Below are 56460 nucleotides of genomic sequence, written 5' to 3' on the forward strand. Positions count from 1 at the left end.
GGCCCCGAGGGGGCTACCCGCCGGCTCTTCCCAAGACTGAGGTGGGTTGTGACGCGAGCGGTCGCAGACGTGCAGGGTGTGGCGTCGCCGCTTTGTTGGCTTTTCGCCCACATCGTGGGCTCCTACCTCACGGGTAGGGCCGGTTGTGGCATATCCAACGATTGATCTGCCTTCTGGGGGTAGGAGCACACGCACGTGCGCGAACCCTCGACGTATCTAAGGCGACCGATGCCATGCACACCAGGCAAGCGAGCGTTCCCAGCAACGAAGCGAAACCCCGCTCTTCGCTCTCCCCCCACGCAACCTCAGTGTCAGGAAGAGCCGGCGGGTGTCACCCTCGGGGCCGGTAGCCGCAGGCGAGGGCTTCGAACGGATAAGGCCCGAAGGGGGCCGGCCAGGACGGCCGGCCATTTTCGCTGAGCCATGGATGGCGAATCGAAAATCCCCGTTCGAAGCCCGACCCGGGCCCGAAGGGCAATCAATACATGGCCGCGGAGCGGCTTTCCTTGACGGGTCGCCGCAGGCGTGGCCCCGAGGGTGGCACCCGCCGGCTCTTGCTCCACAGCCCAAGGCCCATAAAAAAACCCCGCTGTCTCCAGCGGGGTTTTTCGTGTGACCTGCAAGCCAGAGGCTTACTTGGCCATCGTCGGCGCGGTGCCGGCTTCGGCCGGAGCCGCGGCGGTGCTGGCCGGGGCGGGAGCCGAGGACGAGCCGGCGGGAGCCGATTCTTCCAGGCCCGGCTGCTTCAGGCCGGCTTCCTGCTCGGGGGTCTGGTCCGGCAGGTTGTCGCCCTGCAGCGGCAGGTAGACCTCGAACTTCTGCTCATCGTAACCCTCGACCGTGCCCTTGTTGTTGACCGGCGCCTTGACCTGGATGTCATAGGCGCGGAACGACACGTCGTCGAACTTGTAGCCGTGGGTCTGCGAGTAGGCTTCCAGCATCTGACGGGTCTGCGGCAGGCCCGCGCCGGTGCCGTTCCACTCGGCCTTCAGGGCCTTGCCACCGAAGGCGAGCACGGCCTTGACGTTGCCGTCCACGATCACGCGACCCAGCTTGTCCTTGCTGCCCGGTGCGGCGGCGGTGTCGCCCGCGGCGGGGGCGGCGGCGGTCGATGCCTCGGCCGGAGCCGTGGTGTCGAGTGCCGGACGCTGCGCGGCGGTGAGCTGCACGTCCTGACCGTTGATCTTCAGCGTGGTGGCGTCGATCTCGGCGGCCACGTCGAAGTTGTAGTTCTGGTCGCCCCAGTTCGTGGTGAAGGTGATGCGCGGGCCGACGATGTTCACGCCCAGCTTCTTCGCCGCGGCCTGCAGTTCGCCCATCGCCTTGTCCGACGCCGCATCGACGTCGTCGAGGGTGCGCGGAGCGGTGGTGGAGACGAACAGGATCGGCTTGGCAGGCTGCTCGGCGATAGCCGGGATCATCTTGCTGTAGTCGATGTTCGGGATCGCCGCCATCAGGTTCTGCAGGTTGGACAGGCTGAACTGGATCAGCGCGTCCGGATCGCCATGGATGTAGAGGTTGGAGAAGCGGTTGACCAGGTTGAAGCCGTAATCGACATCGTAGGCCCACTTCACCTTCACGAGCTTCTGGCTGCGGCCAGTGCGCTCGAGGTTGATGGTGAACTTCTTGTCGTTACCGCGCCAGCCGTTGTTGACCGTCCACACAATGGTGCCCTTGCCGGCATCGGAGATCTTGGAGAAATCCGGATCGATGGAGGCGACTTCGAGCGAGCCGTCACCCATCTTGGGATCGCCGGCCTTCCAGGAGATCTTTGCGCCCGGGCCATAGGCCTTGCCGGAAAGTTCGAACTGGACCTTGGGATCGAGGGAGCGAAGGGCTGTGTAGTCCGGGAATCGACGGAAGTTGCTGAAGACGTCGTAAACCTGGCGCAAGTCCTTGCTGATCAGCATTTCGCGCTCGACGTGTCCCGTCGAGGGCATAGCCACACCGGCAACGACGCCCAAAATGGCGACGATGACGAGGGCAACGATAAATTCTAACAGACGCGTCATTCCACGGTTCTCCGAACGTCTTACGAACAGGCTCCGCACACGGACGGTTGCCGCATGGTCACCCCTGAAGAATCGGCCCGTGGCTTGGGGTTAGCCAGTGCCGAAAGAGCCGATGGTAGCTGCTCCCGGCGGGGAACGCCATTGGGTCCCCTGCCCTTTTTCGCAAGCCTGCACAAGCGGATTTTCGGCCGGAAACCGGCCAGCCATCGCCCCTGCGCCCGGACAGAGTCAGACGATGCCCATTTCCAGGGCCTTCAGCACCGCACGGGTGCGGTCGCGAACACCCAGTTTGGACAGGATGTTGGAGACGTGATTCTTCACCGTGCCCTCCGCCACCCGCAGCGAATTGGCAATCTCCTTGTTGCTGTAGCCCCCCGAAAGGAGGCGCAGGATCTCGGTTTCGCGTTCGGTGAGCGGGTCGGGCTGTTCCAGGCTGGAGAACTGGTTCTGTATCCGGCCCACCCCCGCCAGCAGGCGCTGGGTGACCATCGGTGCCACCAGCGAGCCGCCGGCCGACACCGTCCGCACGGCCTCCACCAGTTGGTCGAGCGAGACGTCCTTCAGCAGGTAACCCCGCGCGCCGGCCTTGAGGCCCGAGAGCACCAGCTGGTCGTCATCGAAGGTGGTCAGGATGATGGTTGGCGGCAGCTCGTTGCGCGCGCCGAGGGTCTGCAGCACGTCCAGCCCGCTCATGTTGGGCATCCGCAGGTCGAGCAGCACCACGTCGGGGCGAACCTGGGGAATCATCTGCACCGCCTGGGCGCCATCGGCGCATTCGGCGACGACACGGATGTCCCCGGCCAGGTCCAGCAAGGAGCGGATGCCCTGGCGCACCAGGTTCTGATCGTCGACGAGGCAGACGGAAATCATGGATGGCCCTCGGAAGGAACGGAAAGTGTGGCACGCGGGACGGCCTCGGCGTCATCCGGGACCTCCAGCGTGTGACGCGTCGGCGCATGGGCCAGCGCGGGCTCCTCGCCCAGGGGCAGGCGCGCCGTGAGGGCGAACCCGCCCGCAGGATCGGCACCGAAACGGAGCGTGCCACCGAACTCGGCGAGCCGCTCGCGCATGCCGTTCAGGCCGTTGCCCGGGTGGAACGGATGATTGCCGCGCCCGTCGTCGCGCGCGTCCAGGCACAACTCGTCGGGTCCGGTATGGCGGAACACCAGCCAGAGGTTGCGCGCATGGGCATGGCGCACCGTATTGGTGAGGATTTCCTGCGCGCAGCGCAGCAGCATCTGGGCCCGTCGGGGGTCCTCGACGCCGAAGCGCGGCGGCACGCTCAGGTGCACCTTCAGCCCGGGCACGCCCTCGGTCAGGCTGCGCAGCGCCTGGGTGAGGTCGATGGCATCGTCCTGGCGCAGTTCGCTGACCACCTCGCGTACGTCGGCCAGCAGCTGCTTCGCGGTCTTCTGCGCCTTCAGCACGTGCTCGCGGGCCGTGTCGTTGGTGAGGTGGCTGGCCACCTCCAGGTTCAGGCTGAGCGCGGTCAGGTGGTGGCCGACCAGGTCGTGCAGGTCGCGCGCGATGCGCATGCGCTCGGCGATGCGGGTGGATTCGGCCAGCAGGGCACGGGTGGCACGCAGTTCCGCGTTGAGCTGGCGCAGTTCCTCGCGCTCGTCGGCCTGCTGGCTGGCGATCAGGGAAGCGATGAACATCAGCGCCGAGAACCCGAAATAAAGCACCGCCTGCATCACCGAGGCCACCAGGGGCCAGCCGACGGCCGCATAGAACAGCGGGATCAGCGCCACGTGCGCCAGCACCATCCAGGCCATGGCCAGCGGCAGGCTGATGATCCACGGCACCACCGCGGCCACGATGACCAGCAGCAGGGCGCTGACACCGCTCTTGCTGAGCCCGCCCACCGCCAGCGCGGTGCCCGTGAGGATCAACAGCACCGCCACGCGGGTGAAACCGTCCACCCGGGAGCCCAGCTGGCGGGTCAGCAGGCCATAGACCACACCGAACACCAGGTAGCAGGCGATCCAGGCCAGCAGGGCCATGTCGCCGATCTGGCCCGGCTGGTTGCCGGCGCGCTGGATCGACAACGGCAGCCCGGCGCACAGGTACGCCAGGTAGGTGGCGTAGCGCAGCAGCCGCACGTGGTTGAACTGGAGCTTGGACATGACCGCATCATAGGGCGGCACGGGACAAGGCCGTAACCTGACGGATGGCACGGGGACCAGACCGGCCGGACGCCGGTGAGCTTTTAACTAGCGGTTAACAGCGGGCGCCGGGCCGTCGCGACTGGCATGCATACAGCGCCTACCGACGCTCCCCATGCCATAATGCGGGTCATCCGCGACCCGGGGGTCGCTTTCCAAGAACACTCAAGCGGAGCAACGAATGGCCCTTGCCATCCGCGACGTGCGCGAGCACGACCTGGATGCCGTGCTGGCGCTCAATAACGAGGCAGGCACCGGCATCCTCGCCACGGACATGTCCCGCCTGCGGCACCTCTACGACGTCGCGCACTATTTCCGCGTGGCCGAACAGGACAGCCGCATCCTCGGCTTCCTCATCGCCATGCGCCAGGATGCCGATTACGCCAGTCCCAATTTCCGCTGGTTCCAGGCCCATTACGAAAGCTTCGTGTATATCGATCGCATCGTGATCGCTTCCGAATTGCGCGGCCATGGCCTGGGCCGCATCTTCTACTGCGATGTGCAGAGTTACGCCGAGGTACGTGTGCCGCTCCTGACCTGTGAAGTTTTCCTGGAACCCCGCAACGACCAGACCGTGCTCTTCCACGGCACGATGGGCTTCCAGGAAGTGGGCCAGCAAAAGATGGGCCACGACGGCCCGAAGGTCAGCCTGCTCGCCCGCGAGCTGCCCAGTTTTCCCTTCGTACGCGAACGCTACCTCGAACAGGACGGCCTGCCCGCCGTGCCCTGGCTGAGCGAGCGCGAGCCGCCGGCCGCCGCGCAGGTGAACGCATGAACGCCCGCGCCGAAACCCTCGACAGCGCCTGCGACCTGCGCTTCGGCCAGGTCGGCATCGCCTGCGTGCGCCTGCGCCGCGTCGATGCCGCGGCCCTGGTCGAGGAACTGGAACGCCGCGTGCGCGCCGCGCCGCAGATGTTCAACCGCGCCGCGGTGGTGCTCGACCTCTCGCACCTGCCCAAGCTGCCCGACGACGGCATGGTGGATGCCCTGCTCGAGGCCATCCGCAGTGCGGGCATGCTGCCGGTGGGCATCGCCTACGGCACCGCCGAGACCGAGGCCCTCGCCGAGCGCATGAACCTGCCGCTGATCGCCAAGTTCCGCGCACAGTACGAGCCTGCCTCAGGCGATGCCGCCGTGCAGGTCGCGCCGCCCGCGCCCGGCCGCGTGGAAGCCGCCCGCGCGCCGCTCGACGACAACGACACCGATATCACCGGTGCGATCACCGCGCAGCACCACACGGGCAGCGCGGTCCGCTCCGGCCAGCAGGTCTATGCGCGCGATCGCGACCTCGTGGTCACCGCCGCCGTGGCCAACGGCGCGGAAGTGATCGCCGACGGCTCCATCCATGTCTACGGCAGCCTGCGCGGACGGGCCATGGCCGGCGCCCAGGGCGACGAATCGGCACGCATCTTCTGCTCCGATTTCCGCGCCGAGCTGGTCGCCATCGCCGGGCACTACCGCGTGTTCGAAGACATGCCCAAAGAATTCGAGGGCCAGCCCGTGCAATGCTGGCTCGACAGTGGAAAACTCATGGTCGCGCGGCTCTGATGCCGTCCGTCGCAGTAACATTCGGAGACATCTCTTGACAGAAATCATCGTCGTCACCTCCGGCAAGGGCGGAGTCGGCAAGACCACCACCAGTGCCTCCCTCGCCACCGGTCTCGCCATGCAGGGCAAGAAGGTCGCGGTCATCGACTTCGACGTCGGCCTGCGCAACCTCGACCTCATCATGGGCTGCGAGCGCCGCGTGGTGTACGACTTCGTCAACGTCGTACACGGCGAGGCCACGCTCAAGCAGTCGCTGATCAAGGACAAGCGCCACGAAAACCTGTTCGTGCTGGCGGCCTCGCAGACCCGCGACAAGGATGCGCTGACCCAGGAAGGCGTGGAAAAGGTGCTCGACGAACTGGCGAAGGAAAACTTCGACTTCGTCGTCTGCGACTCCCCGGCGGGCATCGAGAAAGGCGCCCACCTGGCGATGTACTTCGCCGACCATGCCGTGGTCGTGGTCAACCCCGAAGTATCCTCGGTGCGCGACTCCGATCGCATCCTCGGCCTGCTGTCGAGCAAGACGCGCCGTGCGGAAAAGGGCGAGGCCCCGATCAAGCAGCACCTGCTGCTCACCCGCTACAACCCCAATCGCGTCGAAGCCGGCGAGATGCTCAGCGTGAAGGACGTCGAGGACATCCTCGGTATCAACGTCGTGGGCGTCATCCCGGAATCGGAAAACGTGCTGGCCGCGTCCAATGCCGGCGTACCGGTGATCCTCGACGACAACTCGAACGCCGGTGCCGCCTACAAGGACACCGTAGCGCGTATCCTCGGCGAAGAGCGTCCGCTTCGCTTCCTCGAGCCGGTCAAGAAGGGCTTCCTCAAGCGCGTGTTCGGAGGTTGAGCATGGGTATCCTCGATTTCCTGAAGCGTAAACCCGAAGCGACGGCCGGCGTCGCGAAAGAACGCCTGCGCATCATCGTCGCCCAGGAGCGCTCGACGCGCGGCGGTCCCGACTACCTGCCGCTGCTGCGCAACGAGCTGCTCGAAGTCATCCGCAAGTACGTCAACGTCGATGTCGAGGCGGTCAACGTCACGCTCGAGCGTGACAGCGGCCACGAAGTGCTCGAACTCTCCGTGGCCCTGCCGGACGGCAAGTCCGCGATATGAGTTCGTCCGATCCCGCCGACGCGGTCCTCCGCGTCGGCGACATCGGCTTCGACGAACCACGGCAACGCCTGCTCGATTTCGGCCTCACCCTCATCGAGGTCGCCGACGGCGAAGCCATTCCCGGCAGTTATTGGGGCGACACCGAAGCCGGCATCATCGGCACGACGGTCTACGCCCGCGCCGACACCCCCGTTCACTCCCTCCTCCACGAAGCCTGCCACCTGATCGTGCTGCCGGCGGAGAAGCGTGCGCTCGTGCATACCGACGCCACGGACTCGATCGAGGAAGAGGATGCGACCTGCTACCTGCAGATCGTGCTCGGCGGGCAGCTGCCCTCGGTGGGCAGTGCAAGGATCATGGAAGACATGGATCGGTGGGGATATACCTATCGCCTGGGCTCGACGCGGGCGTGGTTCGAGCAGGATGCGACGGAAGCGAGGACGTTTCTTGTGGAGCGTGGGTTGCCGGTGGGCTGATATCGCCTGCCAGCAGCGAAGCGCCCACTCACCCCGGCTCATTCCGCTCGATCTGCGACACCACCGACGACGCCGCGCACGCTTTCGCAAGCGCCAGCCGCCTCCGCTCCAGCGACGCATACCAGAGCCACGCCGCCAACCCGATCAGGCAGATCGACGTCGCCCCCATGGCCAGCGTCAGCATGCTGGCCGACAGTGCCGGTGAGAGCACGCCGGCAACCAGCGCCGTGAGGATCAGGCTGCCGAACGCCTGCACCGAGGACACGCCGCCGCGCTGATCCGGGAAACGGTCCAGCAGCAGGAGCGTCAGTGTCGGGAAGGCCAGCTGCACGCCGCAGCCGTAGAGCGCCAGTGGCAACGTCGACCATGGCACACGCGGATGATCCAGCGTCAGCGCCAGGATGAGGTTGATCGCGCAGGACGAGAGCATCGACACGTAGCCCCACGACACCGTGCGCGCCGCACTCACCCGGCCGGCCACGCGGCCGGAAATGAACGCACCGAAGACCATGCCGCTGACCACCGGCACGAACAGCCATGGGAAGCCACTCGCGCCCAGGCCGAGCAAATCGCGGATGAGGTGGGGTGCGGAGGCGATGTACAGGAACAGGCCCGCGAAGTTCACCGAGGCGGCGATGGCCAGCGGCCAGAACGGAAGGTCGCCGAGGATGGCGGCGTAGCCGTGCAGCAGCGGTCGCGGCCGGAACACGGTGCGGCGCTCGACGGGATGCGATTCGACGAGGAAATACGCCACGCCCAGCGTCAGCAGCATGGTGAAGCCGGTCAGGGCCCAGAAGATGCCGCGCCAGCCGTCGATGCCCAGTAGCCATGCGCCGACGATGGGTGCAATGGCGGGGGCCACGCCGAAGATCATCATCACCTTCGACATCATCCGCTGGGCTTCCTCGCCGTGCATGCTGTCACGCACGACGGCACGCCCGACCACGATGCCCGCGCCGCCGCACAGGCCCTGCAAGACGCGGCAGGCCAGCAGGAAAGCGAAGCTGGGGGCCATGGCCGCGCCGACCGAGGCCAGGGTGTAGATGGCCATCGAGATCACGATGACTGGCTTGCGCCCGTACGCATCGGACAACGCGCCATGGAAGAGGCTCATCACCGCGTAGGCCAACAGGTAGACGCTGAGCAGCTGCTGCAGCGCCACGTCGCCGACATGGAAATCGCGGCCGATATCGGGGAAGCCGGGGAAGATGGCGTCGATCGAGAACGGCCCGATCATCGAGAGGGCCGCGAGCAGGAACGGCAGGTAACGCCTCGGATCGCGCGGCGCGGGATTCATTCGGCAGCCAATACGTGCAGGGACTTGCGAGTATACCGGCAAGGTACTGCGGCCCTCCCCCTTCCGCGGCAAAGGCACCCATAATCGGGGTGTCCTAACGTAGCGGGGGGTGATGTGGCTTACACCGGTTTCCTGGCCGTGGGTATCGGCGGCGCCGTGGGCAGCCTGTTGCGCTGGTGGCTGGCGCTGGCGCTCAATCCGCTGTTTCCCGACGTGCCGCTGGGCACGCTGTGCGCCAACTTGGCCGGCGCCCTGCTGATGGGCGTCACGCTGGGGGTGTTCGACCATTTCCAGACCTTGCCGGCCGAAGCGCGCCTGCTGGTCGCCACCGGTTTCCTCGGCGGCCTGACCACCTTTTCGACCTTCTCCGCCGAGTCCGCGGGGCTGTTGCTGCGCCAGCAGTACGGGTGGTTTGCCGCGAACGTGGCCGTGAACGTGGCCGGCTCCATCGGCCTGACCATTACCGGGCTGATGATCGCCCGCGCCCTGCTGAGGCACGCCTGACATGACAAGCGCAACGCACGGGGCCGTCGACGACGGCCTGGTCGATACCGACGTCCCCGCGCGGCTGGACCGCCTGCGCTGGGGTCGCTTCCACACACTGGTGGCGGTCGCTCTGGGCATCACCTGGGTGCTCGACGGGATGGAGGTCACCATCACCGGCTCGATCGCCGGTGCGCTCAAGTCCAGCCCGGTGCTGCACCTGACCGATGGCCAGGTCGGGCTGGCAGGCAGCCTTTACCTCGTCGGCGCCGTCGTCGGCGCGCTGTTCTTCGGCTGGCTGACCGACCGTCTGGGACGGAAGAAGCTGTTCACGATCACCCTGGGGCTCTACCTCGTGGCGACCGCGGCCACCGCCTTCTCGCCCAACTTCCTCACGTTCGTGATCTTCCGCGCGCTCACCGGCGCGGGCATCGGTGGTGAGTACGCGGCGATCAATTCGGCGATCCAGGAGCTGATCCCCGCGCGCTACCGTGGCCATACCGATCTGGTCATCAACGGCAGTTTCTGGATCGGCGCGGCCATGGGCGCGCTGGCCGCCGTGGGCCTGCTCGACACGGGCTGGGTTTCCGCGGAGCTTGGCTGGCGACTTACCTTCGGGCTGGGCGCCGTGCTGGGCCTGGGCATCCTCTTCCTGCGGCGGTGGATTCCGGAAAGCCCGCGCTGGCTGATGCTACATGGCCGGGTCGCCGAGGCCGAGGCCGTGGTGGCCGACATCGAGCGCCGGCTGGACGCGCCGCCGCCGGACAAGCCGCTACCCCGCCTGCGCCTGCGTCCACGCGGGCTGTCGATGGGCGACGTCGCCACCACCCTGTTCCGCGTCTATCCGAAGCGGACGGTGCTCGGGCTGGTGCTGATGGCCACGCAGGCGTTTTTCTATAACGCCATCTTCTTTACCTATGCGCTGGTGCTGGGGCGCTTCTACGGCGTCAGCGACGCCGATGTGGGCCTTTACCTGTTGCCGTTCGCGGCGGGCAATTTTCTCGGCCCGCTGTTGCTCGGGCGGCTGTTCGACACACTGGGACGGCGACCGATGATCGTCGCGACGTACACCTTGTCGGGCCTGCTGCTGTTCGTCACGGCGTGGCTCTTCGTCCACGGCTACCTGGATGCGCGCACGCAGACGATGGCGTGGAGTGTGGTGTTCTTCTTCGCGTCGGCGGCGGCCAGTTCCGCGTACCTCACCGTGAGCGAAAGCTTTCCGCTGGAGCTGCGCGCGCTGGCCATCGCCCTCTTCTATGCGTTCGGCACGGCGCTGGGCGGCGTGGCCGGCCCCTGGCTGTTCGGCCAGCTCATCGGCAGCGGCGAGCGCGCCGCGATCGGCTGGGGCTACGTGCTGGGCGCCTCGCTGATGCTGGTCGGCGCACTGGCAGCCGGACTACTTGGTATCGCCGCCGAGCGACGCTCCCTCGAAGACATCGCCGCGCCGCTGGGTCGCGCGGACTGAGCCAACGAAGCGCTTGCGCAGCAGGCCCCGGATGAAGTGCCAGGCGGGTGCGGGATCATCCAGGCGGAACACGTGCAGGTCGGCGCGCAGCCATTCGATAACCAGGCGTATCCAGCCGGGATGCTGCGCCGCGGGCGAGCAACGCACGCTGGCGATGTCGTGGTACAGGTCGATGCAGCTGCCGGTGCCGTAGTCGGATGGTGCGCGTGTCACGGGCAGGCCCTGGGCATCTTCCCAGGCCATGGCGCAGACGTTGACCCCGCGACGCGCCGCGAACTCCACGTAGGTCCAGGCGCGCGTGTTCACCTCGATCAGGCGCCATGCGCCATCGCGCGGGTCGCGCTTGAACTCGGCGCTGAAGATGCCCCGGTAGTCCAGCCCGTCGAGTACGCGGCGGATGCTGTCCACGGCCTCCGGCACGGCGGACAGCGGCACGGCGTGCGAGCAGGAACTGTTGCCGAAGTCCGGTGGTGACATCCGCCGGCGCTGCCGCGCGAACAGGCCCGCATACCCGCCCCGCCCATCGCGGAAGCCGTCGACGAAGACGTGTTCGCTGGGCGGTCCGGGCACGTATTCCTGCGCCATGACCCGGAACCCCTGCGCATGGAAACGTGCCCACGCCTCGCGCAGCGCGTCGGCGCCCTCGACCCATAGTCCCTTCACGCCCGTGACATCGCTGAACTTCTGCGAGTTGACCGGTTTGAGGAAGACCCGCCCCAGGGTGTCGAACGGAATGACATCGACGTCGCCGGCGTGCGTCAGCCGGAAAGTGCGCGGGTGCGGTACGTGGATCGCCTTGAGGTAGCCGGCAAACGCCGACTTGTCCTGGAGCAACCGTTGCGCCTCGCGGCTGGCGGTGCTGACCGGGAAGCGCCAGCCCAGCGCGGTGTGCGGCAGCTCGGCCAGCCAGAGCGCCGCGTCGTCCGCGCCGGCAATGATCACCGCGCGCGGCAGGAAGCATCCCGCCAGGGCTTCCAGCGCGTGCTGTCCCGGCGAGCCGTCCCATGCCGGGCACCCCGGCACGGGTCGGAAATAACGCGATCGGGTGACCAGGTCGTTACGCGGGCAGGCCACGTACGCGGCAATGCCGGCAAGCTCCAGGCTACGGAGGATACCCAGCGCCGTCGGCCCGCGCCCCATCACGATGACCGGCAACCGCGGCTCCGTCTGCATCTGGCCTCCCATATGAGGGTGGCGCCGACATGGCGCCCCTTGGAGGGCCAATGTGCCACCCCACCCCTATCAGGCACAGATCGCCAGACGACCTATACCGAGCGGACGAGGTCGGTCAGACCGGGGCGTCGGCCACGGCAAACGGCAGCACGCCGGGCTCGCGTGCCTCGGCCGGGCGGCGCGCCGGCGGGGCCTGGCGGGGTGTCGGCGCGGTGGGCGCGGTACGGCCGATGGTGATGTTCTTGGACGCCCGCACCTCGCGGTTGGCGAAGGTCCAGATCTCGCCCGTGGCCGTAATGAATACCGTCCAGTAGAGGTCGGATTCGGGGCCGTAATCGATCAGGAAATGGGCAAAACCCTCGCCTTTGGGCGTATTCATGGGCAGCGGCGGATTCAGTTGCAGCATGGGCGTCTCCTCGTGCAGACCTTTTAACCGGTCGGGCCGTGGCGAATGGGTGAACGTGCCGTGGTTCACGCATCACCCGATACGGACAGCATTTCCCCGGCCAGCCCGGTAAAATGCCGGCTTAACGACAGACAGCCAGTCCACCAGGGGAAGCCAGCACGTGCAGTCACGCAATTTCGAGGTATCGGTGGTCCAGCCCGGTGGCAAGGTCGCCATCGAGATCCAGTTCAACGAGAAGATCCACGGTCTTTCGGGCGACACGTTGTGGCTGTCGCTCGAGGCGGACACCACGGTCGAGAGTGCCGAGGCGTTGCGCGAGCTGCTGGAGTGCATCGGTCACCGCATCACGGTGACGAACGTACGCTCCTGACCGGCGCACCGGCGCCGTCCTTCACGGCCACCGCCAGCGGCACCACGGTCGATATCAGCCGGTGATTGGTGCCGTGCACCTTGCCGCAGCCCATGCACTTCCGCGTCGTACCCAACCCGCGCCGTGCCGCGCGCGGCGAACCCAGCAGACAGCCGCATACATAACACGCACCCAGCACGCCGCGCTCCCACAGACGAAGGCGTACCAGCTGGAAGGCGGCCAGGGCCGCAGCCACGACGGTGCCGAGACCGAGCAGCCAGCCCGGGAGGTTGGAATACAGGGAGGCCAGGCCGAAGGGTCCGGGCATCTGCTGGGCCGCCTTGGTCACACCGGCCGCCAGCGCGCCCGCGCCGAGGGCCAGCAGGCTCGGCACGAACAACCGGAAGTACATGCGCCCGACGTAAGACATGTTGCGTCACCCCCTGCCCACCGGCGTCCGCCGGCGGGTGGAGAGTGTCGCTAACGGGGTCTAGCCGCCGTGAAACGGGAGCGTTGCCGCCCTCAGGCGGTGGGAGCGCTCCCGAACGACGGCGGACGGTCGGCCAGGGCCTTGCCGAACGCCATGTTGGGCTGGTCGCCCATCACGAACGCGAGCGTGCCGCCGGCTTCCAGGTCCTTGTGTGCGATCCAGCTCTTCGTCCAGGGCTGGCCGTTCCACGTGACCGACTGGATATAAGGACGACCCGGTCCGTTGTCCTTCGCCTCGATCACCAGCGTGCGGCCGCCGCCGACCTGCACTTCCGCACGGTCCAGCAGCGGGCTGCCGAACACGTAGTGGGTGCTGACTGGGTCGACCGCGTACAGGCCCATCGCGCTCATGATGTACCACGCGCTCATCTGGCCGCAGTCCTCGTTACCGGGAAGGCCGTCGGGCTCGGGCAGGTACATCGTCTCCAGCAGCATGCGCACGCGCGCCTGCGTCTTGTGGTGCGCGCCGGTGTACGCGTACAGGTAGGGCATGTGGTGGCCCGGCTCGTTGCCGAACGCATACTGGCCCACCATGCCGGCAATGTCGGGCGGCGCGTCTTCCGGCAGCGTGGGATCGGCGTTGAACAGGGCATCCAGCTTCGTCTCGAATGCCTGGCTGCCACCGAACAACGCCATGTAGTTGTACACATCGTGCTGGTTGAGGAACGTGGCCTGCCAGGCGTTCGACTCGGTGAAATCGCGCCACCGCTTGGAGTGGCCGATCGCGATCGGATCGAACGGCTGCACCCAGGTGCCATCCTCGGCGCGCGGGCGCACGAACTGCATGTCCTTGTCGAACACGTGGGCGTAGTTCTGCGAGCGCTTGCGCAGCAGCGCCGCGTCGTCGCTGTGCCCCAGGGCCTCGGCCATGTGCGCGACGGCCCAGTCGTCATACGCGTATTCCAGCGTCTTGCTGGCGGCCTCGCCTTCCTTGTCACTGGGTACGAAACCCAGCTTCCGGTAATAAGGCAGGCCGAAGTAATCGTCCTGCATGGCGCGGCGGCGGAACACCGGCCAGGCTTTCTCGTAGTCGATACCCTTGAAGCCCTTGGCCTGCGCTTCCGCCACCACCACCGCGGAGTGGTAGCCGATCATGCAAACCGTCTCGATGCCCTGCAGCGGCCACACCGGTGCACCGCTGGGGCTTTCCGCTGCCAGACGGACCAGGCCGTCGACCAGGTCGGGCACGCGATCGGACTGGTACAGCGTGAACAGCGGATGCTCGGCGCGGTAGGTGTCCCACAGCGAGTAGGTGCTGTAGTTGTGGCGGCCTTCCGGCAGCGTGTGCACCGCCTTGTCCATGCCGCGGTAGCGGCCGTCCGCATCGCTGAACACCGTGGGCGCCAGCATGGTGTGGTACAGCGAGCTGTAGAAGGTGCGCTTGATCTTGTCGGAACCGGATTCGATGGTGATCTTCGACAGTTCCTGGATCCACTCGGCTTCGGCCGCGGCGCGGATGCCGTCGAAATCCCAGCCCGGCATCTCGCTGTCGAGGTTGCGCATGGCGCCATCGATGTCCACGCCCGAGATACCCACCTTCACCAGCAGCGGTGCCGACGACGCCTTGTCGAAGTGCAGCGCGGCCTTGAGGTTGTCGCCCTTGGCAGTGGCAGTGCCCGCGGGCAGCGCCTTGTCGTTGTCATACAGGGTGACATGCGTGGCGGGACGCGACAGCTTCATGGCGAAGTAGATCACGCGACCGGAAGCCCATTGCCAGACCCGGCGACCACCGACCAGCGTATCGTTGCCGACCACGCTCAGCTGCACGTCGCTGACCCTGGCCGGCTGGTCCAGCGCATCCGTATAGCCATGGGCCATGTCCAGCAGCACGTGGGCATCGCCCTCCTTGCCGAAGGTGTAGCGATGCATGCCCGCGCGCAGCGTCGCGGTCAGCTCCGCCAGGATGTCGAAACGGGTGAGCTTCGCGCGGTAGTAGCCCGGATGCGCCTGCTCGCCCGTGTAGTGCGAGCGGTAACCCTTCACGCCGCTGCGGTAGCCTTTCTCGGGCTTGCCGTTGCCCTGCTTCACGGCATCGAAGCGGGAGACGTAGTTCACGCCGTCGAAGTCGCGGTCGCCCGGCTGCAGCAGCACGGGGCCCATCGAGGGCATGACCAGGAAGTCGAGCATGTCGGCCGCGCCCGTACCGGACAGGTGCGTGTGCGAGAAGCCCATGATCGAGCCGTCACCCTGGTGGTAGCCGGATGATCCGTCCCACTGGGCGTTGTTCGTGTCGGGGCTGAGCTGGACCATGCCGAAGGGCCGGGTCGCACCGGGATAGGTGTGACCGTGGCCGCCCGTGCCGACGAAGACATCGACGTAGCGCAGGATGCTGTCACTGGCGGCGGCGCCACCGGATGACGGGGCTTTCAGGCCTTGCTGCACTCCACCGGCCAGCGCGGTGAGGGAGCCTAGCTGACCGATGGCGGTGGCGGCGGCCACCCCTTGCAGAAAACGTCGACGGGTAACCATGAATCGCTCCAGCGGGGTGTCGCGTCAGACGCGACGCAGGGTGTCGGGGTGCTTGTCGGCCAGATGGACGACCAACTCGCCAAACAGGGTGTTGGCCCAGGCGAACCATGAGCGCGTGAACTGTTTCGGATCGTCCTGATCGAACGCCTCGTGCATGAAACCGCTACCGGCGTGGGTGGTCTTCAGCCAGTGCAGGCACTGGCGAATCTCCGCCGTGTCGTCCGTGGTGAAGGCCTTCATCATGATCGACATGGGCCAGATCATGCGCAGGCCCTCGTGCGGGCCACCGATGCCTTCGCCAGCCTTGCCCTTGAAGAAATACGGGTTGGCAGTGCTCCACACGCGCTGTCGCGTGCGCGCATAACGCGCGTCGTACCTGGTGGTTTCCAGGTAAGGCAGCGCGAGCAGGCTGGGCACGTTGGCGTCGTCCATGAACAGCTGGTTGCCGTAGCCGTCCACCTCGTAGGCCCAGAAATCGTCCTGGCCGTCGTGCATCACGCCGTGGCGCTCGACCGCCGCCTCGATCTCGTCGGCCAGCGCACTGGCGTCGCTGGCGAATGCCTGGTCGCCGAACAAGGTGCCGTGCATCTGGGCGAGACGCCGCAGGGTAACCACCGCGAACAGGTTGCCGGGAATATTGAACGGATACAGCGTGGCGTCGTCCGACGGACGGAACATCGCGTGGATCATGCCCACCGGGCGCGTGGGCTGCCCGTAGCCGTGCAGGAACTGGCTCTCGGTCGGGTTGGGCGACGGACGCTGGAAGTGATAAGGGCCGGTGCCGTCCTTGCGCTGCTGTTCGCGGAAGGTGGTGACGATGCTGCGCGTGGCGGCACGCCAGGCGTCGTCGAAGGGCTCGCGGTCACCGGTGGTCTGCCAGTAGCCGTGAGCGAGGCGCACGGGATAGCACAGCGAATCGATTTCCCATTTGCGCTCGGCCACGCCGGGACGCATGTCGGTCATGTCGGACTGCGCCCATTCAAGCTTGCTCTTGCCCTTGGGGTCGGGCAGGAACGCGTTGGCGTAGGGATCGATCGCGATGCAACGGGCCTGGCGGCGGATCAGCCCGCGGAACAGCTTGCGCAGGGCTTCGTCCTTCGCGGCCAGCGGCAGGTACGGCCAGACCTGGGCGGACGAATCGCGCAGCCACATCGCATCGATGTCGCCGGTGACCACGAAGGTATCCTCGTAACCGTCCAGGCGGCCCACCTCCACCGTGGTGTCCAGGGTGTTCGGGAAGCAGTTCTCGAACAGCCAGGCCAGCTCGGGGTCCGCGATCTTCTTCTTCGTGGAAGCGATCAGCGCCTCCACGGCGGGGCTGGTGAACTTGCGCTTGCCCACCGCCGGCCGCTGGCTGGTGAAGCGCGAAGCCGCCGAGGCGCCCAGGCTGACCCCGCCGATCATCGCGGCGCCCGGCGCGAGCGACAGCCACTTCATGAGGTTGCGACGGGAGGGATTCACGGCGTGGTCTCCTTCAGGGCATCGACGAGCGAGCGTACCGTGATCGCGCGGCGAAGGGCATCGATATCGGTGGCGCCTTCGACCGCAATGTCCATGCTTTCGCCGGGTAGCAGGTCGAACGCGTTATCGGACAGGCGCAGGTCGAGGTTACCGGTGTCCACCCAGACCGCGCGAGCGAGACGCTTCGCGGTAACCGTCACCACGAGCCCGTGGCCGTCGTCATGCACCGTGGTGGTCAGTGCCGGCGCCGGCAGGGCCAGCGTGCGCGCCGCGCCGAAGTACAGCAGGTGATGGGCGACCACCTTGCCCTGCTCCAGCAGGTCGAAGGCGACGACCGTCTTGCGCGGATCGGCGCCTTTGAGCAGGGTGGCGTCGTCGGCAGACAGCGCCTTGGTGCTGGACAGCGCGGCGGCACGCACGGGCTGGCTGCTTTCCCGCAGCATCTTGCCGGCCATGTCGTAGACGCGCGTGCGCAGCGTGGCCTCGAAGTCGGTGGTGCGATCGGATACGGCAAACACCTGGGTCGTGCCGTCGCGGCGCAGCGGCACCACATCGACCGGCGCATAGAAGCGCTTGGCGTGGAACTGCAATGCCTTCCAGCGATTGAAGTAGTCCACGCTGGCCCACGAGGCACCGGGCCAGACATCGTTCAACTGCCAGTACAAGGTGCCCATGTTCTGCGGGCGCGCGCTGCGCAGGTGCTCGGCGGCCAGTTCGATGCCTTCGGCCTGCATCACCTGACTGAGATAGACGAACGAGGGAAAATCCTTCGGTTCGCCGTACTCCTGGCGGATGTACAGCAGCAGACGCTGGTTGCCATCGCCGTTGGCGAACTTCTGGTGGGCGCGCATCACGGTCGATTCGGGCTGCATGTCGCCTGGCTCGGCGAACGCCTTGATGGTGGCCATGACCGGGAACGACTGCAGGCCGTACTCGGACTGGAAACGCGGCGTGATGTCGAGGTAGTGCGAGATCGGCTCGGAGCCGGACCATACCTTCCAGTAATGCATGTCGCCATCGTTCTGGACGTTGGCCGGGCCTTCGAAGTCGGTGCTGGGCGAGCTGGCCCAGTACGGCACCTGGGGCGACAGGTCGGCCACCACCTTGCGCAGCGTGCTGCCGAACAGCGTGCGCATGCCGGCCTCGACCTTCTTCACCTCGTCGCCGTTGACGAACTTCTGGAAGTCGATGCGATCGGGCCATTCCTCCCAGCCGGTCTGCACTTCGTTGTTGCCCGCCCACAGCACGATGGACGGATGGTCGCGCAGGCGTGTGACCTGTTCTTCCGCCTCGATGCGGCTGCTTTCGCCGAAGGCGGTGTCGTACGGCGTGACGGCACCGCCGAACATGAAGTCCTGCCAGATCATCAGGCCCATGCGATCGGCGGCGGCGTAGAACGCATCATCCTGGTAGGTACCGCCGCCCCACATGCGCAGCATGTTCATGTTGGCGTCCTTCGCCGAGCGCAGGATCGCCTCCAGCCGCTCGCTGGATACCCGCGAGGGGAACGCATCGTAGGGGATCAGGTTGGCGCCCTTGGCGAACACGGGCACCCCGTTGACCACGAAGGCGAAACCCCTGCCCCACTGGTCCTTGTCGCGGCGCAGCTCCACCGTGCGCAATCCGGTCTCGCGATCGGCCTCGGCCAGCGTCGCGCCAGCGGCTTCCACCGTAGCGTGGAAACGATAGAGGTTGGGATCGCCGTAACCGACCGGCCACCAGCGCTGCGGACGATCGATGGTGAGCGGCACGTCGACGTGGTTCTCGCCAGCCTTCAGGGTCACGTCCTGCTGGGCCGTGCCGGTCTTGCCGTCGGGCGCGGTCCACTGCACCTTCAGCGTGGCTGCCATGGCCTTGTCGACACGCAGGTCGAACTGGCTTTCCAGCTTCGCCGCCGCGGCATCGACCTGGGCCTGCGCGATGTGGAAATCGGCGACGCGCAGGGTGTCCCAGGATTGCAGGTGCACGGGGCGCCAGATGCCCAGGGTGACGTAGCGCGGACCCCAGTCCCAGCCATATTGGTAGTTGGCCTTGCGTACGTAGTTGGAGGTCTGCTTGCCCTTCGGCTCGTCACCGAAGGAGGAATCGAATTCGCCCGGCAACGCATACGGCTGCTTCAGCAGCCACGGTTGCATGCGTGCGATCGGCGATTGCAGGTGCACCGTGAGCGTGTTCGTGCCGGCATGCAGCGTGTCCTTCACCGGCACGCGCCAGCGACGGAACATATTGTCTGCGGACAGCAGCTTCTTGCCGTTGAGGCTGACCTCGGCATAGGTGTCGAGGCCGTCGAAAACCAGATCGACGTGACCCCGCCGGAGCGTGGCCACGTCGACGTCGAAGTCCAGCCGGTAATCCCAGTCGGAGAGGCCGATCCATTGCAGGCGGGATTCGTTGTCACGCCAGAACGGATCGGGAATCTGCTTCGTGGCCAGCAGGTCGGTCTGCACGGCGCCGGGGACGGTGGCGGGTTGCCAGTCGTGCAGGCGCTCGCAGGAGGTCTTGCATTGTTTCAGTTGGGCTAGCCGCGTTGCGGCATCGCGGACATCGTCCGCTCCTACAGGGGCGGTTGCTGGTTTGGCCTCGGGAGCGAGGCGGAAGCGCCAGCCGGCGGAGAGGTCCCTCTCCGTCGGCGTGGTCGCACTGGCGGCGCCGGCAACGAGCCAGGCCACCAGCACCAGACAACCGCGGGGCATCACAGCTTGAAGCCCATGGTCATCATGTAGGTGCGGCCGTTCTTGTAGGCATTGAGCGGCTGCGCGGGCGTGTTGTTGTAGACCATGTACGTCTCGTCCAGCAGGTTGGTGGCATCGAGCGAAAGGCGGATATGGTCGTTGACCTGGTAACCCACCGTGGCGTCCAGCTGACGGAAGATACCCGTGATCTGCTGCGACTGCAGCTGTGCGATCGAGGTGAAATACGACGAGCGCCAGCTGTAGGTCAGACGCGCGCTCCACGGGCCCTGCTCGAAGAACGGCGACAGGTTGAACGAGTTCTTGGAGTTGTAAGGCAGCGGGAAGTCGTTGCTGGTGTCGGCGTCGGAGTAGGTGTAGTTGGCCAGCATGCCGAAGCCATAGGCGAAGTTCTGCTGGTAGGTGAGCGACAGGCCCTTGACCTTGGCCACGCCGGCGTTGACCGGCACCTGCATCTGGTACACGTCGTCGCGCTGTTCGGTCAGGTTGTACTGCGTCTGCGCCACATTGGTGTTGAGGATGTAACCGGAGATGCGGCGGAAGAACAGCTCGGCCGACAGCACGCTGTTCTCCGAGAAGTACCACTCGGCAGAGGCGTCGTAGTTGGTCGACTTGTACGGCTGCAGGTCGGTGTTGCCCGCCGAACCGGTGAGGCTGCGGTCATCCAGCGCCACGTACGGCGTCATCTGCTGGTAGCGCGGGCGGGCGATCGTCTTGGCGGCGGCGAAACGCAGGGTCACGTCCTCGGCGGCGTCATAGGCGATGTTGAACGACGGCAGCCAGTCGTGATACGCGCTGCGCTTGTTCACCGGCGTGTAGTTGTTGTTGCCGATGCTGTTGTAGCCGTTGACAGTGTCACGCGTGCGGAAATAACGCGCGCCGATGTTGCCGCGGTAGCCGTCGCCGGCAAAGTCGCCCTGGATGTAGAAGGCGCGGTTCTGTTCGGCGATGCTGTAGGTGGCCTTCGGATCGAGCGCGGTGCTGGTGACCAGGCTGGAGACATAGGCCTTCATCAGGCCCGGGTTGATCGTGGTCCAGTCACCCATGTTGCCGGCCGAGTTCAGGCCATCGAGGTAACCGCTCGGCGTGCCGCCGTCGGCCAGGTTGGCCAGCGACGTACCGGCATAGGCCGTGCTCGGGATGCTGGCGTTGTACGCATCCTGGCCGTCCAGGTGGTTGGTGGCCTTGATGCCCACCGAGACCTGGTTCAGCGGGCCCCAGGCCACGTCGTGCGAGAAATCGGCCTGGAAATAACGCTCGCGATCGTAGCTGGGCGCGTAGCTGTAGCCGGCGCCATGCGCCAGCGCGGCCGACGGGTTGTCCGGGCTGTTGTAGTTGATCTGCGGATGCTGGCCATCGAGGTTGTAGTTGAAGCCCCCGAAATTCTGGAACTGCATGTTCCAGATGCCATCGGAACCGCCGGTGGAACCGGTGTAGCCGACCTGGCTCGAAGCCGTCCAACCGTCACCGAACCAGTCGGCGCGCAGGTTGGCGACGCCGGTGTTCACCGTCGAGTCGCGCTCGTAGCCGTCGAGGTAGGTCGAGGTACCCGGGCCGTAGCTGCCGGTGGTGGCCACGCCGTTCTGGAAGCCCAGCGCGGTGGCGTCGGCGGCGGAGCCGGACCATTCGCCGTAGTGGCTCTGGTTGAAGTTGTTGAACTTCTCGGTGACATACAGGCCGGTGAAGTTCAGCTCGAACGCATCGTTCGGCTTCCACTGCAAGCCGGTGGAAACGCCGTCGCGCTTGCGACGCTGCTGGAACCACGCGGTATTGACCGCCGTCGGGTACACGCCCTGCTGGTTGGGCGGCACCACGGCCGGGTTGAACTGGTGGTCCGGGTTGGTATCGGTCGGATCGTTGACCCGCTGGTAACCGAACACCTCGGTGCCCTGGCGGTCGATGATCTTGTCCGAATGCATGAGCGAGCCCAGCACGCCGAACGTGTTGTCCTGGTTCTTCCAGCTATACAGCACCGATGCGTTCGGCTTGCCCTTGTCGGCGCGGTCGTTGTAACCGTAGCTGACGGTGCCGGTCAGGGTGTTGGCCTTCAGGTCCAGCGGACGGCGCGTGTTGACGATCACGGTACCGCCGATCGAGCCCTCGTCGATGTTCGCCTGCGGCGTCTTGTAGACCTGGGCGTTACCGATGATCTCCGAGGTGAGCAGGCTGTAGTTGAACGAGCGGCTGTCGGGGTTGTTCGGGTCGGACGTCCAGTTGGTCGAAGCCACGGTCTGGCCGTTGAGCAGCAGGCGGTTCAACGCGGGATCGGTGCCCAGGATGCTGACCTTGTCGCCTTCGCCGAAGTTGCGATCGACGCTGATGCCCGGCAGGTGCGACAGCGATTCGGCCACGTTGGTGTCCGGGAACTTGCCCACGTCTTCGGCCGAGATGGCGTCGACGATGGAGTCGGCATTGCGCTTGAGGTCCAGCGACTTCTGCAGGCTGGCGCGGATGCCGGTCACGGTGACGCCGGTGAGGTTGGCGGCGTCCTGTGGCTTGGCATTGGCGTCGCCCGGCTTGGCCGGGGTGGGGTTGGCCGTGCTGGACGACTGAGCGGGGCTGGTGGCGTCCTGGGCGGACACGCTGCCTGCGGCGAGGAGGCCAGTGAGGATGGCCATGGAAAGTGCGCTGATGCGGGGGTTCACATCGATCTCCTGCGGGGATGGTGACGCCGCCCGGGAACCTGCGCCTTGCGCCTTCGCCCCCTGACGTCGCGTGCTGTTCGTCGCGCACCGTGACGCACCGCGCGGGCGGGTGCCCGCGTTGCTCGACGTCGATGTGCTGATGTCTTCTTTGCCCTGAAGCCTGCGGCCATCGCGGTGGCCTCCGGCCATGCGTATCGCGCTTACTTCGCGATTGCAGCGATGTTACGAAGCGGATTTTTAGGGGTGCCTGACAACGTTGTCAACCGATTTTTTAACTCGATCTAAAGACACCCCTGAGACTACAACTGCATGTATTAGCAGGAATTATGTCAATGCACTTTTACTGCACTGCGGAAAAACTCAGGGTTAGTTAGATCGATCCATGCACACTATCGGCAGGTGCTCAATGACGTAAAAGCCGCCCATGCCCGCGTTTTTGGCAGGAGGTGCGCGAGCCATGCGCGGCCCCCTCCATGCATGCGGGTGCTTGCTGCGCTGCAACCAGAAGTCGATGAACACGCGGTCCGCGACCCGTTCCACGTCATGCATTTCGGTAGGCGAGCTGCCCGATATCGCGCAAGAACATCGCGCCGTTCCGTAGCTTCTCGCGAAGTCCGACGCGTGGATGAACGGCCTGGCGCGATAACGCGCCAAGGTGGCTCGCAGACAGCCACCAGTCACCCGTCAGGAACGAACCTGCGGTCGAATCACTTCCGCACCGCTGTCTGCAAGGAGCTCCACCATGAAACGCGTGAGCCTGCATGTTGTCCGCAACACCCTTCTTTCCGCGTCGCTCGCCGCGGTGCTCGGCGCGTGCAACCGCACGCCGCCGGCGGACGCGGCCAACGCAGCCAATGCCCCGGGCCCCGGTGCCGGACCCGCCAGCGCGGCCAGCGCGGCGCCAACACCCGCGCCCGGCTACGTACCGCCCACGGCCGACCAGCTCTACGCGCTGGTCTCACCGATCGCGCTGTTCCCCGACAAGCTGGTCGCCTTGACGCTGGCCGGCTCGACGCATCCGGACCAGGTCGACGCCGCGCGCAGTTTCCTGGGCGACAACCGCAACCTCACCGGCGGCGCACTGATCGATGCGGCCGATGCGCAGCCGTGGGATCCGAGTGTGAAGTCGCTTGTGGCGTTTCCCGCCGTACTCGACCAGCTGTCGACCAACCGCGACTGGACGGCAGCGCTCGGCGACGCCTATGCGAACGAACCGACGGATGTGCTCAATGCGATCCAGGCGATGCGCGAACGCGCATGCACGCATGGTTCGCTCAAGAGCAGCAAGCAGCAGGTGGTGAGGATCGACCAGGCGCCCCCACCGCGGACCTACACCACGACCACCACCACGGAAACCTCGATCGTCCCCGCGCCCACCCGCACGATCGTGATCGAGCCGGCGCAGTCGGATGTGGTCTACGTGCCGCATTACGACCCCGACGTGGTCTACGGCGCACCCGTTTACTCCACGGTGTACAGAACCCACTGGTACCAGGCGCCGGCCACCACCGGCGATGTGGTCGCCACAGGCCTGGTGTCGTTCGGCGCGGGCATCCTGGTCGGCCAGCTGTTCGCCTCGCATGCGCACTACGACCGCCCGCATGGCGGATGGAACGAGTGGAACACGTCGTGGGGCGGCGGGCCGCGTTATGGCGGTTACGACGGCGGCTACGGCGGTCGCCCCGCGGTCGTCTACGACAACCATCCGTATGTGGTCAATCGCACCACGATCAATCGCACGGTGAACAACAACTACGTCAACCGCTCCGTCAACATCGACAACCGGCACGACTTCGGCAACGTCGACAACCGCCATGACAATGGCAATCTGGCCATGCGCAGTGCACCACAGGCGCAGGCACAGGTGCAGGCCGCACAGGCGCGCCAGCGTCCGGATTTCGAGCACATGCAGCGACCCAACTTCACCGCGGCCATGGCCCGGCCGACCGCGGCCAATGCCCGGCCCGAGTTGCCCGCGCAGGCACGGGTCGCGGCAGCCCAGGATCCGCGTGGCGCCCTTCCGGCCGGAGCGCGACCGGGCCAGCCGCTTTCGGCGGCCTTCGCCACGACCCATGCCGGCGACCCGGCGCAGGCTCGCGGCATGGCACATGCGATGCAGGCCAATCCGACGACCCGGGACAACCCGGTGGCCAGGGCGAACCCAGGGGCCGTGCAGGCGTCCTCGCCGGGCATCCGGCCGCAGGTGCAGGACCCTCGGGTAGCCAACGTGCACGACGTGGGTGCACGCGCCCGCGCCTTCGATGCCGATCGGGTCGCGCGGGAACAGGCTGCCTCGCGGCCGCAAGCGCGTCCGCCGCAGGAAGCGCGCCCCGAGCCGCAACGCGAGCCGGCGGCGCACGCGCAGCCCGAGCGCATGCAGGTGCAGCGCGAGGACCAGCGCATGATCCAGCCATCGATGGCCCGCTCGCAGCCGCGTCCCGAGCAACGGCCCGAACAGCGCCCGCCGTCGCAGCCGCAGCCTCGTAACGAGCAGGCGCATGAGCGCCCGGCGTCACGCCCGCCGCAGCACGAGAGCCACGCACCGGCACACCGCGACGAGCACGACAGACACGATGGGTGAAGGGGCGCTGTAACAGCCTGAGGCCGATATGGCACGCCAAGAGGGGCGCCCTCACTCGCGATCGTCGCGGTGAGGGTTCGCCCACATCGTGGGCTCCTACTTACGCGGGCGGCGGGAGGGTGACTTCTTCGTCGCCGACTTACGCGGGGTGGCGGTCTTCTTCGCTATAGCCGTTTTCGCTATAGCCGTCTTCGCTACCGACTTCTTCACTACCGCCTTCTTCGGGGCCACCTTTTTCGTAGCGGCCTTCTTCGCCGGTGTCTTCGTCACGGCCGCCTTCCTGGCTGACGTCGCGCGCAACGCATTGGTCACGGCGACGCGTTTCTTCGTCGCACGGCCCTCGGCCGACTTCGTCGACGACGGCAGCACGTCGCTGCGCGGCTTGGCCGTGCGCCGCGCATTCAGTTCCGCGGCTGAATTGAGCGGTCGCCAGGAACGGCCGCCCATCGCCAGCAACGTGTCCGACGAGGCCGGGCCCGCGCTGCCCGAAGCGTAGTTCGGGAAGTCCGCCGGCGTGCGCTGGGCCCAGTCGTCGAGGATGGGCTGCACCGCGCGCCAGCAGGCTTCGACCATGTCCGCGCGCTGGAACAGCGTGGCGTCGCCGGTCATGCAGTCGTACAGCAGCGTTTCGTAACCCACATTGGGCTCGGCGCGGAACCAGTCGGCGTATTTGAAATCCATGCGCACCGGGGCGAGCTCCACCCGCGGGCCCGGACGCTTCACGTCGAACTGCAGCGAGATGCCTTCGTCCGGCTGGATCTGCAAGACCAGCCAGTCGGGGCCGAAGGCGTCCATGCCGGTGCCACGGAACGGGGCGAACGGCGCGGACTTGAAGCGAATCGCGATCTCGGTGGTGCGTCGGCCCATGTGCTTGCCGGTGCGCAGGTAGAACGGCACGCCGGACCAGCGCCAGGTATCGATGGACAGCTTCATCGCGACGAAGGTCTCGGTGACCGAGTCCGGCGCCACATCGGGCTCGTCGCGGTAGGACGTCGCCAGCTCGTTGTTTACCGCGCCCGGCCCATACTGGCCGCGCACGGCGTCCTCGGGCTGGATCGGCCGGATCGCTTCGATTGTCTCGGCCTTGCGCGTGCGCACGGCCTCGGCGTCGAAGGAGGTGGGCGGCTCCATGGCGACCATCGCCAGCAACTGGAACAGGTGGTTCGGCACCATGTCGCGCAGCGCGCCGGTCTGCTCGTAGAACGAGCCGCGCCGCTCCACGCCCACGGTCTCGGCCACGGTGATCTGCACGTGGTCGATGCGATCGCGATTCCAGATCGGCTCGAACAGGCCGTTGGCGAAACGGAACGCCATGATGTTCTGCACGGTTTCCTTGCCGAGGAAATGATCGATGCGGTAGATCTGGTCTTCGCGCAGCACCTTGAGGATCCGCTCGTTCAGCGCATGGGCCGAGGCAAGGTCGTGGCCGAAGGGTTTTTCGATGATGACGCGACGCCAGGCGGCGCCCTCGGTGCCGCCCTCCTCGACCAGGCCGGCCTCATGCAGCTGCTCGATCACGTCGCCGAAGAAACGCTCGGGCGTGGCCAGGTAGAACAGGACGTTGCCCAGCGTGCCGCGGCGACGCTCGGTTTCGCGAAGCTTTACCGCCAGGCTCTGGAACGCGGTGAGGTCGTCGAAATCACCGGCGTGATAGGTCATCTGCGAACTGAGCCAGCCCCAGGCCTCTTCATCCAGCTTGCCCCCGCCGTTGGCGACGTACTTCTCCAGGGAGGTACGCAGGCCCTTGCGCCAGGCGTTGTCGGTCATCTTGCCGTGGTTGAAACCGATGATCGAGAAGTTATCGGACAGCAACCCGGTACGGCGCATGTTGTAGAGCGCGGGTACGACGAGGCGGCTGGTGAGATCGCCGGCGGCGCCGAAGATCACGACGGTACACGGGTCGGCCGGGTGAGCGCGGGAGGTGACGCGCTTCGTGGGGGCGGGGCTCATGCACGGACTCCTTGGGGATGGTGGGCGTCTGGGGTGGCGTGGATGTCTGCCGTCGCACTGGACCCATGCGCCAGGCTGTAGGCGGCATTGACCAGGGCGACGTGCGAAAACGCCTGGGGGAAGTTGCCCAGCAGCCGTTTCGACCGTGGATCGTACTCCTCCGCAAGCAATCCGAGGTCGTTGGCCAGGCCGATCAGGCGAACGAACAGTTCACGCGCTTCGTCCAGCCGCCCCTGCAGCACATAATTCTCGACCAACCAGAAACTGCAGGGAAGAAACTGGCCCTCACCCGGCGGCAGGCCGTCCACGCCACTGTGCGTGTCGTAGCGCAGCACGAAGCCGTCGACCAGCAGGTCCTCCTCCACCGCCTTGACGGTGGCGACGATGCGCGGGTCGTCCGGCGGCAGGAAGTCGGTGAGGGTGACGATCAGGAGGCTGGCGTCCAGTTCCTTGGAGCCGTACGACTGCACGAAACAGCCGCGCTCCGGGTCCACGCCCTTGGCGAGAATATCGGTCTTGACCTCATCGGCGATGGTGCGCCAGCGCGCGGCGAACGCCGGGTCGCGCCTCTCGCCGCCCTGCTCGGAGGCACGCTGGAAGGCCAGCCACGCCATGACCTTGGAATGCACGAAGTGCCGCGACTCGCCGCGGATCTCCCAGATGCCCTCGTCCGGCTTGCGCCAGATGCTGGCCAGGTGCTCGAGGAAGACGCTCTGCACATCGTCGGCTTCCGGCTCCAGGGCCACGCCGTTCTTCACCGCGTGGGAAAACGCACCCACCAGCTCGCCGTAGATGTCGAGCTGGAACTGACGCGAAGCGGCGTTGCCCACGCGGACGGGCTTGGCGCCTTCGTAGCCATCCAGCCAGTCCAGTTCGTATTCTTCGAGCCGGCGCTCGCCAGCGATGCCGTAAAGCACCTGAAGCTGGTCGGGCGAGCCGGCCACGGCGCGGCGTACCCAGTCGCGCCAGGCAGTCGCCTCGTCGTGGTAACCCGCATTGACGAAAGCGGACAGGACGAACGTGGCGTCGCGTGCCCAGCAGTAGCGGTAATCCCAGTTGCGCTCGCCCCCCAGTTGCTCGGGCAACGAGGTGGTCGGCGCGGCGATGATGCCGCCGGTGGGCAGGTAGCTGAGGCCCTTGAGGACCACCAGCGAGCGCCGGACGATATCGGTCCATTCGCCGCTCTCGTTGCAACGGCCGGACCAGTCTTCCCAGAATGCCAGCGACTTGACCAGGGCATCGTAGGGGTCGATCGCTTCCGGCGGTGCGAGATGGGACGGACCCCATGCCATCACGAACGGCACGGAATCGCCCTTGGTCACGGCGAAACGCGCCACGCTGTGCATGCCCTCGCCCTCCACGGCGACGGGGCTGCGCACGACCAGCATGTCGGGGCCGGCTACGGCGGTCAGCGTCTGGCCGTCCACGCGCGTGACCCATGGCACGGCGCTGCCATAGTCGAAGCGGATGGTCAGCGCAGCCTCGAAATCGACCCGGCCTTCCACGCCTTCCACGATGCGCGTGACCCCGACCTGCTCGCCCGCGAAGGGCATGAAGTCGATGACGCGCGCCACGCCCGTGGCGGTACGCCATTCGGTTTCGAGGACGAGTGAGCCGTCGACGTAACCCCGCCTCGCCGTGGCGTCGGGGTCGGCCGGCGCGATACGCCAGCGGCCGTTGCCCTCGTTGCCCAGCAGGGCGGCGAAACAGGCGGCGGAATCGAATCGTGGCAGGCATAGCCAGTCGATCGATCCATCCATGGCCACCAGCGCGGCGCTTCGGCAGTTGCCGAGCATCGCGTAATCTTCGATCCGGGATGCCATCGTGTCCTCGTTGCAGGCAAGTAGTCCCTTCAACGTTAGCCAGCGACGCGTTAGAACGACGTATCCGAGCGACGACGCTGCGCCGTATCAGTGCCCCGACGAGGCCGGCGGCGGCGGTGCCGCCGCGGTAAACATGCTGCGCGCGACTTCCTGTTCGCCGTAGATCACCTGCGTCGCGCCCAGTCCGTCGAGGTGGGCCACACATTCTTGCGAATGCGCGCGCGCCACGATCGGCAGATCGGCGCGCAGCGCACGTGCGGCGCGCACGATCTGGCCGCCTTCGAACGGATCGGACACGGCGACGATGAGGGCGCGCGCGCCGGCGAGGTTAGCCTCGGCCAGCACGGGCGCCGCGGCCGCGTTGCCGATGAGGATTTCCGCACCGTGCTGCTCGCGCAACTCGCGCACCGCGTCTTCGTCGGTCTCGATGACCAGCGTGCGTGCCCCGGTGGCCTGCAATTCGGAGAACACACGACGCCCCACCCGACCGAAGCCGACCAGGACGGTGTGCCCGGCAAGGGCGGGATCGGCGTGCTCGTCCGGGGCATCGTTGTCCTGGCGGGCGATCCAGCGATCCAGCGCGCCGAACAGCAACGGGTTGATCAGGATCGACACGATGGCCGCGGCCAGCAGGATATCGCGAGCCTCTTCGCTGAGCAGCTTGAGCGACACGCCCAGGCCGGCGAGGATGAACGAGAACTCGCCGATCTGGGCCAGGCTGGTGGCGATGGTCAGGGCGGTTTTCGGCGGACGGCCGAACGCCAGCACGATACCGAACGCCGCCACGGACTTGCCGACGATGATGATCAGGCAGGCCGCCAGCACGATCCACGGATGCTCGACCAGGATGTGCGGATTGAACAGCATGCCGATGGAGACGAAGAACAGCACCGCGAAGGCGTCGCGCAAGGGCAGGGTTTCTTCTGCGGCCTGCTGCGACAGCTTGGATTCGCCCATCATCATGCCGGCGAAGAAAGCCCCCAGTTCGAACGACACGTCGAACAGGTGCGCCGCGCCGAACGCCACACCCAGCGCGATGGCCAGCACCGCCAGGCGGAACAGTTCGCGCGAGCCCGTGCTGGACACGGCCTGCAGCGTCCAGGGGATCACACGCTTGCCGACGATCAGCATGATCGCCACGAACACCACCACCTTGCCGATGGTCCAGGCCACCGTCTCGGCCAGGGCGGCCATGCTGGGCGGGTTGTCGCCCTGCTCCGAGCCCAGGAAGCCGCCGATGGCCGGCAGCAGCACCAGGGCCAGCACCATGGCCAGGTCTTCGACGATCAGCCAGCCCACGGCGATGCGGCCCCGGTCGGTATCCAGCAGGCGGCGCTCCTCCATGGCCCGCAACAGCACCACCGTGCTGGCCACGGACAACGCGAGGCCGAAGACGAAGCCTTGCGCCACCGGCCAGCCCAGACCCCAGCCCAGCAACATGCCCAGGCCGGTGGCCACGCCCATCTGCACCGCGGCGCCGGGAATGGAGATCGCCTTGACCGCCAGCAGGTCCTTCAGGGAAAAGTGCAGGCCCACGCCGAACATCAGCAGGATCACGCCCAGGTCGGCCAGCTCCTGCGCAATACCCGCATCGGCGACATACCCCGGCGTGAATGGCCCGGCGACGACGCCGGCCAGCAGGTAGCCCGCCAGCACGGGCAGGCGCAACCGGTGCGCAACGGCGCCGAAGAGGAAGGCGAGGACAAGGCCACCGACGATGGTGGCGATGAGTGGCGTGGCGTCGTGCATGGGCGGCTCCCTGAGTCGTCGTTGGCCGTGATCTCGTGGATCACGGCATGCACCCTCGTCTGGTCACGTCGAACTGGCGAACGTAGCGATGTCGGGCAATCCCCCTAGAGTTGGGGATGCCGAGGGTGGCACGCAAGCGATCGCACAGGATTTTTTTCAGTCGTGGCGCACACTTGAGCATAACCTCAAGTGCATGACGATGTCGGATGTACCGGGCGGGAAGGTCAGGCGGGCGCGTTCAGCACGGCCAGGAAATCCTTGCCGTAACGCTTGAGCTTGTTCTCGCCCACGCCACTGATCGAGCCCAGTTCGTCTTCGTTTTCCGGAAGCGCGCGCAGCATGGCCAGCAGCGTGGCGTCGTGGAAGATGACGTAGGCCGGCACGCCGTGCGCCTTGGCCAGTTCCGCGCGGACGCGGCGCAGCTCGTTCCACAAGGGCATCTCGATCTCCTCGATACCCAGCGAGCCCCCGGCCACGGCAGGCGACGGCCGCGAACCGGAGCGCCGGCCCTTCGCCGGCCGGGCATCCTCGCGAAGCCACACCCGGCGCTCGCTGCGCAGCACCGGGCCGCTCTCCTTGGACAGGCGCAGGGTGCCGAAGCCTTCCGGGTCGGCCTCGACCAGGCCGGCCGCCAGCAACTGGCGGAAAACCGACCGCCATTGCGTGGCGTCCATGTCGGCGCCGATGCCGAAGACGCTGAGCTTGTCATGGCCCAGGTCGCGCACGCGCTCGCCGGCCTCACCGCGCAGGATCTCGATGAGGTGCCCCGCCCCGTAACGCTGGCCACTGCGATAGATGCAGGACATCGCCTTCTGCGCCGCCGTGGTGGCGTCCCAGGTCTTCGGCGGCACCAGGCAGTTGTCGCAGTTGCCGCAGGGCTCCGGGTAGACCTCGGCGAAGGCCTCGAGCAACAACTGGCGACGACAGCGCGTGGCTTCGGCGTAGCCCAGCAGCGAATCGAGCTTGAGTCGCTCGATGCGCTTGCGGTCGTCGCCGGAGTCGGACTGGGAGATCATCTGGCTCATGGTGACGACGTCGCCCAGGCCGTAGATCATCCAGGCTTCCGCCGGCAGGCCGTCGCGGCCCGCGCGCCCGGTTTCCTGGTAGTAGCCCTCCATGCTGCGCGGCAGGTCGAGATGGGCGACGAAGCGCACGTCGGGCTTGTCGATGCCCATGCCGAAAGCCACCGTGGCGACCATGACGATGCCGTCCTCCCGCAGGAAGCGTTGCTGGTGGCGCATGCGGACATCGCCATCCAGGCCCGCGTGGTAGGGCAGCGCGTCCACGCCGGCTTCGGCCAGCCACGCCGCGGTCTCGTCCACCTTGCGTCGGCTGAGGCAATAGATGACACCGGCCTCGCCCCGATGCGCGTCGAGGAAGTCGAGCAGCTGGCGGCGCGCGTTCTGGCGCGGTGCCACGCGGTAGCGGATGTTGGGGCGGTCGAAGCTGGACACGAAGCGGCGGGCTTCGTGCAGGCCCAGGCGGTCGACGATTTCCTCGCGGGTGCGCTCGTCCGCCGTTGCGGTGAGCGCGATGCGCGGCACCTCGGGGAAACGCTCGTGCAGGATGGCCAGTTCGCGGTATTCGGGACGGAAGTCGTGCCCCCACTGCGATACACAGTGCGCCTCGTCGATGGCGAACAGGGCAATGGGGATGCGATCGAGCAGGCCGAGGAAGCGCCCCGTGATCAGGCGCTCCGGCGCGACGTAGAGCATGTCCAGCTCGCCGGCGAGCAGCAGGTCTTCCACCTCGCGCTGGGTGGCAGCGTCGAGGCTGGAATTGAGGTAGCGGGCACGGACACCCGCCTCGGTGAGCGCGTCGACCTGATCCTGCATCAGCGCGATCAGGGGGGACACCACGATGCCCGTGCCCGGGCGCATGAGGGCGGGAATCTGGAAGCACAGCGACTTGCCGCCACCCGTGGGCATGAGCACGAGGGCGTCGCCGCCGCCGGCGACCTCCTCGACGATGGCCTGTTGCTGGCCGCGGAATCCGGGATAACCGAAAACGGTACTGAGGAGATCGAGGGCCTGGGACTGCATCCGCACATGCTAACAAACGGACGCGCCCGATCGGCCGTTGGTGGCAGCTAAAGCTGAGGTAGGCCCACGCCGTTACAGGAGGAAGGTGATAGTCCCGGCACGCGGACGGGCAGCTAATGACACCAGGCCGGTGGCCCCGCGACACACCCCGGCCCTGTGTCTCCACGAGGAGCGCCCCATGAACCATCCGATTGCCGCCCGTGCCTTGCCGGCCGCCCTGGCCGTTTGCCTGCTGGCCTTCACGCCTGGCGCCCGTGCCGACGGCGGGCGCATCGCCTTCACCGGTGCGGTCACCGAGGCCACCTGCCTGATGCGGGACCACCGCTCCGATTGTCCGCCGGGTCACCCGCTGGCGGCGACGGTCCATGTACTCGACGACCCGCAGGCGCTTGCCGATATCCACGCCGCCTTGCTCGACCACGCCCTGCGGCGCGATCCCGCCGCGCACTGGAAGGTGGTCGACACCACCTACCGCTGAGACGATTCAGCCACCCCAGAGGGCCCGGTCCAGGTCATGGTCCAGGCCGAAGGCACTCATCGGCACCCGCCCGTTCTTCACGGTGACGCCCTCGGCCTTCAGCAGGCGACATTGCTCACGGAAGCCGCGCGTGCCCGGCGGAATGCCGATGCGGCCATCGGCGCGCAGCACCCGGTGCCAGGGCAGCGTGACCCGGTCGGGCGCCTCGCCCAGCACGCGGCCGATCATCCGCGCCCTGCCCGGGTAGCCGGCACGGGCCGCGATCGCGCCGTAACTGGCCACCCGCCCGCGTGGAATGGCCGCGACCGCCGCGATGATCCGTGCCGCCCGAAGGGTGCGTGCCGCGTGGTCGTCCCGTTCATCGGTCATGGTCGTTTCGTGCATGTTCCCCGGGGAGGTTGAGCGTACCATCGGTATCCCCGAGGACAGATCGACAAGGTAACCATGCGGCACTTCGAAGCAGTTCGCTCCCACGTCGGCGGCATCCACAAGCTGCGCCACAACGAGCCCTACCTCATCAGCTTCGACCTGGAACTGCCGGACGGCCGTCACCAGGGCATCTACCTGGCCGAGCTCGAAGACGCCGACGGCCAGCGTTTCCTGCGCCTGTCCACCCCGATCGGCCCGTTGTCCGGTGTGGATGCACGTCGCTGCCTGCGCTTCAACTGGGAACAGCGCACCGGCTACCTCGCCGAGGCCGACCTCGACGGCTCGCCCTACCTGCACCTGTGCGAGAACCGGCCCTACGACTACCTGGACGAACGGGAACTGGCGCGCATCGTTGAAGAACTGGGCACGACGGGGGACCAGTTGGAGCAGTTGGTCAATGGGGAAGCTGACGCGCTTTAAGCGTGGAGCGAGAGCCTAAGGCGGTGGAGCGGGAGCTTTAGGCCGTGGAGCAAGAGCCGGCGGGTGCCACCCTCGCGGCCACGCCTGCGGCGACCCGTCAAGGAAAGGCCGCTCCGCGGCCGTATGTCTATTCCCCTACGGGGCGGGTCGGGCTTCGAACGGGGATTTTTGATTCGCCATCCATGGCTCAGCAAAAATGGCCGGCCGTCCTGGCCGGCCCCCTGCGGGCCTTGTCCGTTCGAAGCCCTCGCCTGCGGCTACCGGCCACGAGGGTGGCACCCGCCGGCTCTTTCACGGACTGAGGTTGCGTGTGGGAAAAGCTAAGAGCCAGGTTTCGCTTCGTTGTTGGGAACGCTCGCTTGCCTGATGCGCACGGCATCAGCCGCCTTGGGTGGTGTTGAGGGTTCGCGCACACGCGTGCGCTCCTACCCAGCCCGCGGATCACGCGTTCCACAACCTGCCCTACCCCTAGCGTAGGAGCCCACGATGTGGGCGAAACGCCAACAACGCGGTGACGCCATACCCTGACCACTACATCGTTCACCGCCACTCGCTGCTCGCCCAACACGCCACCTCAGTTTCGGGAAGAGCCGGCGGGTAGCCCCCTCGGTGCCGGTAGCCGCAGGCGAGGGATTCGAACGGACAAGGCCGCGTAGCGGGGCCGGCCAGGACGGCCGGCCATTTTTGCTGAGCCATGGATGGCGAATCAAAAATCCCCGGGCGAAGCCCGACCCGCCCCGTAGGGGAATAGACAAACGGCCGCGGAGCGGCCCTTCCCTAGCGGGTCGCCGCAGGCGTGGCACCGAGGGGGCTACCCGCCGGCTCTTGCTCCAACGCCCAAGGCTCCAAGGCTAATCGCGATGCCGAAGGCGAGCCCTAACAGCGAAAAAGCCTATTCGGAAAAATCAGTAAAACAGCCGCCCCAACTTCACCAGCACATACCCCAGCACCGCAGTAATCGGCAGGGTCAGAATCCATGCCCAGACCATGCGCTCCACCACCGACCAGCGAATGGCGTTGAACCGCTTGGCGGCACCGACGCCCATGATCGACGCGGAAACGTTGTGGGTCGTGGACACCGGCACGCCTAGCATCGAAGCGGTGAGGATCACGGCCGCCGAGCTGCCTTCCGCCGCAAACCCGTTGATCGGGTGCAGCTTCACCATCTTGTGGCCCAGCGTCTTGATGATCCGCCAGCCGCCGCCCGCGGTACCGCCGGCCATGGTCAGCGCGCAGACCACCTTCACCCAGACCGGGATCGGAAAGCCACCCGCTGCCGCGGGGTCGTGCGGGATGCGCAGGAAATGCAACACGGTGGGCAGGTGGTCGAACTGGCCGGCGGCGGTGGCACCCGCCAGCGCCAGGGCGATGATACCCATGCTCTTCTGCGCGTCGTTCATGCCGTGCGACAGACCCATGGCGCTGGCGGAGAGGATCTGCGCCTTGCCGAAGAAGCTGTTGACGAACGGCGTGCGACCGAAGCGGTGCAGGCGACCCTTCTGCCGGGAGAAGAAGCCCAGCAAGGCGTACAGCGCGCCCATCAGCAGGAAGCCGATGACGAAACCCAGGAACGGCGAGACGATCATCGGCACGATCACCTTGGGCACCACGCCCTTGCCCAGCCACCAGTGCGCGCCACCCTGCCACCAGATGATCGCGTGCAGGTTGCCGTCGGACGCGGCCAGCGCAGCGCCGCACAGGCCACCCACCAGCGCATGGCTGGAGCTGGACGGCAGGCCCAGCCACCAGGTGATGAGGTTCCAGATGGTGGCGCCCAGCAGCGCGCTGATCAGCAGGTGCGAGCCGACGTCGACCACCCCCGTGTCGACCAGTCCGGACGCGATGGTCGCAGCCACGGCGGTGCCCCACAGCGCGCCCGCGAGGTTGGTGACGGCGGCCAGCAGCACCGCCTGGCCCGGGGTCAGCACCTTGGTGGCCACCACGGTGGCGATGGAGTTCGCCGTATCGTGGAAACCGTTGATATACGTGAACGCCAGGGCGATCAGGACGACCGCGATAACCATGCTCATGGGGCGGCCGCCGTCAGGAGTTCTTGAGCACGATGGAATAGACGACGTTGCCGACGTCACGGCACTTGTCGACCGCCTTCTCCACCAGCTCGAACAGATCCTTGGCAAGGATGGCCTTGAGCGGATCGGAGCCCTCGGCGTAAAGGGTGCGGTAGGGGTCGAGCAGCAGGCGGTCGGCTTCCGACTCCAGGGCCTGGAGCTGGTCGCGCAGCTTCTTTACCGGGTCGATCTTCAGGCCGTGGCGCAGCTGGCCGATCATCTGCACCACCACCTCGGCGGAGCGCTCCAGCAGCACCGCTCGCTGGCCGAAGTCGATGCCGCCGAGGCGTTCGGCGACGATCACGTAGCGCTCGGCGAACTTCTCGATGGTCTTGGGTATCTTGTAGAGCGCCGAATTCAGCGCCTCGATGTCTTCACGGTCCAGCGCGGTGACGAAGGTGTTGACCAGTTCCTCGCCGATCTGCCCGTGCAGGGCCTTCTCGCGGGCGCGCGCCGTGCTGAAGGCGGCCATCACCGGGGTGCGGTCGGTCTTGGTGACCAGCTCGTGCATGGCCCGGGCGCTTTCGCGAGCGGCTTCCGCGCTGGCCTCGAGCAGACCGTAGAACTTGTCGCCCTTGCCGAAGATCGTCTGGAGAGAAAACATGGCGTCGCCTGGGGGAACGGGGGAAATGTGACGCTAATGTTACCGGAGCGGCGCGGGGTATGCCTCTATCGTCCACGACCGTAAGCGTGCAGGTCTGCTATATAAGCCACCGATGCTCACCGAACTCCTGCTCGTCCTCGTGCTCTCCCTGGGTAACGCCTTCTTCGCCTTGTCGGAGATGTCGGTGGTCGCCTCGCGGAAGAGCCGGCTGAAGGCCATGTCGCGCGACAGCCGTCGCGCCCGGGTGGCGCTGCAGCTGGCCGAGTCCCCGGAGCGCTTCCTGTCCACGGTGCAGGTGGGCATGACCCTCATCATCCTGGTGACCGGCGCCATCGCGGGCGACCGGCTGGGCGAGCACTTCGCCCAGCTGCTGCACGGGGGCGGCCCGGCCTGGCTCGAGCCGTACGCACGCGTCGCCGGCTGGCTGACCGGCTTCGTCTACATGTCGCTAGTGCAAATTGTGATCGGCGAGCTGGTGCCCAAGCGCGCCGCGCTGACCGCCCCGGAACGCATCGCCTGCCAGATCGCCGTGCCAATGCTGGTGATCTCGCGGATCACCCTGCCCATGGTCTGGCTGCTCAACCACCTGTCCAGCGGCATCCTGCACCTGCTGCGGCTGAACCGGGCCGGCACCTCGTCGGCGGCCACCGAAGAAGAGATCCGGCTGCTGGTTGCCGAAAGCGCCGAACAGGGCATCCTCGACAGCGACGAGCGCAACATGGTCAACCGCGTGCTGCGGCTGGGCGATCGCGCCGTGGGTTCGGTGATGACCCCGCGGATGCGGATCGCCTGGCTGGACGTGGCGGCCTCGCGGGAAGACAACCTCGAGGTGCTGCGCGAATCGCAGTTTTCCCGCTATCCGGTCTACCGCGGCGACGAGCGCGAGGTAATCGGCACCGTCGAGGTGAAATCGCTGGTGGCCGGCTTCGAGCGGGGTGAGTTCGACCTGTTCGCGCGCGTGGTCAAACCGCTTTTCGTGCCGTCCACCGCACGGGCGCTCGACCTGCTGGAGGCGTTTCGCGACGCGGATACGCAGCTGGCCCTGGCCGTGGACGAGTACGGCGACATCGAGGGCCTGGTGACGCTCAACGACCTGCTGACCGCCGTGATCGGCGCCACCGCCCCCGCCGCGGACGACGACGAGCGCGAGGGCCCCATCGTGCGACGCGACGACGGCAGCTGGCTGATCGACGGCAGCCTGCCGGCGGACGACCTGCGCGAGCTGCTGCAGATCGACCAGCTCCCCAACGAGGAAGACCACGATTTCCGCACCGTGGCCGGCATGATGACGGCCCAGTTCGGCCACATCCCCCGTGCGGGCGAGTTCTTCGTCTGGCGGGGCAACCGCTTCGAGGTGATGGACATGGACGGCGCCCGCATCGACAAGCTGCTGGTCGGTCCGGCGGGCAACGAACCGTCCCACGGCGCGGAGTGAGGCCGGATCACCGGCCCACGTAAAGCACGGGTTCAAGCCCCGCCCGCGACAGTCGGGGCATGACCCCTACCGAGCCCCGCGAAGAAAAGACCGCCGCTCTGCTCCGCGCAGCCCTTCACGCCGCACCGGGCGAACGGATCACCGTGGAGGGACTGCTCGAGCCGCTGAAGCGGCGTGCCTTCGGCTTCCTGCTGCTCCTGTTGGCCATCCCCAATTTCATTCCGGTGCCGCTGGGCATCGGCGGCATCATGGGGGTGCTGGTGGTGGCCCTGGGGCTGGAGATGCTGATTGGCCTGGAACACCCCTGGGTGCCGGGCTTCCTGCGTCGGCGTACGCTCTCCCGTGCTGGCCTGCTGCGATTCCTCGACCGCATCGAACCGGTGACCCGCCGCCTGGAGAAGCTGTGCCAGCCGCGACTGCAGCGGCTGACCCGACGCCCCTTTACCTTCGTGTCCGGTGCCGTGATGATCCTGATCGGGATCCTGCTGGCCCTGCCGATCCCGTTCACCAACTATGTCTTCGGCGGCATGCTGATCGCGTTCGCCTTCGCGCTGGTGGAGCGCGACGGAGCGCTGCTGGTAGCGGTGTGGACGAGCACGCTGGCGATCGTCGTGGCGTCGGCCAGCTTCAGCCGCGCGTTGCTGGGTTTCGCGCGCGACCTGTTCTAGCCGGCGCCGTTCGTTTCAGCCGGCGCCATCCTTGCCATGCGCCAGCGAGGCCATGCGCTGTGCATCGGCGAGGATGCCATGCAGGATGCGCAGCTCACGCAGCTCCGGCCGAGCACGCAGGAACAGCTTGCGCAGCTTGAGCATGATCGTGGTGGGCGAGCGTCCCTTGTGGAACTCGATGTCGTCGAGCATCTCGCCCAGGTGCGTGAAGAAGCGCTCGAGCTGTTCGGCATCGGCCGGGGCCGCATCCGCATCGAGGCTCGGCGGCACGACAACGGGCGACTCATCCGCCAGCAGCGCCGTGCGCAGTTCATAGGCCACCACCTGCACCGCCTGCGAGAGGTTCAGCGAGCTGAAATCGTCGACGCTGGGAATGCGTACCATGGCATGGCAGCGCGCCAACTCGTCGTTCTCCAGGCCGGTGCGCTCGTTGCCGAAGACCAGGGCGACCTGCTCGCCGCGCCGTGCTGCGGCGATCGCCTGGGCGGCGCCTTCGCGGGGGTCGAGTTCGGGCAGGTTGACGCCTCGGCGGCGTGCCGACAGCCCCAGCGAAAACGTGGCACCGGCCAGGCCCGCCACCAGGTCGTCGTGGATGGCCGCCTGCCCGAGCACGTCGTCGGCACCGGCGGCCAGGGCGGTGGCTTCGGGATCGGGAAAGCGATGCGGCGCCACCAGCGTGAGCCGGTCGAAGCCCATGGTCCGCATGGCGCGCGCAGCTGAGCCGATGTTGCCCGAGTGCGAGGTGCGGACCAGGACGAAGCGAAGGCGGTCGTGGAGTTCGGAAAGGGCCATGGGCGACGGGCAGGCTGGACGAGGGCCGGAAAGTCTACAACGGCAATGACTTGGGCATGGGGCATGCGGGTGTTAGACTCGTCGACCGAGGCGGCCCGACCGCCCTCCCCTGTTCTTTTACCAAGTCGATATCCATGCCAAGACCCGCCGTCAACGTCGCGTCGCGTGCCGCGCGCTCCGCAGGAAACATCATCCTGCGCTACATGAATCGCCTCGAAGGCCTTGCGGTCGTCGAAAAGCAGCGGATGGATTTCGCCTCCGAGGTGGATCGCCTCGCCGAAGCCGAAATCATCAAGGAACTGCGCCGCGCCTACCCCACCCACGCCATCCTCGGTGAGGAATCCGGGCAGATCGGCAAGGGCCCGCTGGTGTGGGTCATCGATCCCCTGGACGGCACCCACAATTACCTGCGCGGCATCCCCCACTTCTGCGTGTCCATCGCGCTGGTTGAAAAGGGCGAGCCGGTCTACGGCGTGGTGTTCGATCCCCTGCGCGATGAACTGTTCACCGCCAGCAAGGGCGATGGCGCCTACCTCAACGACCGCCGCATCCGGGTCGGCAAGCGCGAAGGCATCGCCGGCGCCCTGCTCGCCACGGGTTATCCCTACCGCGCGCGTAACCACCTCGAGCCGCAGCTGGCCATGACCTCGGCCTTGCTCAAGGAAGCCGAGGACATCCGCCGCATGGGCTCCGCCGCGCTCGACCTGGCCTACGTGGCCGCCGGTCGCATGGACGGTTTCTTCGAACCGGGCCTCAACGTATGGGATATCGCCGCGGGCGCGCTGCTGGTCCGCGAAGCCGGTGGCGTCTACGGCGACTTCGCCGGCCGCGAAGGCCTGCCCGAGAGCGGCAACATCATCGCCGGTAACCACAAGGTGGCCGCCGCGATGACCGACGTCATCAAGGCGAACGCTACGGCGCGCCTGCTCGGGGAATAATCCGACACGCGGCGAGGGTAATCCCTCGCCGCAGCTTCTCGTTGCCTGACAGACCATGGCGTCTTCGGCAGCGTACCTTGTCGTCGCGAACCGGACGTTCGCAAGCCTCTACCGACAAGGAGTTCAGCATGTTCCCTATTCCCTTATCATGCACCCGGTTCGCGTTCGCGTTCGCAGCGGGCCTGACCGCCTTGCTTCATGGGCCCTCCGCGCATGCGACGGTCGAGACCATGATCGTCACCTCGGATCCCCAGTACCCCTGGACGGACACGCCGGGCGAAACCGATGAGGTGCGCAAGATCCGCTCCCGGCAACTGATCGAGGAGCAATACCGCAGCATCGCCGCGTACCGCGCCAGGCGGCCCGACCAGACCATCCCCGTCTTCATCAATGGCGACCTCACCGCCTATGGGCACGGCTGGCAACGCGCGGTCATGGATGAACTGCTGGGCATCCTGGGCGACAACGTCTATCTGGGACTGGGTAACCACGACTACCAGAACAACATTTTTCAGGAGGATGGATCGGGCTGCTACAACAACGGCTGCGCGCGCGACAGCGTGCTGGGGATCGTGCAGCACGTCATGGCAAAGCCCGACAAGGTCTCATTCGATTTCAGCGTCCAACCCGGGTTTCCCGGCAATCGCTATGAGGGCAGCCTCGCCTACGCCGTCAACACGCCGGGGTGGGAGCGAGTGCTCCAGGTGCAGCTGAACAACTACCCGACCTACGAGGTCTCCTTCGCGTCCACCGAGGGTATCCGTCCGTCACGCTTCGACATCGGGTCGTCGCTACCCTGGCTGAAGAACGTGCTGTACACCCATCTCAGCGTGCCCAGGTACGGCACGCCGGCCGACCGGGCGTACGATTTCGCCATAGCGCATGTGCATTCCGCGGATGGCTACTCGGAAGGTTTCGGCGAGGCACTGGCCGCCGGCCACGTCGCCGCGGTCTTCGCGGGCCACCTGCATTTCCGGTTGGGCCGATATGGAAGCATCAACGGCGTGCCGGTCTTCCTGAGTGGATCCGCCAGCCAGCGCACCTATCTCATCGTGGAGCACGACACCGTGGCCAGGGTGCTGCGCGTCTTCGCCGTGCGCAACAACGATCCGGAAGGACGCGAACTCATCGCTACCGTCGACGTCGGCACCGTCTGACACCGACACACGCAACGAACAAGGATGTCGTCATGAAAAAAAACAGCCCGTTCCGGGCAACGGGAGCACGCGCCTCATGGCTGGCGACGGCGCTCTTCGCCGTCGCCGCGGCCCATGCGGAACAGCCACGGATCATGGTGGTCACCTCGGACCCGCAATACCCGTGGACCCCCGCCACCGACGCGGGCGAACACTCGGACAAGGCCGACAAGGCCCTGGCGGAAGCGTTGATCCGCGAGCAATACCGGAGCATCGATGCGTTTCGCCGCCAGTATCCAGGGCAATCGATCCCCGTGATCGTCAACGGCGACATTACCTCGCAGAGCAAACGATCCGAGCAGCAGAAGATCAGCGAATTGTTCGCAACCCTCGGCAGCGGGCTGTATTACGGCCTGGGCAATCACGACTACCAGAACAACCTGACCAACGCCGTGTGCAAACTGCTTTACTGCGCCATGGAAGCACTGGACAACCTCGCCCACCACGTGCACTGGCATCGGACCAACGGCAACGTGCTCGGCTTCGACATGCGGGCGACGCCGTACCCCTCGGGTGGCATTCTCAAGCAGGGCAGCTGGTCGTATGCCTTCAAGGCCGATGGCTGGGACCGCGTCATCCAGCTGCAGCTGAATAACTTTCCCGAGTATTCGGCCAGCATGGACTGGGGCTTCGGTCCTTACAGCTATCACTACCGGGTGACGTCCAGCGTGCCGTGGCTCCAGACCTACCTGCCCGACTACAGCGACCCGCGGGTGAGCGACCTGGTCCTGGTCCATACCCACCAGCCCGGCACGCTGCGTACCTCGTGGTCGAACGACCTGCAGAAGCTGCTGAAGCGACACAAGGTGGCTGCCATATTCGCGGGGCATCTTCACGAACGCATGGGTCGTTACGACAGGGGTGGTCCCGACGACATTCCGGTCTTCCTCAGTGGCTCGGCCTCGCAGCGTACGTACCTGATCGTCGAGCACTGGCCCGAGTCGAAGCAGCTGAAGGTGTACGGCGTGAGGGATAACACGCCCGCCAACCGCGAGCTGATCGGCGAGATCGATCTCTAGTCGTTCTTCAGCAGGTTGCGCAGGAACGGCACCGTCACCCGTCGCTGTGCGGCGAGTGACGCGCGGTCGAGGGTATCCAGCAGGTCGAGCAAGGTGCCCAGGTCGCGGGCGTGGTGCGCGAACAGCCAGTCCAGCACCACGTCGTCCAGTTCGATGCCACGGGCGCCGGCCTGTTCGCGCAGCACCGCACGGCGCTGGGCATCGGCCAGTGGCTTGAGCAGGGCCTGGGTCAGCGACCCCAGCCGCGAGCGAAGGTCGGGCAACGCGATGTCCAGGGACACCGGTGCACCCAGTGCCGAGAAGAGCAGCGTGCAGCCTTCGGCACGATAGCCATTGAACGTGTCGAACAAGGCGTGCTCGGCATCGGCCTCGCCCGCGATCGTATCGATATCGTCGATGGCCAGCACATCGCTGCCGGCCATGCCGCGGATGGCGGCGGCCCGCGGCCCGCGCAGGCCCGCCAGCGGAAGGTACTGCGCGGTGCGCCCCGCATCGATGGCGGCCTGGCAGGCCGCGATCAGCAGGTGCGTACGCCCGCTGCCCAGCGGCCCCGCCACGAACACCCATGGCGCCGACGCGTCGACGGCGGCCGCACGCACGGCCTCCACGGCCGCCGCGTTGTCGCCCGCGTGGAAGTGCTCGAAGCGCTGGCGCCTCGGCCAGCGCAACGCGAGAGGAAGCTGGGTGCTCATGGGGCGCGATCGACCGGCGGCAGGGGATCGTCCGGCCGCGGTCGCACGCGCACGTCGACATCCACGTCCACATCCAGCTTGTGCGCCACCGTTGCCGGCGGCGCGGGTTCCATGTAGAGGTCGCTCTCGCGATAACGCGCGAACACGTAGCGCAACAGCACCACCACCACGGAGGCAGCCGGCAGGGCCAGCAACACGCCGAGGAAGCCGAACAGGTGACCGCCCGCCAGTACGGCGAAGATCACCGCGACCGGGTGCAGGCCGATCTTGCCGCCGACCAGGCGCGGCACCAGCACGTAGCCTTCCAGCAGCTGGCCCACGGTGAACACCACGCCGACCAGGATCACGTGGGTCCAGTCGCCGTACTGCACCAGCGCGGCGATCAGGGCCGCGACGAAGCCGATCATGAAGCCGAGGTAGGGCACGAAGCTGAGCAGGCCGGCCACCATGCCGATCAGCGGACCGATCGAGATGCCGACCAGGGTCAGCCCGAGGCCGTAGAACACGCCCAGGGCAAGCATCACCAGCAGCTGGCCGCGGACGAAGGCGCCCAGCACCTGGTCGGACTCACGCGCCAGGCGCACCACGGTGGGCTCGATCGAACGGGGCAGCAGGCGCTGGATGTGCGCGATCATGGTGTCCCAGTCGCGCAGCAGATAGAACGCCACGACCGGGATCAGCACGAGATTGGTCAACCACATCACCACGCCCATGCCCGACTGCGTGAGCTTGGTCATCGCCGCGGCGGCCATGCTGCCTACCGAGCCGATGTGCTCACGGATGGTCGCCAACAGGCGGTCGGTATCGAAGACGTTGGCGTCCAGATGCAGACGCACCTGGATCCACGGCAGGGCCGTGGTTCGCACCCAGTCAACGTAGCGCGGCAGGTTCTCGGACAGGTTTTCGAACTGGTGCTCGATCAACGGCACCAGCAGGAGCAGCACACCGACGAAGACCAGGGTAATGACGGTGAACACGATGCTGACCGCCCAGCCGCGACCCATGCCCAGCCGCTGCAGGCGATCGGCCAGGGGGTCGCCCAGGTAGGCCAGCATGCCGGCGATGGCGAACGGCATCAGCACCGGGGCGAGCAGCCAGATGAGGAAGGCGATGACCGCGATGATCGCGAGCATCTGCCAGCGGCGTGAGGTGTCGTGCGTCATGGCGTCAGGGCACCCAGCGCACGGCGAGATCGGCGCCGTCGTGGGGATCGGCAGCCAGCACATGGCCAGCCGAGGCGTAGCCGGCGACCAGGCGGGCCAGCGGGGCGGCGGCATTGACGGTGAACAGCACGCCGTCGGCACTGGCGGCGACCGGCGCCACCGTCTTGATCGAGGGATCGTTCTGGAACGTGGCCAGCAACCCGGCGTAGTCGGACGCCGAATGCAGGCCCGACACCCAGACCTTGCCCGAGGTGCTGCCACCCTGCGTCGCGGCGAACTGGCGATCCAGCTTGTCGGCCATGGCGTTGGCACCATTGCTCAGCAGGGCCGCACGGGCTTCACCGCTGTCCTTCCAGCTGGTGGTCTTGCCGGCCGAGACCAGGGTCCAGTCGGTCTGGTCGTCACCGATGTTACCGACCAGGACGACGCCGGTGTTGTACTGCCGGGCTGCGTTGGCGACCGCGGCGGGATCACCGCCGGCCAACGCCTTGACGTCCGGCACGGCGTCGGGCTTGGGCACCACGATCTGGTAGCCGCGCGTATCGGCCATCTGCGCCAGGGGCAGGAGGTCCTGCTGGCTGAGCAGCTTGCCGCTGGCATCGCGTGCAACCACCAGTACCGGGGCCTTGGGCGCGGCGACGGCCGCGTCGCCCACCGCCAGCACGCGGCGGATCGCACCGGGATCGAACACGATATCCAGGCTGAGCGGGGCGCCGTTGGCGCCTCCGGTGCGGGCATATTGGTACTGCTGCACCAGGCCGCCGGGCTGCTTCATCGCCTGGGCATAGCCCGGCTTGCCGCGAGGGTCGGCGCCGTTGGAAGCCCGCGCCAGGACCTGGGTCAGCCCGTTGGCGAAGGCCTGGTCACGTACCGCCGCACTGGTGTCGGCTACGGGCACGGTCACCGTGTAAAGGGAGGTCTGCGCCATCGCGGGGCCGATGCAGGCGGCCACGAGGAGCGTCAGGAAGACGAGGAGACGGGCTGGGCGCATGGTCGTGGCGTCGCTTTGTGAAGACGGGAAGTCTGCCCAAACCTTGGCACGCCGTCCATCCAAAGCGCGTGCAGGCCAAGGCCGGGTGCCCGCTTGCTGTTATCATTCGCGGTTTCCAATACGCGCCGGAACCGCTTATGTCCTCCGACCAGGGCTCCCTCACCTACCGCGACGCAGGCGTCGACATCGATGCCGGCAACGCGCTCGTCGAGCGCATCAAGCCCATGGTCAAGCGGACTTTCCGTCCCGAGGTCATGGGCGGGCTGGGCGGCTTCGGCGGCCTGTTCGACCTTTCCGGACGTTACAAGGAACCGGTGCTGGTCTCCGGCACCGACGGCGTGGGCACCAAGCTCAAGCTCGCCCACCAGCTCGGCCGCCACGACACCATCGGTATCGACCTGGTGGGCATGTGCGTCAACGACGTGCTGGTACAGGGCGCCGAGCCGCTGTTCTTCCTCGACTATTTCGCCACCGGCAAGCTCGACGTGGACACCGCAGCGTCCGTGGTCGGCGGCATCGCCCGCGGATGCGAGCTGGCCGGCTGTGCGCTGATCGGTGGCGAAACCGCCGAGATGCCGGACATGTACCCGCCGGGCGAATACGACCTGGCCGGCTTCACGGTCGGTGCCGTCGAGAAATCCGCGATGAACGATGGCTCGTCCATCGTGGCCGGCGACGTCATCCTCGGCGTGGCCTCGTCGGGCCCGCACTCCAACGGCTACTCGCTGATCCGGCGCATCCTGGAACGCGCGGGCTCGCCGCTGGACAGCGACATCGGCGGCACGACCCTGGTGGATGCCCTGATGGCCCCGACCACCATCTACGTCAAGCCGATGCTCGAACTGATCGCCAAGGTGGCCGTGCACGGCATGGCCCACATCACCGGCGGCGGCCTGAAGGAAAACATCATCCGCGTCGTACCCGACGGCCTCGGTCTGTCGATCGACGCCGCCTCGTGGCCGCTGCCGCCCGTGTTCCAGTGGCTGCAGCGCGAAGGCAACGTCACCCGCGAGGAAATGTGGCGCACCTTCAACTGCGGCATCGGTTTCACCGTGCTGCTCGCGGCCGACCAGGTGGAGGCGGCGAAAGCGGTGCTCGCCGGTCACGGCCTCGATACCTGGACGATCGGCTCGGTGGTCGCTGCCAGCGGCGACGAGCGTGTCCACATCGCCTGAAGCGCCCGTGGATCGCCCACTGCGTGTCGCCGCGCTCGCTTCCGGGCGCGGCAGCAACCTCGCCGCACTGATCGCCGCGCGGCTTCCGGTGACGTTCGTCCTGGTCGGCAGCGACAAGGCCGGCGCCGGGGCGTTGACCGTGGCACGCGATGCGGGCATTCCCACGCTCGCCCTCAACCCGCGCGATTTTCCCACCCGCGCCGATTTCGACCGCGCCCTGTTCGGCCACGTGGCGGACAGTGGCGCCGACCTGCTGGTGCTGGCCGGCTACATGCGGATCATCGATGCCGCCGTGGTCGCTGCCTGGGAAGGCCGCGCGATCAATATCCACCCCTCCCTGCTGCCGAAATACCGTGGCCTGCACACGCATCGCCAGTGCCTGGACGCGGGCGACGCCGAGCACGGCGCCAGCGTGCATTTCGTCACGGCAGAGCTGGACGGTGGCCCCGTCGTGGCGCAGGCACGTATCGACGTGCGCCCGGACGACAGCGAAGCCTCCCTGGCCGAGCGCCTGCTGGTGGAAGAACACACCCTGCTGCCCGCCGTCGTCCGCGCCATCGCCACGGGCCGCCTGCGCTGGCAGGGCACGCCCCTCTTCGACGGGCAGCCGCTGACATCGCCGCTTACTCCAGCTGCCCTGGCCGTCTAACCCCATATTCCTGGTCGACTAACCCGTCTCCCCAGCCGTACAACCCCGTATCCCCGGCACTTGGCGTAGGAGCGCACGCACGTGCGCGAACCCTCACCCTTGCCTATCGCGAATGAGGCCGTGCGTAGGGAGATGCGGGGCGTTTTTCGCCAAGAGCAAAGGCCACAACACAAGAGCAATCGGCTTTAGTTTTGCGGTCGGAAACGCCGGCTTGGGTGTGGGGCATGGCCTCGTTCGCGGTAGGTGATATGGAGGGTTCGCGCACGTGCGTGCGCTCCTACCCCCCCCCCACCGGCGCGTCGGGCGCGGCCATGGGGCGTCGGGCGCCTTGTGGTTCGCCGGGTGGGCGCGTCGACGCGCATTCAGCCGGCGTGGCTAGAATCGGAACCATGAAGAACCCACTGATCCGCGCCGGCTTCGCGCTGGCCCTCGCCCTGCCCGCCGCCGCGTTCGCCGCGAGCGTGCCGCAGTCCTTCACCGCTACCTATAACGTCCTGCAGGGCGGCAGTCCGCTCGGCGAGGCCACCATCGTGCTGAAAGCGGCCGGCAACGGCCAGTACGAATACACGAACACCACCAAGGGTACGGCGGGCCTGGCCGCGGCGCTGGGGGCCAATTCGACGGAAACCTCGCGGTTCACCTGGGCTGGCTCCGTGCCTCAGGTGGTCAGCTACCACTACCAGCTGGATGCGTCCTTCAAGCAGAAGACCCGCGACATGACCGTGCAGGGCAACACCGTGCAGGTCAAGGACAACAGCAAGAGTTTCAGCTACCCGGCGGCGCAGGGCATGATCGAGCGCAATACGCTGCCCCTGGCCCTGGGCGTGGCATTGCGCGATGGCAAGCAGCAGGCCAGTTTCCCCGTCGCGGTGAAGCAAGAAGTGGAGAACCAGCAGTTCAAGGTGTCGGGCAAGGAGAAAGTGAAGGTGCCCGCGGGCACGTTCGACACCGTGCGCGTCGACCGGACCGACGCCGACCGCGGCTTCAACGCCTGGTATGCGCCGGCGAAATATCCGGTACCGGTCAAGCTGGCGCAGAAGGACGGTGGCGACCTGACGCTGGAGCTGGTGCGGTTCGAGGGCAAATAACCCTCGACCCGTAGGAGCGCACGCTGTGCGCGATATCCCTTCGCAACACTCCACATGTGACGCGACATTTTTGACGTGACGCGCAGGATTCGGCGCACAGCCTCAAAAGATGTCGCGCACAGCGTGCGCTCCTGCGGTCATGAGGGCACTGCGCCGACCCGCCGATGAGCGAGGATCAGCCCGGCAGACGCCGGATATGCGCGCCCAGCACGCCCAGCTTTTCCTCGATGTTCTCGTAGCCGCGATCGATGTGGTAAACGCGGTCGACCGTGGTGTCGCCCTCGGCGACCAGGCCGGCCAGCACGAGGCAGGCCGACGCACGCAGATCCGTGGCCATGATCGGCGCACCCGTCATCTTCGGCACGCCGGTGATGATGGCGGTATTGCCTTCCAGGCGGATGTCGGCGCCCAGCCGCTGCAGTTCCAGCGCGTGCATGAAGCGGTTCTCGAACACCGTCTCCGTAATGACGCCCACGCCTTCGGCGATGCAGTTGAGCGCGGTGAACTGCGCCTGCATGTCGGTCGGAAACGCGGGATAAGGCGCCGTCACCAGGTTGACCGCCTTGGGACGGCGCCCGCCCATGTCCAGCTCGATCCAGTCCGGACCGGTGCTGATATGCGCGCCGGACTCTTCCAGCTTCTGCAGCACCGCATCCATCGTGTCGGCACGCGCGCCGCGGGCGCGCACCTTGCCGCCGGTCATCGCCGCGCCGACCAGGAAGGTGCCGGTCTCGATGCGATCCGGCAGCACTTCGTAGTGCGCGCCGTGCAGGCGCTCGACGCCCTCGACGATCAGCGTGGACGTGCCGACGCCGTCGATCTTGGCGCCCATCGCCATCAGGCAGTGGGCGAGGTCGACCACTTCCGGCTCCTGGGCGGCGTTCTCGATCACCGTGGTGCCCGAAGCCAACGTCGCCGCCATCAGGATGTTCTCGGTGCCGGTGACGGTCACCATGTCCATCACGATGCGGGCGCCCTTCAGGCGACCGGCGCGGGCCTTGATGTAGCCGTTCTCGACGGTGACCTCGGCGCCCAGCGCCTGCAGGCCGCGGATGTGCTGGTCGACCGGCCGGGAACCGATGGCGCAGCCGCCGGGCAGCGACACTTCGGCCTTGCCGTGGCGCGCCACGAGCGGGCCCAGCACCAGGATCGAGGCGCGCATGGTGCGCACCAGGTCGTAGGGCGCCACACAGGAGTTTTCCGGGCGCGGGTCGATGTGCATCTTCATGCGATCGTCCAGCACCACGCGCACGCCCATGCGACCGAGCAGTTCGATGAAGGTGGTGACGTCGTGCAGGTGCGGCACGTTGCCGATGCTGACGGGCTCGTCGGCGAGCAGGCAGGACGCGAGGATGGGCAGTACGGCGTTTTTCGCGCCGGAGATGCCCACTTCACCGTTGAGCGGCTGGCCGCCGCTGATCAGGATCTTGGCCATGGAAGGAGATGCCTTGGGAAGGTAAACAGAACGAGCGTGTCGCCTGGCGCGCTGGAATCAGCGGCGGCCGGCGGCTTCGTCGGGAGTGAGGGTTTTGAGGCCCAGGGCGTGAATGGCACCGCCCATGAGGTCGCCCAGCGTCGCGTAGACGAGGCGGTGACGGGCCAGCGGCAGCTTGCCGGCGAACTGGTCCGAGACGACTTCGGCTTCGAAATGAACGCCGTCGTCGCCGTGAACGGCGACCCTGGCACCGGGCAGGCCGGCTTCGATCAATGCCTGGATGCGCGCAGCGTCCATGGGTTCTCCGATGAGGGGGGTGGGCCGCGCCCGGGAGGGTTCCGAAACGGACCCTGAACCACCGGTCGATGGCGGCGCCGATAAAATGAGAATATGTAATGGTAATGGAAATCCGGTGTCGCAGAAATGGACATCCCGGGTCAGAAGCCACCACCCGGACTCCCGAGGCCGCATGAACGCCCGCACCGCCCCGCCCACCGATCATTCCGCCGTGAACGTCGAAGCCGTCGTGCGCAGCGCCCGTACGGTGATCGTCACGGAAGCCGCGGCCATCCGTGCGCTGGAAACGAAGATCGACGCCACCTTTGTCGAGGCGTGCCGGATGATCCTGGCCTGCAAGGGACGTGTCGTGGTGTCCGGCATGGGCAAGTCCGGCCACGTGGCCCGCAAGATCGCCGCCACGCTGGCCTCCACGGGCACCCCATCGTTCTTCGTCCACCCCGCCGAGGCCAGCCACGGTGACCTCGGCATGATCCAGCCCGACGACATCCTGCTGGGCATCTCCTATTCCGGGGAAACGGACGAACTGCTCTTCATCCTGCCCGCGGTAAAGCGCCAGGGCATACCTTTGATCGCCATCACGGGCAACCCGCGGTCGTCGCTGGCGCGGCAGGCCGAGGTCAACATCGACGCCAACGTGCCGTCCGAGGCGTGTCCCCACGGGCTTGCACCGACCTCCAGCACCACCGCCGCCCTGGTCATGGGCGATGCCCTGGCCGTGGCCCTGCTCGAGGCCCGTGGCTTCACCTCGGACGACTTCGCCCGTTCGCATCCGGCCGGCAGCCTCGGGCGCCGCCTGTTGCTGCACATCGCCGATGTCATGCATACCGGTGACGACGTGCCGCGCATCGGCGTGGACGCCTCGGTCAGCGAGGCGCTGGTGGAAATGACCCGCAAGCACCTGGGCATGACTGCGGTGATCGACGGCGAGGGCCACCTGCTCGGCGTGTTCACCGACGGCGATCTTCGCCGCGCGCTCGACGACGACGATGTGGACCTGCGCGGCGCCACCGTGGGCGAACTGATGACCCGCGGCCCGAAGACCATCGGCTCGGACAAGCTGGCCGTCGAGGCGGCCCAGCTGATGGAAAAACACCAGATCAACGCGCTGCTGGTCACCGACCCCTCCGGCAAGGTGGTCGGCGCGCTGAACATCCACGACCTGCTTCGCGCCCGCGTCGTCTGACGACCGGACCCGGCGCGGCTCCCCGACGCGCCCTTTCGTCCCCATATCGATCCCATGGCCTATACGCATTACACCGACATTCCCGCCGATATCGCCGAACGTGCGGCCCGCGTGCGCATCGTCGTCTTCGACGTGGATGGCACGCTGACCGACGGTCGCCTCTGGTACGGCGAGGACGGTCGCGAAACCAAGGTTTTCCACGTGCATGACGGCCTCGGCCTGAAGCGCCTGCAGGAAAACGGCATCAAGGTCGCGATCATCACCGCGCGGATCAGCCATCCGGTCTCCCTGCGCGCCGAGGAGCTGGGCATCCCGCACGTCTACCAGGGCCAGAAGGACAAGCGCGCCTGCCTCAACGAGCTGCTCAGCGCCCTGCGCCTGACGCCGGAGCAGGCCGCCTTCGTCGGCGACGACCTCCCCGACCTGCCAGCCATGGGCATCGCCGGGCTGTCGGTCGCCGTGGCCAATGCCCACCCCTGGGTGGCGGAGCGCGCCCACTGGCGTACCCGCCTGTCCGGTGGTTACGGCGCCGCCCGCGAAGTCGCCGACATGATCCTTGCCGCCCAGGGCAAGGCCGAAGCCGAACGGGATCGCTGGCAGTGAGCGCACTCAACCTGCTCAAGGATCGCAGCGCCGGTGGCATCGCCGGCATCCTCGTCGTGGCGCTGGGCGCCAGCGTGCTGCTGTATTACTGGGTGGCACCGCAGAAGAAACTGCAGGATTTCGTCGGCCCACCGCGCTCGGGCTACGTGCTGACCAACTTCGACCTGGACTCCTACAACGAGCAGGGCAAGTTGGCCTTCACCCTCATCGCCCCGCACCTCGAGCGGCGCGAGGGTGACGATTCGCTCTATATCAACGCGCCCGACTTCGTGCTGCCGTCCACCAAGGAAGTGGACGTGCCGCCGTGGAAGGGCCATTCGCAGTACGGCTGGGTCAACAAGGATGGCACCGTGCTGAAACTGCAGGGCAAGGTCCACATGGACCGCGTGGCCTTCGCGCAGACGCCGCCGGCCAGCATCGACACCTCCGAGGTCACCGCGTGGCCCAAGGAGAACCGCCTGGAGACGGCCGAGGCAGCCCGGATCGTCCAGGGAACCTCTACAATGAATGGCGTTGGCATGCGCGCCAATCTCGATACCAAGCACCTGGAGCTCCTCGATGCAGTCCACAGCACGTACCTGCCCGCCAAGCGCTAAGGCCCTCCTCGCGGTGCTCGGACTGGCGCTGGTGGCCAGCCTGCCCGTGGCCGCCAAGCAGTCCGACCGCCAGCAGCCGGCCAACGTCGATTCCAAATCCTTCGACGGCTCGCAGCAGCCCAACGGCAAGGTCATCTGGACGGGCAGCGTGGTGATCACCCAGGGCACGCTGAAGATCACCGGCGACAAGGCGACGGGTTTCCTCGACGCCAACAACTCGATCACGCGCATCATCGTCGACGGCAAGCCGGCCACCATCCACCAGTTGGACGACGATGACAACCCGATGGACGGCCAGGCCCTGAACATCGACTACAAGGTCGACCAGGACTACGCCGTGCTCACGGGCAACGCGAAGGTCAAGCAGCCGGTGAAGGGCAGCGCCGAAGGCGACAAGCTCACGTACAACACGAAGGACAGCACGATGACCGGCGAAAGCTCCGGCGGCGCCCCCGTGCACATGACCTTCCAGCCGAAGAACCCGCCGCCGGGCGCCGCGCCCGCGAAGCCGGCCACGCCCGCCCCCACCCCGAAGAAGCCCTGACCCGATGCTTTCAGCCCAAGGCCTGCAAAAGCGTTTCCGCGCCCGCAAGGTGGTTCGCGACTTCGCTTTTTCCATCAGCGAAGGCGAGGTCGTCGGCCTGCTCGGTCCCAACGGTGCCGGCAAGACCACCTGCTTCTACATGGTGGTCGGCCTCATCCAGGCCGACGCCGGCGTGATCAAGCTCGACGAGAAGGACATCACCGGCCTGCCGATGCACGCGCGCGCCAAGCTGGGCATCGGCTACCTGCCCCAGGAAGCGTCGGTGTTCCGCCGGCTCAGCGTGTCGGACAACATCATGGCGGTGCTGGAACTGCGCGAGGGCATGACCCAGAAGCAGCGCGACGACGAACTGGACAGCCTGCTAGACGAACTCAAGATCGCCCACATCGCCGACCAGAAAGGCATCAGCCTGTCCGGTGGCGAGCGTCGCCGTGTCGAGATCGCCCGCGCCCTCGCCGCACGGCCGCGCTACATGCTGCTGGATGAACCGTTCGCGGGCGTCGATCCCATCTCCGTGGGCGAGATCCAGCGCATCGTCCGTCACCTGAAGGAACGCGGCATCGGCGTGCTCATCACCGACCACAATGTCCGCGAGACCCTGGGCATCTGCGACCGCGCCTACATCCTCAACGACGGCGAGGTGCTCGCCCGCGGCACGCCGCAGCACATCCTCGCCGACGAGAAGGTCCGTGAGGTGTACCTGGGACGTGAATTCCGGATCTGATCCACGCCTGGGCGTGACGCGAATTCGGCCGGAACGTCCGGCCTGCGCGGATGCTGGTTGTGCACGTCGCATGGGGTTAGGATGCCATTGAACCCCTAACGCATCGCAGGCATGAAACCCGGACTCCAGTTTCGCCTCAACCAGCAGCTCACGCTGACGCCCCAGCTGCAGCAGGCCATCCGCCTGCTGCAGTTGTCGCAGCTGGAGCTCGAAGCGGAGCTCCGCCAGATTGCCGAAGGCAACCCGCTGCTCGAGTTCGCCGAGGATGCCGAGGCGGAAGCCGATCCGGACGGCGAGTCCACGGACGGGCCGGACTTCGATAACGACTACCCGTCCCGCCAGGAAACCCCCAAGTCCGCCAAGGACGACGAGTCCACCGCCACCCCGTCCGAAGAACTCGCGCCGGAATGGGAGGACGACCGCTTCCACGGCGAGGCGAGCGACTACGGTGGCAGCGCCTCCTCGCGAGCCAGCGGCGGGGGTGACGAGGACGGCTTCGAACCGCAGAACGCCGCGCCACAGAGCCTGCAGCAACACCTCGAGTGGCAGCTCAACCTGTCCCAGTTCTCGCCCCGCGACCACGCGATCGCCACGGCGATCATCCACGCGCTGGATGAGGACGGCTACCTGCGTGATGGCGTGGAGGCGGTGGAAGCCGCCCTGCCCGCCGAGCTGCGACCGGGCGCCGGCGAGATCGAAGCCGTGCGCCAGCGCGTGCAGCGCTTCGATCCCACCGGCATCGCCAGCCTCGACCTGCGCGACTGCCTGCTCTGCCAGTTATCCCAGTTCGCGGCGGAAACGCCGTATCGCGACCTGGCGATCCGCATCGTCAACGAGGAACTGGAACTGCTGGCCCGCAACGACAGCGTCCGGATCGCCCGCAAGCTGAAGGCCGCCGAGGCCGACGTCGCCGCGGCCGCCGCCCTCATCCGCAGCCTCGATCCGCGTCCCGGCGCGGCCCTGGATGCCACCCCCGTGGAATATGTCGCACCCGACGTGTATGCCCGGCGCGAGGGAGGACGTTGGCACGTCAGCCTGAATCCCGACTCCCAGCCGCGGCTGGGTCTCAACCAGCATTACTGCAACCTGATCGCCCGGGCACGCGGCGACGACGCCACCTGGATGAAGGGCCAGTTGCAGGAGGCCCGTTGGCTGCTGAAAAGCCTGCAATCCCGTGCGGAAACCCTGACCAAGGTCGCCGAGGTCATCGTCCGCCGGCAGAGCGCCTTCCTCGATTACGGCCCGGAAGCCATGCATCCCCTGGTGCTGCGCGAGGTGGCCGAAGAGGTGGGCATGCACGAATCGACCATTTCCCGGGTCACCACGCGCAAATACATGCACACCCCGCGCGGCACCTTCGAGCTGAAACACTTCTTTTCCAGCGGCGTCTCTACCGAAGACGGCGGCAGCGCCTCGGCCACGGCCATCCAGGCCATGCTGCGCAAGCTGATCACGGCCGAAGACGCCCGGCGCCCGCTGTCCGACCAGGCGCTGGCCGAAGAACTCCATCGACGCGGCATTCAGGTCGCTCGCCGTACGGTGGCCAAGTACCGGGAAGCGATGCGCATTCCCAGCTCCAGTGAACGCGTACGCGCAAGTTGAGAAACATCGGGGGGAACCCCATCGGCGCGCCACGGTCCCAGGAGTTCAGGCTTGAGGAACGGCACCCCCGTCGTTCCGATCTTGTCGCCCCACGGCGACACCCTCAGCAAGAAGGAGGCGTCATGCAAATCCAGATCAGCGGCCAGCACATCCATATCACCCCCGCCCTGCGCGAGCGCGTGGAGCAGCAAGTCAGCCGCTTCGAACGCCTTTTCGACAACATCAAAGCCCTCGACGTGGTTCTTTCCGTCGACAAGAACGAACACAAGGCCGGTGGCACCCTGCACTGCGCCGGCACCCGCCTGCATGCCGAAGGGATTGCCCGCCTCGAAGACGACAACAAGGGTGACACCCTGTACTCGGCCATCGACGCCATGATCGGCAAACTGGCCGACCAGCTGCGCAAGCACAAGGAAAAACTGAAGGATCACCACAACAGCGAAGGCCGCGACGCGCGCGTCGCCAGCACCAGCTGACCCCATCGCCCGGCGGCCGCCCTCAGGCGCCGCCGGGCAAGCCACCGCGCGTTTGATGGCACAATAGCCCCCTGGCCGGCGTTTTCGCGCCGGTCTTGCCATCCAAAGGGATCTCACGCGTGGACCGGCTCACCGCCAGACAACTCTTCGACGGCGTTTACGACCGCATGGCGCTGCGCTGGGCCGCGGGCATGCGCGGTGAGTCACGCGTGCTCGAGCCCAACGCCAAGCAGAGCCGCCGGCCCTCGCTGGTCGGCTACCTCAACGTCATCTATCCCAACAAGATCCAGATCATCGGCACCGAGGAGCTCAATTTCCTCGACGGGCTGGAGTCGCGCCAGCGCTGGGAAGTGATCCACAAGATCGCCGCCTACCAGCCGGCCGCGCTGATCGTCACGAAAGACCAGTCGATCCCCCCCGACCTTCGCGAGGTCGCGGAAGAAACCGACACCCCGCTCTGGCAGAGCACCAAGCGCGGCCATGAGCTGCTCACCTACCTTCAGTACCACCTGGCCCGCACGCTGGCGCCCCGCGTCACCCTTCACGGCGTCTTCCTCGAGGTCTTCTCCATCGGCGTGCTCATCACCGGTGAGCCCGGCTCGGGCAAGAGCGAGCTCGCCCTCGAGTTGATCAGCCGCGGCCACCGGCTGGTGGCGGACGACGCCACCGAGTTCACGCTGATCGCTCCGGACGTGATCGACGGCGCCTGCCCCGAACTCCTGCAGGACCTGCTCGAGGTCCGCGGCCTGGGCGTGCTCAACATCCGCGAGATGTTCGGCCACACGGCAGTCAAGCCCTCCAAATA

At 66.9% G+C, this 56460-nt stretch carries 51 protein-coding genes (1 of these 51 only partly in view); 27 read left to right on the forward strand and 24 right to left on the reverse strand.

The features are described from left to right. Positions 1-632 precede the first annotated feature (632 nt). The 3 genes from QRN34_RS16725 to QRN34_RS16735 all read right to left on the reverse strand — a co-directional run bounded on the left by QRN34_RS16725 (position 633) and on the right by QRN34_RS16735 (position 4138). Positions 633-2012, reverse strand: coding sequence for a polyketide cyclase (locus tag QRN34_RS16725; RefSeq protein WP_285406220.1), 1380 nt, complete (start codon positions 2010-2012; stop codon positions 633-635). A 228-nt stretch (positions 2013-2240) separates the two neighbouring features. Continuing rightward, entirely contained in the window at positions 2241-2882 is a 642-nt protein-coding gene (locus QRN34_RS16730; protein ID WP_036140086.1) for a response regulator transcription factor, read from the reverse strand. After that, complete coding sequence (locus QRN34_RS16735) at positions 2879-4138, reverse strand: sensor histidine kinase (protein WP_285406223.1); 1260 nt, start codon at positions 4136-4138, stop codon at positions 2879-2881. The genes QRN34_RS16730 and QRN34_RS16735 overlap by 4 nt, the downstream gene beginning before the upstream one ends. 220 nt (positions 4139-4358) lie before the next feature. Between QRN34_RS16735 and QRN34_RS16740 the strand changes: the two genes are divergently transcribed. From QRN34_RS16740 to QRN34_RS16760, 5 genes are read left to right on the forward strand one after another with little or no spacing between them, the layout of a single operon-like run. Then, entirely contained in the window at positions 4359-4952 is a 594-nt protein-coding gene (locus QRN34_RS16740; RefSeq protein ID WP_285406226.1) for a GNAT family N-acetyltransferase, read from the forward strand. Further along, positions 4949-5725: a septum site-determining protein MinC gene (minC, locus tag QRN34_RS16745; RefSeq protein WP_285406228.1), complete on the forward strand. Its 777-nt coding sequence runs from the start codon at positions 4949-4951 to the stop codon at positions 5723-5725. Before QRN34_RS16740 ends, minC begins: the two co-directional genes overlap by 4 nt. A 34-nt stretch (positions 5726-5759) precedes the next feature. Beyond that, positions 5760-6572 (forward strand): septum site-determining protein MinD, encoded by an 813-nt coding sequence (gene minD, locus QRN34_RS16750; RefSeq protein ID WP_036140080.1) that lies wholly within the window; start codon positions 5760-5762, stop codon positions 6570-6572. Between the two features lie 2 nt (positions 6573-6574). Beyond that, positions 6575-6838: a cell division topological specificity factor MinE gene (gene minE / locus QRN34_RS16755; protein ID WP_285406232.1), complete on the forward strand. Its 264-nt coding sequence runs from the start codon at positions 6575-6577 to the stop codon at positions 6836-6838. Continuing rightward, on the forward strand, positions 6835-7314 hold the full coding sequence (locus QRN34_RS16760; RefSeq protein WP_285406234.1) for a hypothetical protein: 480 nt from the start codon (positions 6835-6837) through the stop codon (positions 7312-7314). The genes minE and QRN34_RS16760 overlap by 4 nt, the downstream gene beginning before the upstream one ends. A 28-nt stretch (positions 7315-7342) precedes the next feature. On the opposite strand, the gene QRN34_RS16765 is transcribed toward QRN34_RS16760, so the two are convergent. After that, entirely contained in the window at positions 7343-8611 is a 1269-nt protein-coding gene (locus QRN34_RS16765) for a multidrug effflux MFS transporter (protein ID WP_285406236.1), read from the reverse strand. A gap of 114 nt (positions 8612-8725) precedes the next feature. On the opposite strand from QRN34_RS16765, the gene crcB reads away from it, so the two are divergent. Both crcB and QRN34_RS16775 read left to right on the forward strand, forming a co-directional pair. Then, positions 8726-9115 carry a fluoride efflux transporter CrcB gene (crcB, locus tag QRN34_RS16770; protein WP_285406239.1) on the forward strand — a complete coding sequence of 130 codons (390 nt, stop codon included), beginning with the start codon at positions 8726-8728 and terminating at the stop codon, positions 9113-9115. Between the two features lies 1 nt (position 9116). Continuing rightward, positions 9117-10559, forward strand: coding sequence for an MFS transporter (locus QRN34_RS16775; protein ID WP_285406241.1), 1443 nt, complete (start codon positions 9117-9119; stop codon positions 10557-10559). On the opposite strand, the gene QRN34_RS16780 is transcribed toward QRN34_RS16775, so the two are convergent. Together QRN34_RS16780 and QRN34_RS16785 are read right to left on the reverse strand one after the other, a co-directional pair. Continuing rightward, complete coding sequence (locus tag QRN34_RS16780; protein WP_285406244.1) at positions 10491-11732, reverse strand: hypothetical protein; 1242 nt, start codon at positions 11730-11732, stop codon at positions 10491-10493. The genes QRN34_RS16775 and QRN34_RS16780 overlap by 69 nt on opposite strands. Positions 11733-11847: 115 nt before the next feature. After that, positions 11848-12138: a hypothetical protein gene (locus tag QRN34_RS16785; protein WP_285406246.1), complete on the reverse strand. Its 291-nt coding sequence runs from the start codon at positions 12136-12138 to the stop codon at positions 11848-11850. A 160-nt stretch (positions 12139-12298) separates the two neighbouring features. On the opposite strand from QRN34_RS16785, the gene QRN34_RS16790 reads away from it, so the two are divergent. After that, positions 12299-12508 carry a hypothetical protein gene (locus QRN34_RS16790; protein ID WP_285406248.1) on the forward strand — a complete coding sequence of 70 codons (210 nt, stop codon included), beginning with the start codon at positions 12299-12301 and terminating at the stop codon, positions 12506-12508. Here QRN34_RS16790 and QRN34_RS16795 read toward each other — a convergent pair. From QRN34_RS16795 to QRN34_RS16815, 5 genes are all read right to left on the reverse strand, one after another. Then, on the reverse strand, positions 12483-12917 hold the full coding sequence (locus tag QRN34_RS16795; RefSeq protein WP_285406250.1) for a hypothetical protein: 435 nt from the start codon (positions 12915-12917) through the stop codon (positions 12483-12485). The genes QRN34_RS16790 and QRN34_RS16795 overlap by 26 nt on opposite strands. A gap of 92 nt (positions 12918-13009) precedes the next feature. Further along, positions 13010-15445: a GH92 family glycosyl hydrolase gene (locus tag QRN34_RS16800; protein ID WP_285406252.1), complete on the reverse strand. Its 2436-nt coding sequence runs from the start codon at positions 15443-15445 to the stop codon at positions 13010-13012. Positions 15446-15469: 24 nt separating this feature from the next. Further along, entirely contained in the window at positions 15470-16882 is a 1413-nt protein-coding gene (locus QRN34_RS16805) for a glycoside hydrolase family 125 protein (protein WP_285406319.1), read from the reverse strand. Between the two features lie 20 nt (positions 16883-16902). Further along, positions 16903-19599, reverse strand: coding sequence for a glycoside hydrolase family 2 protein (locus tag QRN34_RS16810; protein ID WP_285406254.1), 2697 nt, complete (start codon positions 19597-19599; stop codon positions 16903-16905). Beyond that, complete coding sequence (locus tag QRN34_RS16815) at positions 19599-22214, reverse strand: TonB-dependent receptor (RefSeq protein WP_345782915.1); 2616 nt, start codon at positions 22212-22214, stop codon at positions 19599-19601. Before QRN34_RS16815 ends, QRN34_RS16810 begins: the two co-directional genes overlap by 1 nt. Before the next feature lie 769 nt (positions 22215-22983). Between QRN34_RS16815 and QRN34_RS16820 the strand changes: the two genes are divergently transcribed. Next, entirely contained in the window at positions 22984-24822 is a 1839-nt protein-coding gene (locus QRN34_RS16820; protein ID WP_285406259.1) for a DUF3300 domain-containing protein, read from the forward strand. Positions 24823-24918: 96 nt separating this feature from the next. Here the strand turns inward: QRN34_RS16820 and zwf are convergent, their stop codons facing one another. The 4 genes from zwf to recQ form a co-directional block, all read right to left on the reverse strand. Next, the gene (gene zwf, locus QRN34_RS16825) at positions 24919-26772 is read right to left on the reverse strand and encodes a glucose-6-phosphate dehydrogenase (RefSeq protein WP_285406262.1); all 1854 of its coding nucleotides are present in this window, start codon (positions 26770-26772) and stop codon (positions 24919-24921) included. Then, on the reverse strand, positions 26769-28595 hold the full coding sequence (locus tag QRN34_RS16830; RefSeq protein ID WP_285406264.1) for a glycoside hydrolase family 15 protein: 1827 nt from the start codon (positions 28593-28595) through the stop codon (positions 26769-26771). Before QRN34_RS16830 ends, zwf begins: the two co-directional genes overlap by 4 nt. 87 nt (positions 28596-28682) lie before the next feature. Further along, on the reverse strand, positions 28683-30344 hold the full coding sequence (gene ybaL / locus QRN34_RS16835) for a YbaL family putative K(+) efflux transporter (protein ID WP_285406266.1): 1662 nt from the start codon (positions 30342-30344) through the stop codon (positions 28683-28685). A gap of 224 nt (positions 30345-30568) precedes the next feature. Then, positions 30569-32386 (reverse strand): DNA helicase RecQ, encoded by a 1818-nt coding sequence (gene recQ, locus QRN34_RS16840; protein WP_285406268.1) that lies wholly within the window; start codon positions 32384-32386, stop codon positions 30569-30571. Between the two features lie 178 nt (positions 32387-32564). Here recQ and QRN34_RS16845 point away from each other — a divergent pair, with 178 nt between their 5' ends. Then, positions 32565-32864, forward strand: coding sequence for a hypothetical protein (locus tag QRN34_RS16845; protein ID WP_285406271.1), 300 nt, complete (start codon positions 32565-32567; stop codon positions 32862-32864). A 6-nt stretch (positions 32865-32870) separates the two neighbouring features. Here QRN34_RS16845 and QRN34_RS16850 read toward each other — a convergent pair whose 3' ends face one another. Then, positions 32871-33233 carry an MGMT family protein gene (locus QRN34_RS16850; RefSeq protein WP_285406274.1) on the reverse strand — a complete coding sequence of 121 codons (363 nt, stop codon included), beginning with the start codon at positions 33231-33233 and terminating at the stop codon, positions 32871-32873. A 75-nt stretch (positions 33234-33308) separates the two neighbouring features. Here QRN34_RS16850 and QRN34_RS16855 point away from each other — a divergent pair, with 75 nt between their 5' ends. Then, a complete protein-coding gene (locus tag QRN34_RS16855) occupies positions 33309-33713 on the forward strand; it encodes a hypothetical protein (RefSeq protein ID WP_285406275.1) in 405 nt (134 codons plus the stop codon). A gap of 905 nt (positions 33714-34618) precedes the next feature. Here the strand turns inward: QRN34_RS16855 and QRN34_RS16860 are convergent. After that, the gene (locus tag QRN34_RS16860) at positions 34619-35743 is read right to left on the reverse strand and encodes an inorganic phosphate transporter (protein ID WP_036140050.1); all 1125 of its coding nucleotides are present in this window, start codon (positions 35741-35743) and stop codon (positions 34619-34621) included. Positions 35744-35756: 13 nt separating this feature from the next. Further along, positions 35757-36386 carry a pit accessory protein gene (locus QRN34_RS16865; RefSeq protein ID WP_285406276.1) on the reverse strand — a complete coding sequence of 210 codons (630 nt, stop codon included), beginning with the start codon at positions 36384-36386 and terminating at the stop codon, positions 35757-35759. Between the two features lie 112 nt (positions 36387-36498). Between QRN34_RS16865 and QRN34_RS16870 the strand changes: the two genes are divergently transcribed. Both QRN34_RS16870 and QRN34_RS16875 read left to right on the forward strand, forming a co-directional pair. Then, the gene (locus QRN34_RS16870; protein ID WP_285406277.1) at positions 36499-37821 is read left to right on the forward strand and encodes a hemolysin family protein; all 1323 of its coding nucleotides are present in this window, start codon (positions 36499-36501) and stop codon (positions 37819-37821) included. 59 nt (positions 37822-37880) lie between these two features. Further along, positions 37881-38489, forward strand: coding sequence for an exopolysaccharide biosynthesis protein (locus QRN34_RS16875; protein WP_285406279.1), 609 nt, complete (start codon positions 37881-37883; stop codon positions 38487-38489). 15 nt (positions 38490-38504) lie between these two features. Here the strand turns inward: QRN34_RS16875 and QRN34_RS16880 are convergent, their stop codons facing one another. Beyond that, entirely contained in the window at positions 38505-39281 is a 777-nt protein-coding gene (locus QRN34_RS16880) for an RNA methyltransferase (protein WP_285406281.1), read from the reverse strand. 134 nt (positions 39282-39415) lie between these two features. Between QRN34_RS16880 and QRN34_RS16885 the strand changes: the two genes are divergently transcribed. The 3 genes from QRN34_RS16885 (at position 39416) to QRN34_RS16895 (ending at position 42434) form a co-directional block, all read left to right on the forward strand. After that, the gene (locus QRN34_RS16885) at positions 39416-40219 is read left to right on the forward strand and encodes an inositol monophosphatase family protein (RefSeq protein ID WP_285406283.1); all 804 of its coding nucleotides are present in this window, start codon (positions 39416-39418) and stop codon (positions 40217-40219) included. A 128-nt stretch (positions 40220-40347) separates the two neighbouring features. Continuing rightward, the gene (locus QRN34_RS16890) at positions 40348-41376 is read left to right on the forward strand and encodes a metallophosphoesterase (RefSeq protein WP_285406285.1); all 1029 of its coding nucleotides are present in this window, start codon (positions 40348-40350) and stop codon (positions 41374-41376) included. 32 nt (positions 41377-41408) lie between these two features. Continuing rightward, a complete protein-coding gene (locus tag QRN34_RS16895) occupies positions 41409-42434 on the forward strand; it encodes a metallophosphoesterase (protein WP_285406288.1) in 1026 nt (341 codons plus the stop codon). Here the strand turns inward: QRN34_RS16895 and hda are convergent. Genes hda through QRN34_RS16910 form a run of 3 tightly spaced genes read right to left on the reverse strand, consistent with a single transcriptional unit; the run spans position 42431 to position 45280 of the window. Next, on the reverse strand, positions 42431-43126 hold the full coding sequence (hda, locus tag QRN34_RS16900) for a DnaA regulatory inactivator Hda (RefSeq protein WP_285406291.1): 696 nt from the start codon (positions 43124-43126) through the stop codon (positions 42431-42433). The genes QRN34_RS16895 and hda overlap by 4 nt on opposite strands. Next, on the reverse strand, positions 43123-44289 hold the full coding sequence (locus tag QRN34_RS16905) for an AI-2E family transporter (protein WP_285406294.1): 1167 nt from the start codon (positions 44287-44289) through the stop codon (positions 43123-43125). Before QRN34_RS16905 ends, hda begins: the two co-directional genes overlap by 4 nt. 4 nt (positions 44290-44293) lie before the next feature. Next, positions 44294-45280, reverse strand: a complete 987-nt coding sequence (locus QRN34_RS16910; RefSeq protein ID WP_285406298.1) for a DUF2066 domain-containing protein — start codon at positions 45278-45280, stop codon at positions 44294-44296. 137 nt (positions 45281-45417) lie between these two features. On the opposite strand from QRN34_RS16910, the gene purM reads away from it, so the two are divergent. The 3 genes from purM to QRN34_RS16925 all read left to right on the forward strand — a co-directional run bounded on the left by purM (position 45418) and on the right by QRN34_RS16925 (position 48192). Then, entirely contained in the window at positions 45418-46455 is a 1038-nt protein-coding gene (gene purM, locus QRN34_RS16915; protein ID WP_285406299.1) for a phosphoribosylformylglycinamidine cyclo-ligase, read from the forward strand. Positions 46456-46462: 7 nt separating this feature from the next. Continuing rightward, positions 46463-47104: a phosphoribosylglycinamide formyltransferase gene (gene purN, locus QRN34_RS16920; protein WP_285406301.1), complete on the forward strand. Its 642-nt coding sequence runs from the start codon at positions 46463-46465 to the stop codon at positions 47102-47104. A gap of 389 nt (positions 47105-47493) precedes the next feature. After that, entirely contained in the window at positions 47494-48192 is a 699-nt protein-coding gene (locus QRN34_RS16925; protein ID WP_285406302.1) for a DUF3108 domain-containing protein, read from the forward strand. A gap of 175 nt (positions 48193-48367) precedes the next feature. Here QRN34_RS16925 and murA read toward each other — a convergent pair whose 3' ends face one another. Beyond that, positions 48368-49627 carry a UDP-N-acetylglucosamine 1-carboxyvinyltransferase gene (gene murA, locus QRN34_RS16930; protein ID WP_036140033.1) on the reverse strand — a complete coding sequence of 420 codons (1260 nt, stop codon included), beginning with the start codon at positions 49625-49627 and terminating at the stop codon, positions 48368-48370. Positions 49628-49684: 57 nt separating this feature from the next. Next, complete coding sequence (locus QRN34_RS16935; protein WP_036140032.1) at positions 49685-49924, reverse strand: BolA/IbaG family iron-sulfur metabolism protein; 240 nt, start codon at positions 49922-49924, stop codon at positions 49685-49687. A gap of 172 nt (positions 49925-50096) precedes the next feature. Between QRN34_RS16935 and QRN34_RS16940 the strand changes: the two genes are divergently transcribed. The 8 genes from QRN34_RS16940 to hprK all read left to right on the forward strand — a co-directional run. Beyond that, on the forward strand, positions 50097-51110 hold the full coding sequence (locus QRN34_RS16940) for a KpsF/GutQ family sugar-phosphate isomerase (protein ID WP_036140031.1): 1014 nt from the start codon (positions 50097-50099) through the stop codon (positions 51108-51110). 54 nt (positions 51111-51164) lie between these two features. Further along, complete coding sequence (locus tag QRN34_RS16945; protein WP_285406304.1) at positions 51165-51713, forward strand: HAD family hydrolase; 549 nt, start codon at positions 51165-51167, stop codon at positions 51711-51713. Next, complete coding sequence (lptC, locus tag QRN34_RS16950) at positions 51710-52309, forward strand: LPS export ABC transporter periplasmic protein LptC (RefSeq protein WP_051938635.1); 600 nt, start codon at positions 51710-51712, stop codon at positions 52307-52309. Before QRN34_RS16945 ends, lptC begins: the two co-directional genes overlap by 4 nt. Further along, the gene (lptA, locus tag QRN34_RS16955; RefSeq protein ID WP_036140028.1) at positions 52272-52853 is read left to right on the forward strand and encodes a lipopolysaccharide transport periplasmic protein LptA; all 582 of its coding nucleotides are present in this window, start codon (positions 52272-52274) and stop codon (positions 52851-52853) included. The genes lptC and lptA overlap by 38 nt, the downstream gene beginning before the upstream one ends. Positions 52854-52857: 4 nt before the next feature. Further along, a complete protein-coding gene (gene lptB / locus QRN34_RS16960) occupies positions 52858-53577 on the forward strand; it encodes an LPS export ABC transporter ATP-binding protein (protein ID WP_036140027.1) in 720 nt (239 codons plus the stop codon). A gap of 111 nt (positions 53578-53688) precedes the next feature. Beyond that, entirely contained in the window at positions 53689-55179 is a 1491-nt protein-coding gene (locus tag QRN34_RS16965; protein WP_285406306.1) for an RNA polymerase factor sigma-54, read from the forward strand. Between the two features lie 122 nt (positions 55180-55301). Further along, positions 55302-55655 (forward strand): ribosome-associated translation inhibitor RaiA, encoded by a 354-nt coding sequence (gene raiA / locus QRN34_RS16970; RefSeq protein WP_285406307.1) that lies wholly within the window; start codon positions 55302-55304, stop codon positions 55653-55655. 119 nt (positions 55656-55774) lie between these two features. After that, positions 55775-56460 carry the 5' portion of an HPr(Ser) kinase/phosphatase gene (gene hprK, locus QRN34_RS16975; RefSeq protein ID WP_036140024.1) on the forward strand. It continues 265 nt past the right edge of the window, so the window shows 686 of its 951 coding nt (coding positions 1-686); the start codon lies at positions 55775-55777; the stop codon falls past the right edge of the window.

Origin of the sequence: Luteibacter sp. ME-Dv--P-043b (genome assembly GCF_030209605.1) — a bacterium.
Classification (GTDB): Bacteria; Pseudomonadota; Gammaproteobacteria; order Xanthomonadales; family Rhodanobacteraceae; genus Luteibacter.

Excerpts from the sequence above, each read along its gene's own strand:
- QRN34_RS16725 (WP_285406220.1), bottom strand. The coding sequence starts at position 2,012 with ATGACGCGTCTGTTAGAATTTATCGTTGCCCTCGTCATCGTCGCCATT.
- QRN34_RS16730 (WP_036140086.1), bottom strand. The coding sequence starts at position 2,882 with ATGATTTCCGTCTGCCTCGTCGACGATCAGAACCTGGTGCGCCAGGGC.
- QRN34_RS16735 (WP_285406223.1), bottom strand. The coding sequence starts at position 4,138 with ATGTCCAAGCTCCAGTTCAACCACGTGCGGCTGCTGCGCTACGCCACC.
- QRN34_RS16740 (WP_285406226.1), top strand. The coding sequence starts at position 4,359 with ATGGCCCTTGCCATCCGCGACGTGCGCGAGCACGACCTGGATGCCGTG.
- minC (WP_285406228.1), top strand. The coding sequence starts at position 4,949 with ATGAACGCCCGCGCCGAAACCCTCGACAGCGCCTGCGACCTGCGCTTC.
- minE (WP_285406232.1), top strand. The coding sequence starts at position 6,575 with ATGGGTATCCTCGATTTCCTGAAGCGTAAACCCGAAGCGACGGCCGGC.
- QRN34_RS16760 (WP_285406234.1), top strand. The coding sequence starts at position 6,835 with ATGAGTTCGTCCGATCCCGCCGACGCGGTCCTCCGCGTCGGCGACATC.
- QRN34_RS16765 (WP_285406236.1), bottom strand. The coding sequence starts at position 8,611 with ATGAATCCCGCGCCGCGCGATCCGAGGCGTTACCTGCCGTTCCTGCTC.
- QRN34_RS16775 (WP_285406241.1), top strand. The coding sequence starts at position 9,117 with ATGACAAGCGCAACGCACGGGGCCGTCGACGACGGCCTGGTCGATACC.
- QRN34_RS16780 (WP_285406244.1), bottom strand. The coding sequence starts at position 11,732 with ATGCAGACGGAGCCGCGGTTGCCGGTCATCGTGATGGGGCGCGGGCCG.
- QRN34_RS16785 (WP_285406246.1), bottom strand. The coding sequence starts at position 12,138 with ATGCTGCAACTGAATCCGCCGCTGCCCATGAATACGCCCAAAGGCGAG.
- QRN34_RS16795 (WP_285406250.1), bottom strand. The coding sequence starts at position 12,917 with ATGTCTTACGTCGGGCGCATGTACTTCCGGTTGTTCGTGCCGAGCCTG.
- QRN34_RS16800 (WP_285406252.1), bottom strand. The coding sequence starts at position 15,445 with ATGGTTACCCGTCGACGTTTTCTGCAAGGGGTGGCCGCCGCCACCGCC.
- QRN34_RS16805 (WP_285406319.1), bottom strand. The coding sequence starts at position 16,882 with ATGAAGTGGCTGTCGCTCGCGCCGGGCGCCGCGATGATCGGCGGGGTC.
- QRN34_RS16810 (WP_285406254.1), bottom strand. The coding sequence starts at position 19,599 with ATGCCCCGCGGTTGTCTGGTGCTGGTGGCCTGGCTCGTTGCCGGCGCC.
- QRN34_RS16815 (WP_345782915.1), bottom strand. The coding sequence starts at position 22,214 with ATGGCCATCCTCACTGGCCTCCTCGCCGCAGGCAGCGTGTCCGCCCAG.
- QRN34_RS16820 (WP_285406259.1), top strand. The coding sequence starts at position 22,984 with ATGAAACGCGTGAGCCTGCATGTTGTCCGCAACACCCTTCTTTCCGCG.
- zwf (WP_285406262.1), bottom strand. The coding sequence starts at position 26,772 with ATGAGCCCCGCCCCCACGAAGCGCGTCACCTCCCGCGCTCACCCGGCC.
- QRN34_RS16830 (WP_285406264.1), bottom strand. The coding sequence starts at position 28,595 with ATGGCATCCCGGATCGAAGATTACGCGATGCTCGGCAACTGCCGAAGC.
- ybaL (WP_285406266.1), bottom strand. The coding sequence starts at position 30,344 with ATGCACGACGCCACGCCACTCATCGCCACCATCGTCGGTGGCCTTGTC.
- recQ (WP_285406268.1), bottom strand. The coding sequence starts at position 32,386 with ATGCAGTCCCAGGCCCTCGATCTCCTCAGTACCGTTTTCGGTTATCCC.
- QRN34_RS16845 (WP_285406271.1), top strand. The coding sequence starts at position 32,565 with ATGAACCATCCGATTGCCGCCCGTGCCTTGCCGGCCGCCCTGGCCGTT.
- QRN34_RS16850 (WP_285406274.1), bottom strand. The coding sequence starts at position 33,233 with ATGACCGATGAACGGGACGACCACGCGGCACGCACCCTTCGGGCGGCA.
- QRN34_RS16855 (WP_285406275.1), top strand. The coding sequence starts at position 33,309 with ATGCGGCACTTCGAAGCAGTTCGCTCCCACGTCGGCGGCATCCACAAG.
- QRN34_RS16860 (WP_036140050.1), bottom strand. The coding sequence starts at position 35,743 with ATGAGCATGGTTATCGCGGTCGTCCTGATCGCCCTGGCGTTCACGTAT.
- QRN34_RS16865 (WP_285406276.1), bottom strand. The coding sequence starts at position 36,386 with ATGTTTTCTCTCCAGACGATCTTCGGCAAGGGCGACAAGTTCTACGGT.
- QRN34_RS16870 (WP_285406277.1), top strand. The coding sequence starts at position 36,499 with ATGCTCACCGAACTCCTGCTCGTCCTCGTGCTCTCCCTGGGTAACGCC.
- QRN34_RS16875 (WP_285406279.1), top strand. The coding sequence starts at position 37,881 with ATGACCCCTACCGAGCCCCGCGAAGAAAAGACCGCCGCTCTGCTCCGC.
- QRN34_RS16880 (WP_285406281.1), bottom strand. The coding sequence starts at position 39,281 with ATGGCCCTTTCCGAACTCCACGACCGCCTTCGCTTCGTCCTGGTCCGC.
- QRN34_RS16885 (WP_285406283.1), top strand. The coding sequence starts at position 39,416 with ATGCCAAGACCCGCCGTCAACGTCGCGTCGCGTGCCGCGCGCTCCGCA.
- QRN34_RS16890 (WP_285406285.1), top strand. The coding sequence starts at position 40,348 with ATGTTCCCTATTCCCTTATCATGCACCCGGTTCGCGTTCGCGTTCGCA.
- QRN34_RS16895 (WP_285406288.1), top strand. The coding sequence starts at position 41,409 with ATGAAAAAAAACAGCCCGTTCCGGGCAACGGGAGCACGCGCCTCATGG.
- hda (WP_285406291.1), bottom strand. The coding sequence starts at position 43,126 with ATGAGCACCCAGCTTCCTCTCGCGTTGCGCTGGCCGAGGCGCCAGCGC.
- QRN34_RS16905 (WP_285406294.1), bottom strand. The coding sequence starts at position 44,289 with ATGACGCACGACACCTCACGCCGCTGGCAGATGCTCGCGATCATCGCG.
- QRN34_RS16910 (WP_285406298.1), bottom strand. The coding sequence starts at position 45,280 with ATGCGCCCAGCCCGTCTCCTCGTCTTCCTGACGCTCCTCGTGGCCGCC.
- purM (WP_285406299.1), top strand. The coding sequence starts at position 45,418 with ATGTCCTCCGACCAGGGCTCCCTCACCTACCGCGACGCAGGCGTCGAC.
- QRN34_RS16925 (WP_285406302.1), top strand. The coding sequence starts at position 47,494 with ATGAAGAACCCACTGATCCGCGCCGGCTTCGCGCTGGCCCTCGCCCTG.
- murA (WP_036140033.1), bottom strand. The coding sequence starts at position 49,627 with ATGGCCAAGATCCTGATCAGCGGCGGCCAGCCGCTCAACGGTGAAGTG.
- QRN34_RS16935 (WP_036140032.1), bottom strand. The coding sequence starts at position 49,924 with ATGGACGCTGCGCGCATCCAGGCATTGATCGAAGCCGGCCTGCCCGGT.
- QRN34_RS16940 (WP_036140031.1), top strand. The coding sequence starts at position 50,097 with ATGAACGCCCGCACCGCCCCGCCCACCGATCATTCCGCCGTGAACGTC.
- QRN34_RS16945 (WP_285406304.1), top strand. The coding sequence starts at position 51,165 with ATGGCCTATACGCATTACACCGACATTCCCGCCGATATCGCCGAACGT.
- lptA (WP_036140028.1), top strand. The coding sequence starts at position 52,272 with ATGCAGTCCACAGCACGTACCTGCCCGCCAAGCGCTAAGGCCCTCCTC.
- lptB (WP_036140027.1), top strand. The coding sequence starts at position 52,858 with ATGCTTTCAGCCCAAGGCCTGCAAAAGCGTTTCCGCGCCCGCAAGGTG.
- QRN34_RS16965 (WP_285406306.1), top strand. The coding sequence starts at position 53,689 with ATGAAACCCGGACTCCAGTTTCGCCTCAACCAGCAGCTCACGCTGACG.
- raiA (WP_285406307.1), top strand. The coding sequence starts at position 55,302 with ATGCAAATCCAGATCAGCGGCCAGCACATCCATATCACCCCCGCCCTG.